Annotated in this window: 48 protein-coding genes, 3 pseudogenes and 1 riboswitch (1 of these 52 only partly in view); of the genes and pseudogenes, 19 read left to right on the top strand and 32 right to left on the bottom strand. The window is 69.0% G+C overall.

Features of this window, described 5'->3' with window-relative positions:
• From putA to R5H32_RS17750, 3 genes and pseudogenes are all read left to right on the top strand, one after another.
• On the top strand, nt 1-2,870 hold the 3' portion of the coding sequence (putA, locus tag R5H32_RS17760; protein ID WP_318340032.1) for a bifunctional proline dehydrogenase/L-glutamate gamma-semialdehyde dehydrogenase PutA. The gene continues 571 nt to the left of window position 1, outside the view; the window shows 2,870 of its 3,441 coding nt (coding positions 572-3,441); its start codon lies off the left edge, out of view; the stop codon is at nt 2,868-2,870.
• Between the two features lie 31 nt (nt 2,871-2,901).
• On the top strand, nt 2,902-3,645 hold the full coding sequence (locus R5H32_RS17755; RefSeq protein WP_318340031.1) for a rhomboid family intramembrane serine protease: 744 nt from the start codon (nt 2,902-2,904) through the stop codon (nt 3,643-3,645).
• 8 nt (nt 3,646-3,653) lie between these two features.
• Nucleotides 3,654-4,031, top strand: a pseudogene (locus tag R5H32_RS17750) (GFA family protein).
• A gap of 87 nt (nt 4,032-4,118) precedes the next feature.
• Here the strand turns inward: R5H32_RS17750 and R5H32_RS17745 are convergent.
• The 4 genes and pseudogenes from R5H32_RS17745 to R5H32_RS17730 all read right to left on the bottom strand — a co-directional run bounded on the left by R5H32_RS17745 (nt 4,119) and on the right by R5H32_RS17730 (nt 6,807).
• Nucleotides 4,119-4,268 carry a hypothetical protein gene (locus tag R5H32_RS17745; protein WP_412099040.1) on the bottom strand — a complete coding sequence of 50 codons (150 nt, stop codon included), beginning with the start codon at nt 4,266-4,268 and terminating at the stop codon, nt 4,119-4,121.
• A gap of 68 nt (nt 4,269-4,336) precedes the next feature.
• Nucleotides 4,337-5,047 (bottom strand): annotated as a pseudogene (locus R5H32_RS17740) (inositol monophosphatase family protein); the annotation flags it as partial.
• 84 nt (nt 5,048-5,131) lie between these two features.
• A complete protein-coding gene (locus R5H32_RS17735) occupies nt 5,132-5,899 on the bottom strand; it encodes a glycerophosphodiester phosphodiesterase family protein (protein WP_318340036.1) in 768 nt (255 codons plus the stop codon).
• A 2-nt stretch (nt 5,900-5,901) separates the two neighbouring features.
• The gene (locus R5H32_RS17730) at nt 5,902-6,807 is read right to left on the bottom strand and encodes a LysR family transcriptional regulator (protein ID WP_318340030.1); all 906 of its coding nucleotides are present in this window, start codon (nt 6,805-6,807) and stop codon (nt 5,902-5,904) included.
• Nucleotides 6,808-6,915: 108 nt separating this feature from the next.
• Here R5H32_RS17730 and metF point away from each other — a divergent pair, with 108 nt between their 5' ends.
• Nucleotides 6,916-7,782, top strand: coding sequence for a methylenetetrahydrofolate reductase [NAD(P)H] (gene metF / locus R5H32_RS17725; protein ID WP_318340029.1), 867 nt, complete (start codon nt 6,916-6,918; stop codon nt 7,780-7,782).
• A 216-nt stretch (nt 7,783-7,998) separates the two neighbouring features.
• On the top strand, nt 7,999-8,616 hold the full coding sequence (locus R5H32_RS17720; RefSeq protein ID WP_318340028.1) for a hypothetical protein: 618 nt from the start codon (nt 7,999-8,001) through the stop codon (nt 8,614-8,616).
• Between the two features lie 116 nt (nt 8,617-8,732).
• Here the strand turns inward: R5H32_RS17720 and R5H32_RS17715 are convergent, their stop codons facing one another.
• Nucleotides 8,733-9,812, bottom strand: coding sequence for a DUF2235 domain-containing protein (locus R5H32_RS17715; RefSeq protein ID WP_412099039.1), 1,080 nt, complete (start codon nt 9,810-9,812; stop codon nt 8,733-8,735).
• 407 nt (nt 9,813-10,219) lie between these two features.
• Nucleotides 10,220-11,365, bottom strand: coding sequence for a type III PLP-dependent enzyme (locus tag R5H32_RS17710; protein ID WP_318340027.1), 1,146 nt, complete (start codon nt 11,363-11,365; stop codon nt 10,220-10,222).
• A 223-nt stretch (nt 11,366-11,588) separates the two neighbouring features.
• Between R5H32_RS17710 and R5H32_RS17705 the strand changes: the two genes are divergently transcribed.
• From R5H32_RS17705 to R5H32_RS17685, 5 genes are all read left to right on the top strand, one after another.
• The gene (locus tag R5H32_RS17705; protein ID WP_318340026.1) at nt 11,589-12,020 is read left to right on the top strand and encodes an Lrp/AsnC family transcriptional regulator; all 432 of its coding nucleotides are present in this window, start codon (nt 11,589-11,591) and stop codon (nt 12,018-12,020) included.
• Nucleotides 12,021-12,088: 68 nt separating this feature from the next.
• Nucleotides 12,089-12,856, top strand: coding sequence for a VOC family protein (locus tag R5H32_RS17700; protein ID WP_318340025.1), 768 nt, complete (start codon nt 12,089-12,091; stop codon nt 12,854-12,856).
• A 234-nt stretch (nt 12,857-13,090) separates the two neighbouring features.
• The gene (locus R5H32_RS17695; protein WP_318340024.1) at nt 13,091-13,906 is read left to right on the top strand and encodes a hypothetical protein; all 816 of its coding nucleotides are present in this window, start codon (nt 13,091-13,093) and stop codon (nt 13,904-13,906) included.
• Between the two features lie 550 nt (nt 13,907-14,456).
• Nucleotides 14,457-16,097, top strand: coding sequence for an alpha/beta hydrolase (locus R5H32_RS17690; RefSeq protein WP_318340023.1), 1,641 nt, complete (start codon nt 14,457-14,459; stop codon nt 16,095-16,097).
• A gap of 136 nt (nt 16,098-16,233) precedes the next feature.
• Nucleotides 16,234-16,380 (top strand): hypothetical protein, encoded by a 147-nt coding sequence (locus R5H32_RS17685; RefSeq protein WP_318340022.1) that lies wholly within the window; start codon nt 16,234-16,236, stop codon nt 16,378-16,380.
• Nucleotides 16,381-16,420: 40 nt separating this feature from the next.
• Here the strand turns inward: R5H32_RS17685 and R5H32_RS17680 are convergent, their stop codons facing one another.
• Nucleotides 16,421-17,344, bottom strand: a complete 924-nt coding sequence (locus R5H32_RS17680) for a LysR substrate-binding domain-containing protein (protein ID WP_318340021.1) — start codon at nt 17,342-17,344, stop codon at nt 16,421-16,423.
• A 103-nt stretch (nt 17,345-17,447) separates the two neighbouring features.
• Here R5H32_RS17680 and leuB point away from each other — a divergent pair, with 103 nt between their 5' ends.
• The 9 genes from leuB to R5H32_RS17635 are packed head-to-tail and all read left to right on the top strand — an operon-like array spanning nt 17,448 to nt 28,356.
• Nucleotides 17,448-18,533, top strand: a complete 1,086-nt coding sequence (gene leuB, locus R5H32_RS17675) for a 3-isopropylmalate dehydrogenase (RefSeq protein ID WP_318340020.1) — start codon at nt 17,448-17,450, stop codon at nt 18,531-18,533.
• Entirely contained in the window at nt 18,530-20,221 is a 1,692-nt protein-coding gene (locus R5H32_RS17670; RefSeq protein ID WP_318340019.1) for a GMC family oxidoreductase, read from the top strand. The genes leuB and R5H32_RS17670 overlap by 4 nt, the downstream gene beginning before the upstream one ends.
• Entirely contained in the window at nt 20,218-21,825 is a 1,608-nt protein-coding gene (locus R5H32_RS17665) for a 5-guanidino-2-oxopentanoate decarboxylase (protein ID WP_318340018.1), read from the top strand. Before R5H32_RS17670 ends, R5H32_RS17665 begins: the two co-directional genes overlap by 4 nt.
• The gene (locus R5H32_RS17660; protein WP_318340017.1) at nt 21,813-23,294 is read left to right on the top strand and encodes an aldehyde dehydrogenase family protein; all 1,482 of its coding nucleotides are present in this window, start codon (nt 21,813-21,815) and stop codon (nt 23,292-23,294) included. Before R5H32_RS17665 ends, R5H32_RS17660 begins: the two co-directional genes overlap by 13 nt.
• Nucleotides 23,295-23,306: 12 nt before the next feature.
• Entirely contained in the window at nt 23,307-24,284 is a 978-nt protein-coding gene (locus R5H32_RS17655) for a sterol desaturase family protein (protein WP_318340016.1), read from the top strand.
• 13 nt (nt 24,285-24,297) lie between these two features.
• Complete coding sequence (locus R5H32_RS17650; protein WP_318340015.1) at nt 24,298-25,134, top strand: 3-methyl-2-oxobutanoate hydroxymethyltransferase; 837 nt, start codon at nt 24,298-24,300, stop codon at nt 25,132-25,134.
• A 10-nt stretch (nt 25,135-25,144) separates the two neighbouring features.
• Nucleotides 25,145-26,188, top strand: coding sequence for an Ldh family oxidoreductase (locus R5H32_RS17645; RefSeq protein ID WP_318340014.1), 1,044 nt, complete (start codon nt 25,145-25,147; stop codon nt 26,186-26,188).
• Nucleotides 26,185-27,504, top strand: a complete 1,320-nt coding sequence (locus tag R5H32_RS17640; RefSeq protein WP_318340013.1) for an MmgE/PrpD family protein — start codon at nt 26,185-26,187, stop codon at nt 27,502-27,504. Before R5H32_RS17645 ends, R5H32_RS17640 begins: the two co-directional genes overlap by 4 nt.
• Before the next feature lie 3 nt (nt 27,505-27,507).
• A complete protein-coding gene (locus tag R5H32_RS17635) occupies nt 27,508-28,356 on the top strand; it encodes a MaoC family dehydratase N-terminal domain-containing protein (protein WP_318340012.1) in 849 nt (282 codons plus the stop codon).
• Between the two features lie 27 nt (nt 28,357-28,383).
• On the opposite strand, the gene R5H32_RS17630 is transcribed toward R5H32_RS17635, so the two are convergent.
• The 25 genes and pseudogenes from R5H32_RS17630 to R5H32_RS17510 all read right to left on the bottom strand — a co-directional run.
• Nucleotides 28,384-28,632, bottom strand: a complete 249-nt coding sequence (locus tag R5H32_RS17630) for an acyl carrier protein (RefSeq protein ID WP_318340011.1) — start codon at nt 28,630-28,632, stop codon at nt 28,384-28,386.
• Nucleotides 28,629-29,825 (bottom strand): dihydrolipoamide acetyltransferase family protein, encoded by a 1,197-nt coding sequence (locus R5H32_RS17625; protein WP_318340010.1) that lies wholly within the window; start codon nt 29,823-29,825, stop codon nt 28,629-28,631. Before R5H32_RS17625 ends, R5H32_RS17630 begins: the two co-directional genes overlap by 4 nt.
• Before the next feature lie 3 nt (nt 29,826-29,828).
• Nucleotides 29,829-31,829 carry a pyruvate dehydrogenase (acetyl-transferring) E1 component subunit alpha gene (gene pdhA, locus R5H32_RS17620; RefSeq protein ID WP_318340009.1) on the bottom strand — a complete coding sequence of 667 codons (2,001 nt, stop codon included), beginning with the start codon at nt 31,827-31,829 and terminating at the stop codon, nt 29,829-29,831.
• Nucleotides 31,826-33,571, bottom strand: coding sequence for an acetate--CoA ligase (gene acsA, locus R5H32_RS17615; protein WP_318340008.1), 1,746 nt, complete (start codon nt 33,569-33,571; stop codon nt 31,826-31,828). The genes pdhA (R5H32_RS17620) and acsA overlap by 4 nt, the downstream gene beginning before the upstream one ends.
• Nucleotides 33,572-33,728: 157 nt before the next feature.
• A complete protein-coding gene (locus tag R5H32_RS17610) occupies nt 33,729-34,895 on the bottom strand; it encodes a cation:proton antiporter (RefSeq protein WP_318340007.1) in 1,167 nt (388 codons plus the stop codon).
• 180 nt (nt 34,896-35,075) lie between these two features.
• Entirely contained in the window at nt 35,076-36,008 is a 933-nt protein-coding gene (locus tag R5H32_RS17605; RefSeq protein WP_318340006.1) for a hypothetical protein, read from the bottom strand.
• 41 nt (nt 36,009-36,049) lie between these two features.
• Complete coding sequence (locus tag R5H32_RS17600) at nt 36,050-37,480, bottom strand: MBOAT family O-acyltransferase (protein WP_318340005.1); 1,431 nt, start codon at nt 37,478-37,480, stop codon at nt 36,050-36,052.
• A 39-nt stretch (nt 37,481-37,519) separates the two neighbouring features.
• On the bottom strand, nt 37,520-38,077 hold the full coding sequence (locus tag R5H32_RS17595) for a hypothetical protein (RefSeq protein WP_318340004.1): 558 nt from the start codon (nt 38,075-38,077) through the stop codon (nt 37,520-37,522).
• 22 nt (nt 38,078-38,099) lie between these two features.
• Nucleotides 38,100-38,645, bottom strand: coding sequence for a hypothetical protein (locus R5H32_RS17590; protein WP_318340003.1), 546 nt, complete (start codon nt 38,643-38,645; stop codon nt 38,100-38,102).
• Entirely contained in the window at nt 38,635-38,973 is a 339-nt protein-coding gene (locus R5H32_RS17585) for a type II toxin-antitoxin system MqsA family antitoxin (RefSeq protein ID WP_318340002.1), read from the bottom strand. The genes R5H32_RS17590 and R5H32_RS17585 overlap by 11 nt, the downstream gene beginning before the upstream one ends.
• Complete coding sequence (locus R5H32_RS17580) at nt 38,957-39,928, bottom strand: alpha-ketoacid dehydrogenase subunit beta (protein WP_318340001.1); 972 nt, start codon at nt 39,926-39,928, stop codon at nt 38,957-38,959. The genes R5H32_RS17585 and R5H32_RS17580 overlap by 17 nt, the downstream gene beginning before the upstream one ends.
• A gap of 33 nt (nt 39,929-39,961) precedes the next feature.
• On the bottom strand, nt 39,962-41,185 hold the full coding sequence (locus R5H32_RS17575; RefSeq protein WP_318340000.1) for a thiamine pyrophosphate-dependent dehydrogenase E1 component subunit alpha: 1,224 nt from the start codon (nt 41,183-41,185) through the stop codon (nt 39,962-39,964).
• Nucleotides 41,186-41,289: 104 nt separating this feature from the next.
• On the bottom strand, nt 41,290-44,001 hold the full coding sequence (locus R5H32_RS17570; protein ID WP_318339999.1) for a cation-transporting P-type ATPase: 2,712 nt from the start codon (nt 43,999-44,001) through the stop codon (nt 41,290-41,292).
• A 131-nt stretch (nt 44,002-44,132) separates the two neighbouring features.
• Nucleotides 44,133-44,570, bottom strand: a complete 438-nt coding sequence (locus tag R5H32_RS17565) for a hypothetical protein (protein WP_318339998.1) — start codon at nt 44,568-44,570, stop codon at nt 44,133-44,135.
• A 149-nt stretch (nt 44,571-44,719) separates the two neighbouring features.
• Entirely contained in the window at nt 44,720-45,514 is a 795-nt protein-coding gene (locus tag R5H32_RS17560; protein WP_318339997.1) for a class I SAM-dependent methyltransferase, read from the bottom strand.
• Nucleotides 45,515-45,523: 9 nt separating this feature from the next.
• Nucleotides 45,524-46,285, bottom strand: a complete 762-nt coding sequence (locus R5H32_RS17555; RefSeq protein WP_318339996.1) for an ABC transporter ATP-binding protein — start codon at nt 46,283-46,285, stop codon at nt 45,524-45,526.
• Nucleotides 46,282-47,337: an iron ABC transporter permease gene (locus tag R5H32_RS17550; protein ID WP_318339995.1), complete on the bottom strand. Its 1,056-nt coding sequence runs from the start codon at nt 47,335-47,337 to the stop codon at nt 46,282-46,284. The genes R5H32_RS17555 and R5H32_RS17550 overlap by 4 nt, the downstream gene beginning before the upstream one ends.
• Complete coding sequence (locus R5H32_RS17545) at nt 47,334-48,347, bottom strand: ABC transporter substrate-binding protein (protein ID WP_318339994.1); 1,014 nt, start codon at nt 48,345-48,347, stop codon at nt 47,334-47,336. The genes R5H32_RS17550 and R5H32_RS17545 overlap by 4 nt, the downstream gene beginning before the upstream one ends.
• Before the next feature lie 159 nt (nt 48,348-48,506).
• Nucleotides 48,507-48,722, bottom strand: a riboswitch (cobalamin riboswitch).
• Between the two features lie 78 nt (nt 48,723-48,800).
• Nucleotides 48,801-49,553 (bottom strand): hypothetical protein, encoded by a 753-nt coding sequence (locus tag R5H32_RS17540; protein WP_318339993.1) that lies wholly within the window; start codon nt 49,551-49,553, stop codon nt 48,801-48,803.
• Nucleotides 49,550-51,997: an ATP-binding protein gene (locus tag R5H32_RS17535; protein WP_318339992.1), complete on the bottom strand. Its 2,448-nt coding sequence runs from the start codon at nt 51,995-51,997 to the stop codon at nt 49,550-49,552. Before R5H32_RS17535 ends, R5H32_RS17540 begins: the two co-directional genes overlap by 4 nt.
• 94 nt (nt 51,998-52,091) lie before the next feature.
• Nucleotides 52,092-53,198, bottom strand: coding sequence for a Glu/Leu/Phe/Val dehydrogenase (locus R5H32_RS17530; RefSeq protein ID WP_318339991.1), 1,107 nt, complete (start codon nt 53,196-53,198; stop codon nt 52,092-52,094).
• Nucleotides 53,191-54,297: a dihydrolipoamide acetyltransferase family protein gene (locus tag R5H32_RS17525; protein ID WP_318339990.1), complete on the bottom strand. Its 1,107-nt coding sequence runs from the start codon at nt 54,295-54,297 to the stop codon at nt 53,191-53,193. Before R5H32_RS17525 ends, R5H32_RS17530 begins: the two co-directional genes overlap by 8 nt.
• Nucleotides 54,294-55,274, bottom strand: a complete 981-nt coding sequence (locus R5H32_RS17520) for an alpha-ketoacid dehydrogenase subunit beta (RefSeq protein WP_318339989.1) — start codon at nt 55,272-55,274, stop codon at nt 54,294-54,296. The genes R5H32_RS17525 and R5H32_RS17520 overlap by 4 nt, the downstream gene beginning before the upstream one ends.
• The gene (pdhA, locus tag R5H32_RS17515; RefSeq protein ID WP_318339988.1) at nt 55,267-56,331 is read right to left on the bottom strand and encodes a pyruvate dehydrogenase (acetyl-transferring) E1 component subunit alpha; all 1,065 of its coding nucleotides are present in this window, start codon (nt 56,329-56,331) and stop codon (nt 55,267-55,269) included. Before pdhA (R5H32_RS17515) ends, R5H32_RS17520 begins: the two co-directional genes overlap by 8 nt.
• A 597-nt stretch (nt 56,332-56,928) precedes the next feature.
• Nucleotides 56,929-57,012, bottom strand: a pseudogene (locus R5H32_RS17510) (IS5/IS1182 family transposase); the annotation flags it as partial.

Genomic DNA, 57,012 nt, shown 5'->3' with positions numbered 1-57,012 from the left:
CCTACGACATGCTCGGCGAGGCCGCGAAGACCGCCGAGGATGCCGAGCGTTATGCGCAGGCCTATTCGAAGGCCATCGCCGCCATCGCGATCGCCTGCAAGAGCGACGACATCCGCACCAATCCCGGCATCTCGGTCAAGCTTTCCGCACTCCACCCCCGCTACGAGGTGGCGCAGGAGGCGCGGGTGATGAAGGAACTGGTGCCGGTCGTGCGCGACCTCGCGCGCCAGGCCGCAAAGGCCCGCATGGGCTTCAACATCGACGCCGAGGAGGCCGACCGGCTCTCCCTGTCGCTTAAGGTGATCGAGGCCGTGCTCGCCGATACCGAACTGGCGGGCTGGGACGGATTCGGCGTCGTCGTACAGGCCTATGGCCGCCGCGCCGGGCCGGCACTCGACTGGCTGCACGGGCTGGCCACGAGCCTCGACCGCAAGATCATGGTGCGCCTCGTGAAGGGCGCCTACTGGGACGCCGAGATCAAGCGGGCGCAGGTCATGGGGCTCGAGGACTTCCCGGTCTTCACCCGCAAGGAAGCGACCGACGTGAGCTACATCGCCAATGCGAAGAAACTCCTCGGCATGACCGACCGCATCTATCCGCAGTTCGCGACCCACAACGCCCATACCGTCGCCGCGATCCTCGACATGGCCGATGGCCAGAGCTTCGAGTTCCAGCGCCTCCACGGCATGGGCGAACGGCTCCATGACATCGTGCTGAAGCGCGAAGGCACCCGCTGCCGCATCTACGCGCCGGTGGGCGCGCACCGCGACCTGCTCGCCTATCTCGTCCGGCGGCTCCTGGAGAACGGCGCCAACTCCTCCTTCGTCAACCAGATCGTCGACGAGGACGTGGCCCCCGAAGTGGTCGCCGCCTGCCCCTTCGACGCCGTCGAGGCAATGCTCCCCGGTCTCACCAACCGCGCGATCCGCAAGGGGCCGGACCTCTTCGCGCCGGAACGCCGCAACTCCGAGGGCTTCGACCTCACCGACGCGCCGACGCTCGCCCGCATCGACGCGGCGCGCGACCCGCACGGCAAGGCGGAGTTCTCCGCCCAGCCGATCCTCGCGGGCAAGGTCGTGGGCGCGACCCCGAAGAAGGTGGTGAACCCGGCGACCGGCGCCAGCGTCGGCCGCGTCACCGACGCCACCAAGGAAGACGTCGACACCGCGCTCAAATCGGCCAAGCCCTGGGCCGCGACCGCGGCCGAGCGCGCCACGGTCCTCAACCGCGCCGCCGACCTCTACGAGGAGAACTTCGGCCCGATCTTCGCGCTCCTGGCGCGCGAGGCCGGCAAGACCCAGATGGACGCGGTCGCCGAACTGCGAGAGGCGGTGGACTTCCTGCGCTACTACGCCGCGCGGGGACTTGAGCTGAAGCAGCCGCCCCTCGGCATATTCACCTGCATCAGCCCCTGGAACTTCCCGCTCGCGATCTTCACCGGCCAGATAGCGGCCGCCCTCGCCGCGGGCAACGCGGTGCTGGCAAAACCCGCCGAGCAGACACCGCTGATTGCCGCCCATGCCGTGGCGCTTCTCCACAAGGCCGGCGTCCCGGCTTCGGCGTTGCAGCTCCTGCCCGGCGACGGCGCCACGGTCGGCGCGCGGCTCACGTCGGATCCGCGCGTGAACGGCATCTGCTTCACCGGCTCGACCGAGACGGCGATGCTGATCCGCAAGGCGATGGCCAGCCACCTCGCCCCCGGCGCGCCGCTCATTGCCGAGACCGGCGGCCTCAACGCGATGATCGTCGACTCGACGGCGCTTCCCGAGCAGGCGGTGCGCGACATCGTGGCCTCGTCGTTCCAGTCCGCCGGCCAGCGCTGCTCGGCGCTGCGCTGCCTCTATGTGCAGGAAGACATCGCCGCCCATTTCACCGACATGCTCTTCGGCGCGATGGAGGAACTGACCGTCGGCGACCCTTGGCACCTTGCCACCGACGTCGGCCCGGTGATCGATTCCGAGGCCGAACAGGGCATCCGCGCCCATATCGAGAAGGCCCGCCGCGAAGGCCGCCTGCTGCGCCAGCTCTCGACCCCTCGGGGCGGTCACTTCGTCGCGCCGACGGTGATCCGCGTCAAGGGCATCGCCGAGATGAAGCGCGAGATCTTCGGCCCCGTCCTCCACATCGCGACCTTCGATGCCGAGGATCTTCCAAAGGTCATCAATGACATCAATTCAACCGGTTATGGACTGACCTTCGGGCTGCACACGAGGATCGACAACCGCGTCCAGGAAGTGACCGAGGCGCTCCACGTCGGCAACATCTACGTCAACCGCAACCAGATCGGCGCTGTCGTGGGCAGCCAGCCCTTCGGCGGCGAGGGGCTCTCCGGCACCGGACCGAAGGCCGGCGGCCCGGAATACCTCGCCCGGTTCACGAAACCGGCCGCGGCGCCGGCCCCCGGAACCGCGACCGCCAAGGCCGACCCGGCCAAGGTGCAGGCGGCGCTCGACGCCGCGCCTGTCCCGGCGGTGCTCTCCCAGCTCGACCTGCCGGGGCCCACCGGCGAATCGAACCGGCTGACGCTTCTCGCCCGCACGCCCGTCCTCTGCCTCGGTCCAGGAGCCGCGGCGACCGAGGCTCAGGCCGAGGCGATCCACGCGCTCGGCGGTCAGGCAATCGCGGTCGCCGGCCGACTCGATCCCGCCTCGCTGGCATCGCTCAGGGGCTTCTCCGGCGTCGTCTTCTGGGGCGAGGAAACCGAGGCGCGGGCCTATGGCGAGGCGCTGGCGGGCCGCTCCGGCCCGATCCTGCCGCTGATCACCGCGCTCCCGGACCGGGCCCATGTCGCGCATGAACGCCATGTCTGCGTCGATACCACCGCCTCGGGCGGCAACGCCCAGCTCCTCGCCGAGGCGGGCACCGCTTGACGCGCCGGCGCGGATCGGAAAACGTGGTTCCATGCTTCCGATCCGCGACCACAACCCCTCACGGCGCACGCCCTATGTGGTCTACGGCCTGATCGCGGCGAACATCGCCGCGTTCCTGCTGCAACTGCCTTACATGAACAGCGAACGGGCGATGATGCTCTTCTGGCGCGACTGGGCGATGATCCCGGTCGCGGTCACCGAAGGCGGCGAGGTCCGCGGGGTCATTACCTCGATGTTCCTCCATGCCGGGCTGATGCACCTTGCCGGCAACATGCTCTTCCTCTGGATCTTCGGCGACAATCTCGAGGACCAGATGGGGCACTTCGGCTTTCTCGCCTTCTACCTCGCCTCGGGGATCGCCGCCGCCACGGCCCATATCACCGCCGATCCCGACTCGGTCGTGCCCACGGTGGGCGCCTCGGGTGCGATCGGCGGTGTTCTCGGCGGCTACCTTCTGCTTTTCCCTCGCGCGAGGGTCGACATCCTCTTGATCTTCTTCGTGTTCTTCCGGGTCTTCGCGGTCCCGGCCTGGGTCATGCTCGGGCTCTGGTTCGGCATGCAGATCCTCGGCGGCCTCGGCACCCCGTCCGAGGCTGGCGGCATCGCCTACTGGGCCCATGCCGGCGGCTTCGCGGCCGGCATGGCGCTGACGCTGCCCCTGTGGCTGAGGCGCGGCGCGGCGGGCTTCTGGCAGCGCACGCATGGCCGGCCGCCCCATCCCGAGACCGAGTATTCGCCCTCCACGATCCCCGTCATCCGCCGGAAGCACAAATGACGCTGCCCATGATCGGCGCCGACCACTCCGCGCGCTGCCATTGCGGCGCGGTCGAGTTCGAAGTCACCCTCGCCCCGGAGGGCCTCGCCACGGCGCGGCGCTGAGACTGCTCGTTCTGCGCGAGGCGCGGCGCCGTCGCCGTCACCGTTCCGCTCGACGGGCTCCGCATCGTGAAGGGCGAATACAACCTCACGCTTTACACCTGGAATACCGGCACGGCGAAACATTACTTCTGCAAGACCTGCGGCATCTACACCCACCACCGCCGCCGCTCGAACCCGAACGAATACGGGCGCAACGCCGCCTGCCTCGACGGCGTCAACCCGCGCGACCTCGATCCCGTTCCCTGGACCGATGGCATCGACCACCCGTCCGACCAGACATGATCTTCTTCATTGCGAAAAATACCCTCGGGGGTGAATTGCCGCACAAGCGGCAAGAGGGGGCGGACAGCCCCCTTACCCGGCCCGCCCTCAGGCGTCCTCGCGCAGGATCTTCGCCAGCGGCCCGAAGAGATCGCCGTTGGCCGCAATCACCGCGCCCGACTCGAAGATGTCGCGCCCATCACGCACCGCGTCGGTAAACCCGCCAGCCTCGCGCACCAGAAGAAGCCCCGCCGCCATGTCCCAGGCGCCGAGCTCGCGCTCCCAGAAGCCGTCGTAGCGCCCCGCCGCCACATAGGCGANAAGATGTCGCGCCCATCACGCACCGCGTCGGTAAACCCGCCAGCCTCGCGCACCAGAAGAAGCCCCGCCGCCATGTCCCAGGCGCCGAGCTCGCGCTCCCAGAAGCCGTCGTAGCGCCCCGCCGCCACATAGGCGAGGTCGAGCGAGGCCGAGCCCCAGCGCCGCACCCCGGCACAGGCCGGCATCAGCCGCGCGAGGTCGCGCAAGGTCGCGGGCAGCGTCTTCTTGGTCCCGAACGGCACCCCGGTCGCGAAGACCGCCTCGGACATCGAGCGCCGCCCCGAGACCCGGATCCGGCTCTCGTTCATCCAGGCGCCCGCGCCCTTCTCGGCCCAGTACATCTCGTCCTTGGCCGGATCGAACACCACGCCCGCGACGATCTCGCCCTTGTGCTCGAGCGCGATCGACACCGCCCAGTGCGGAAGGCCGTGGAGGAAGTTCGTGGTGCCATCAAGCGGATCGACGATCCAGCGCCGGGTCGGGTCGGCGCCCGCCGCCTCGCCTGTCTCCTCGCCGAGCCAGCCATAGGTCGGCCGCGCGGCCATCAACTCGTCGCGGATGATCTTCTCGGCCGCGAGATCGGCACGGCTGACGAAGTCGCCCGCCCCCTTGACCGAGACCTGCAGGTTCTCCACCTCGCGGAAATCCTTCACGAGGCTGCGGCCGGCCTTGCGCGCCGCCTTGATCATCAGGTTGAGGTTGGCACTGCCCTGCATCGGCCACGGCTCCTTGTCATCAAGCCCGTGCCTATACGCGCGCCCGGGCCGGTTGTGAAGGGGCCGGGCAGCCGAAATCCGCCCTCAGACACCCGCCGGCCGCGGGCGCCAGAGCCCGCGGCCCGCGAGCACCTCTCGCAGGAGCGTTGGCCGGTCGCTCATCAGCCCGTCGACGCTAAGATCGATCAGCCGCTCCATCTCCGCCGCCTCATCGACGGTCCAGACATGGACCTCGATGCCGCGCGCATGGGCGGCGCGGACGAACCGCTTGGTGACGAGCGGGATGCCGCGATGGGTGGGCGGCACCTGCACCGCGGGAAACCCGCCGACCGCCACCGGCAGCCCCCAGCCCGCGAGCCAGAGCCGCGCCACGCCGGCATGGGCCGGCGACCAGCAAAGGCCCGGCCCGAGTGCTGCGCAGAGCCGCGCCGTCCGGCGCGGCTGGAAGGAGCCCACGCAAACCCGCCCGAGCGCGCCCGCCGCCTTGATAGCCGCCGCCATCGGTTCGACCGCCGCATCCGACTTCGCCTCGAGATTGACGTAAAGCCCCGGAAAGCCGGCGAGCACGTCGTCGAGCCGGGAAATCTCCGCCCCGCCCCGCGTCCGGACGCGCCGAAGCTCTGCCCAGTCGAGCGCATCGACCCGCTCCGGCCGCCCTGCCATGCGCTCGAGCGTGTCGTCGTGGAAGATCACCGCCACGCCGTCGCGCGTCGCCTGCACGTCGGTCTCGACATGGGAATAGCCCAGCTTCACCGCATGGCCGAAGGCGCCGAGCGTATTCTCCTCGACCTCGAGCGCACCGCCACGATGGGCGAAGGCGATGGGCTTCGGATGATCGAGAAACGGATGCATCGTCACGCCCGCTGCAGCTTCAACGGCTCGCTTCGCGCGAGCTTGAGAAAATGCGCCATGAAGGGCCGCGTCGCCTCCGCCTCGCGGACCGCGGCATACATCCGCTTCGTCAGCCCCTTGTCCGTCACCGGCCGGGTGACGTAGTCGGGCTGGTACTTCACTTCCCTGAGCACCCAGTCGGGCAGCACCGACACGCCCCGGTTCGACGCGACCAGCATCAGGATCACCGCCGTCAGCTCCACCTGCCGCACCGCCAGAGGCTCGACCCGCGCCGGGCGCAGCACTTCCGAGAAGATGTCGAGCCGGGCGCGGTCCACAGGATAGGTGATCAGCACCTGGTCGCGGAAATCCTCGGCCACGACGAAGGGCCTCTGCGCCAGGGGATTCTGCCGCGCCGCGACGAAGGTCGGCGCATAGTCGAAGAGCGGCCGGAACACGATGCCCGGCAGCGTCTCGGGATCCGAGGAGACCACAAGGTCCACCTCTTCCCGCGCCAGCGCCGGAAGCGCCTCGAAGGCGAGGCCGGGTCGGATATCGACATCGACCTCGGGCCAGGCGCGGCGGAACTGCTCCAGCGCCGGAAAGAGCCAGTCGAAACAGGCATGGCACTCGATCGCGATATGGAGCCGCCCGCTCTTGCCCGACCGGAGCGAGCGGAACTCCTCGCCCAGCGCCGTGATCTCCGGCAGCACCCGTTCGGCGGTGCGCAGCATCCGCAGGCCCGCCGCCGAGAGCTTCAGGGGTTTCGACCGGCGCACGAAAAGCTCCACCCCCGCCTGCTCCTCCAGTCCCTTGACCTGGTGGCTGAGTGCGGACTGGGTGATGTTGAGCTGCTCGGCCGCCCGCGCTAGCCCACCGGCCTCGTGGATCGCCTTGATCGTCCGCAGGTGCCTCAGCTCGAGATGCATCGCCGCCCCGCCATCATCCGATCCACCTCATATTGATCTTGAGAATTATGAATTTGTCTCACGTTCGCCGATATGAGACAAGAGCCCATCAAACACGAGGACGACACGATGCCTGCACCCCGGATTTCCTTCGAATTCTTCCCGCCCCAGACGCTCGACGCGTCGTTCCGGCTGTGGGAGACGGTGCAGATGCTGGCGCCCCTGAAACCGAACTTCGTTTCGGTCACCTACGGCGCAGGCGGCACGACCCGCGAGTTGACGCACGAGGCGGTCACCACGATCGGCGACCACTACGGCCTCAACGTCGCGGCGCACCTCACCTGCGTCGACGCGACCCGCGCAGAGACGCTCGCGATCGCCGAGAGCTACGCCCAGGCCGGCGTGACCGAGATCGTCGCGCTCCGCGGCGACGCACCGAAAGGCGAGGAAAGCTTCACCGCCCATCCCGACGGCTTCGCCTCGTCGGTCGATCTGATCGAGGCGCTGGCCGAGACCGGCAAGTTCACGATCCGCGTCGGCGCCTATCCCGAGGCCCATCCCGAGGCCGCCGACATGGCGGCGAACGTCGCCTGGCTGAAACGCAAGATCGACGCCGGCGCCTCCTCGGCGATCACCCAGTTCTTCTTCGAGGCCGAGAGCTTCTTCCGCTTCCGCGACGCCTGCGAGAAGGCCGGCATCGACGCGCCGATCATACCCGGCATCCTTCCGATCATCTCCTGGTCGGGCGCGCGGCGCTTCGCCGAACGCTGCGGCACCACGGTGCCGGACTGGCTCGACAAGACCTTCGACAAGGCAATCCGCGACGGGCGCGAGCATCTCCTCGCCACCGCGCTCGCGACCGAGCTTTGCGACGACCTCATCCAGGGCGGCGTCGAGGATCTGCACTTCTACACGCTCAACCGGCCGCACCTGACGCGCGAGATCTGCCACGCGCTCGGGCTCGAGCCGCAGGTCTCCCTGCAGAACGTCGCCTGACAGGACGTTCGGCAAGCCGGCCCCGGACCGCTCACAGTCCGGGGCCGATTTGCGTCCGGCCGGTCGCGCCCGGCCACCAAGTCAACGCGACAAGTCGCCGATATCGTGTTATCATGTCACGATAATTTCTTGGTCTTAACTTCGGCCGGTTTCCCAATGGCCGACACGCGCTTCGGCCATTCCTCCCGGCCACATGATGATTGTCAGGAGGAAGTCATGCCCAGCATCCGTTCTCTTCTTGCCCTCGCCGCCGCGCTTTGCCTCGCCCCGGCGCTCGCCGCGGCGCTGCCCACGATCCCGATGCCCGACGAAGACCCCTATGCCACCATGCGCGACTGGCGCCCCTGCCCCTCCGCCGGTGACGATCAATATGCCGTGATGGGAATTCGCTACGACACCGGCTACACGATCTGCGTCCCGGTGCTTTCAACCTGGTTCGACGTCAAGAATGCGTTCACCAGCGCCCCCCGGGATCGCGGAAGACTCCCAGCTCGCCAATGGCCTGACCCGACCTACGACCACCTGCTTGTGCCCGGCTATTCCGGCCCGTCCATGCACTGGTGTGGTCCCAATGCCTACATGACGGCCTATGACGTGCCCGCCAACACCTTCACCTGCGTCGAGATCGGCGAAGAGCTTCCCGCCGGTCGCAATCCCGGCTGGCAACCTTTGTCCGAGATCTACGTCGACGGCCCCGGCGGCACGCAAGCGCCCTACCCCGTTCCGGCCGCCGGCACCTCGACCCATGTCTGCCGCGACGGCTATGTCCTCATCGGCATGCACCACGACGCGAACATCTTCCTCTGCGGACTGCTCTTCGCGGTCGACCCCTGATCCGGCCACTTCAAACGGAGCATGGACCCGGCGTAACGGCCGCGACCCGGGCCGGGCCGGGCCGGGAACGGTCACAATTATCGCGCGGTGAATCCGTGCCGGCCGTAACGCCGGGTTCAGGTTCCGCTCCGGCGCCCGATCGCCGGCAGCGACCATGCCGCCCGGGCCCGCCTGGCCGTCGCGGTCGGATGCAGGCTTTCGGACGGGTCGCGTCCGACCTGCCGCCGGGCCCGCAGGATGAACGCCTTGCCCCAGCCGCGCGTCGTGCCGACCGAGACCACCCCGGCATCGGTTGGAAAACCGGCCCGCCAGCCCTCGGGCAGGGCCAGTCCGCAGCGCGCGGCCTTTTCCAACATCCAGACCAGCGGAATATTGGACAGTGGCCGCGCTTCGCTCAGACCGCTGAGCTGGCCGCCGACATCGCCGTGAGCGCCGCGAAACCAGACCTGCTCGACCCGGCCCTCCCAGTCGCCGCCGCCCGTCTCCCACATGATCGGATCGAAAGCCGCGCGGTTCTCGTCGAGCGCCAGCGCGTGATAGCCCTGCTTCACCACCGGGCCGAGCGCATGGTTGTGAAACTCGTGATGCGGCTCGGTCCACATCCACAGCAAGGGAAGCCGGACGCCCAGCGCCTTGACGGTATCGAAGACCCCGATCATCTCGATCTCGACCTTCGGATGGCAGAAGCGGCGGCGGAAAGCCGCCTCGAACTTGCTCTCGCTCTCGCGCTGGTAATAGCGGTAGGCAAGCTGGACATTGCGCTCGGTCGCGTGCTCGGCCCTGAGCAGACCCACCTGGTCGAGGATCCCCGCGAGCGAGCGCACCGCATAGGCGCCGCGCGAATAACCGAAGAGGAAAATCCGGTCGCCGGGCCGGTAGCGGGTCGCGAGCCAGCCATAGGCGCGCCGGATCTGGCGGTTGATGCCGCGCCCCATCGCCACGTCGGGCGTATTGCGCCACATGTGCCACTGCACGCCGGCCTCGTAGTAGAGCGACAGGTGGGACGAATGCGGCACTTGCTGCAGGAGCCGGTAGATGAGGCCGACATTCGTCTCCTGCCCCGGCTCGAGCGTGGAGAGCGTCCCGTCGAGGCAAATGACATGATCGCACGGCCCGCGCCCGCGAACCGCGCTCTGCGTCTCGACCTGACGGCCGATGCGCAACAACTTGAGCAGCTTTTCGGTTAGCCGCGTCACCCTGAACAGGCCTCCCGTTCCTTCACCCTGTCTTCCAGCATAGCCCCTACCCCCGAGTCGCCCAAAGGCACGAGGGTGTAACTTGCCGTTACCAAATGTTTCTGTTTCCACACGCGCGACAAAGACGGCGCCAGCAGCCCGAAGCGATCACACGCAAGCGGATGCGGGGAAATTTGCATGTCGCGGGCACCTCCATGCGCACGGCCAGAGCGCCGTGCCAACGGATCGGGCCGGCACCGGAACTATCAACTGATAGGTAATCCCGCCGCCCCTCCATCGAAGGCTACGCACAGAAGTTTGACGAAAGATTGATCCTCCGCACGGCCACACCGGCGTCCCGCGCGACCGCAACGAAACGGCCGGCGTGCGGCGCGCGCCGGCCTTCGCCCGATCGGGAGCTTTCGCCCTCAGGCGCTGAGGCGCATCACCGTCGCGACCACCATCTTGCCGAAACCGTTGAAGCCTGTGTTCGTGGCCGTCGAATAGGCGCCCATTCCAGAGACCACCAGGTAATCGCCCTCCTCGAGGTCCGCCGGCAGCCCGACCTCCCCGGGCAGCCGGTCGACGCTGTCGCAGGTCGGCCCGAAGATCACCCGCGGCCGCGTCGCGCCCCGGCGCAGAGCGCCCTCGCTGCTCACCACCGCGATGCGGTCGATGATCCCGGTGATCGGCAGCTCGTCGAGGGTGCCGTAGGTGCCGTCGTTGAGGAACACATGCTCGCCGTCGCGCACCGCCTTGATGCGGGCTCCGAGCGTGAAGCTCTCGGCCACCAGTCCGCGGCCCGGCTCGCAGACCAGCGCCGGCGGCGCGCCCTCGAACGCTTCGTCCGCAACGCGCCCGATCAGCTCGAAGATCGCGTCGAGCTGCGGCAACTCGCCGTTCAGCCGGTGCGACGGGAAGCCGCCGCCGACGTTCAGACGCCGCGCCGTCACGCCGGCATTAGTGCAGATCCCGGCGGCGGCGCGCAGGTAGGCGTCCCAAGCCATAGGGTCGGTGCACTGGGTGCCGGGATGGAAGGTGAGCGAGGCGATGAAGCCCGCCTCGTGAACCTCGCGCAGGAGTTCGGCCGCCAGATCCACCGTCGCGCCGAACTTGGCGCCGAAATTGTAGGCCGCACCCGCGACCGGCAGCTTGAACCGCACCGAGATCTCGGCGCCCTCCGCCGGCACGATCTCCACCAGCTTCTTCAGCTCCGAACGGCTGTCGACGGAATAGGACCTAACACCCATCGCGACGGCATATTCGATCTCGTGGCGGGCGCGCACGGGGTTGTTGTAGTGCAAGGCGGCGGCCGGGGCGACGCGGCGCACCATCTCGATCTCGGCCGGCGAGGCGACGTCGAAGCCCTGGATGCCTGCGGCGACGAGGTTCTGGATCACCGTCTCCTCGGGGTTCGACTTCACCGCATAGGTGACGAGCCCCGGAAAGCCGTCGAGGAATCGCCGCGCGGTCGCCTGGAGCACCGTGGGCGCGAAGAACATCACCGGATCTTCCGGCTGCTCGATACGGAGATATTCGGACGGATTCGCCCAGATCGTCTTTGAGAGCCCCATCGGCGTGTTCCTTGCCAACAAGGCGCAGCCACCTCTTTCCCGGGGCATCCGGTTGGAAAGCGCTTACGCATTTAACCAAACCAGGCCAGGAACGTACAAACCGTCCTTCGCCTGTAACGAAGTTCGCCGGATATGATGCACATTTCCACCGATCAAAAGAGTAGAATTGCCTCGATACCTCGTTAGAATGACGAACGAACTGTCATATCGCCGGAATCATCGCATGGACGACCTCGACCGCTCCCTCCTCGGTTTTCTCGGCTCCGACGCCCGGGTTTCGGTGGCCACGCTTGCCCGGAGGCTCAAGGTCGCGCGCTCGACGATCCAGGCGCGGCTGGAGCGGCTGGAGACCACCGGCGTCATCGCGGGCTACACCGTAAAGCTCGGCGAGGCCGCGCGGCAAAGCCGGATCCGCGCCACGGTTCTGCTCACGATCGAGCCGCGCGCCCAGGCCAACGTGCTGACCCGGCTCAAGGCGATCCCGGAGGTCGAGCGGGTCCATACCACCTCGGGGCGGGTCGATTTCCTGCTGCAGGTCGCCGCCCCCTCGACGGCGGTGCTCGACGGCGTCCTCGACGTGATCGGCGAGATGACAGGGGTGAAGTCGTCCGAAAGCCTGATCCACCTCTCGACCAAGCTCGACCGCGCAGTCTAACCCCGCCGCTTGCTTTCGCGGCCCGAGGGGCGCAGGCTCTGGGTCGGGCTGAACCGCGGAGGATCGACATGGCCAAGGCGAAGAAGGGCACCCCCTGCTGGTACGAACTGACCACACCCGACCCTGACGCGGCGGCGCGGTTCTACGCGCATGTGATCGGCTGGTCGGTCGCCGATGCCGGGATGGAGGGGGTCGACTACCGGATCGCCCGCGCCGGGGGGACGATGGTGGCCGGGATGATGGCCGCACCGGCCGGCGCCCCTCCCGGCTGGATCTTCTACGTCACCGTCAGCGACTGCGACAAGGCCGCGAAGGCACTCACCAAGGCCGGCGGCACGGTGCATCAGGCCCCCGCCGACATCCCCGATACCGGCCGCTTCGCCGTCGCCGCCGATCCGCAGGGCACGCCGTTCGGCCTCCTCGCCCCCGAGAACGGCGCGACCAGCACCGCCTTCGACCAGAGGCAGACCGGCCACGGCTGCTGGCACGAGCTGATGACCTCCGACCCGGAGGCGGCGATGGCCTTCTACGGAAAGCAGTTCGGCTGGAAGCCGGGCGATGTAATGGACCTCGGCGAGATGGGCGGCTACCACCTCTTCCGGCACGGCAAGGCCGATATCGGCGGCATGATGCGGCAAGCTCCCGGAATGCCGGGGCCCGACCGGCCGTTCTGGCTGCCCTATTTCGGCACCGACAGCGTGAGCGCCGCCATCGGCCGCGTCAGCGGTGCGGGCGGCCGGGTCTTCCACGGCCCGCACGAAGTGCCGGGCGGCGCCTTCATCATGGTCGGACAGGATCCGCAGGGCGCGATGTTCGCACTGGTCGGGCCGAAATAAGAAGGGCTTTCCACGAACTCTGTTGGTCCTCTTTGCGGGACAAAGCAGCCATTCTATACGCCCTTCAATTGGACCAGAACTTGTTGTGAACCGCAGGTCGGAGCTATCCTGGCCATCTTCTGGAGCAAGGATAGAAGTCATCCAGCTCACATCCATTTTCTTACGGCGACAATTCTTACAGCAACCAGTCTGCAGGCTCAGACCTATGACACGGTCATCTTGAGTGGGCGTGTCATGGACCCCGAAACGGGCTTTGATCAGGTCGCGAGTGTAGGCATTTCGGCCGGATGGATCGTTGAGACTACAGACAAACCCATCGAGGGGCGCGAAACGATCGATGCGAGCGGGCATGTGGTGGCTCCGGGGTTCATCGATACGCATTTTCACGCCTTGGACGGTCTCTCTGTGAAAGCCAGTCTACGCGATGAAGTCACCACCGGCATGGACATGGAACTGGGCGCTAAGAACGTCGCAGAGTGGTACGCGTCGAAGGAGAACAAATGGCCGGTCAACTGCGGCACCGTCATCAGCCACGAGATGGCGCGAATGATCGTACATGACGGCATGACTTTCGACGGGCCGGCAGACGCGACCAAAGGCTTCATCAACCGGGCCAAGGCGGGAGAGGACGGAGTGAACGGCTGGTCCGTGACGGTCAGCGATCTCGACCAGATCAATGAGATTACCAACATCATCGATCAAGGGCTTGCGGAAGGGGCCATCGGGATTGGGTCTACCGTTGGACATATGTCCACCGGAGTGTCGAGTTACGAGATGTTCGAAGTACAGCGGGCCGGTGCGCTATGGCCGTCCGACGGCGTTTCACGCGCGACCGCACGGTTCAACCAAACCTCCGGTCGAGGCACAGATGGGCTTCAACGAGATCTTCACCAATGCTTTCTTGCTTTATGCGCCGATGCTCTATCAGCACAACAACGACTACGGCTGGTGGGAAATCGAAGAGAAGCTTCAGCTTGCCCGCGCGAAATGCCTCAACATGTGGTCCGAGCACTATCCCTACGAAGCAGCGTCAACCAATACTGGCGCTGACGCGCTGACGCTCTGAAGCCCGAGGCGCTGACCGGCCGCCACGGCCTTTCGCAGCCAGGGCAGCATCTGCGGCGCGCGGCCGCGCATCTCGATCACCTTGGCGAGGTTGTAAAAGACGCTCGCCGGTGCCCCCCCCGGGCAGCGGCGGCGCGGCGCAGGAGCCGTTCCGCCGAGATCCAGTCGCGAGCGGCCAGCAATTCGGGAAGTCGGTCGATGTCGCTCATGCCCGGCAGCTTGCCCCGGAGTGATGACGGTTGCGCGACAGCCGGCGCGAAAGGGTCAGGGATCTTTGGCAGGGCCCGGCCCGAGAAGCCGGGCCGTTGCCGGGCGCGGATGTCCGGGCACATTTCCGGAAGCAGGGGAGTGCCCGGACGCATGACCGAAGCCGCGAAGATCGTATGAATGTCTATTCAAACCGCGCGCAACCGATGCAGTCTAGACATGACTCGTCACATCGACAGACCCGCCGCGCCATCATGTGTCCCACCGCAAAGAGCATGTACAGTTCACTCCCGGATTGTCAGGCATCCCAAGCCAGGAAAGGGCCGCAATGGTCAGAGTGCTGAGACGCGTCAAACTTTCGGTCTTCGCGCTGTCCGTGGGAGTGTTGTTCTTTGCGGCCTCGCTGACGCCGTCGATGATTCCCCGCAGCGCGGCCCTGCAGGGCGTCCTTGGAGGGGTGACCTTCGCGCTCGGCTATCTGCTGGCCGTCGCGATCGCCGCGCTGTGGTGTTACCTCGAACTCCCGAAGCCGAGCGACAGGTTTCGGACGGCCGCCGAGGGTGCCATCGCGATCGTTGGCATCGGGATGCTGATCCCGGCGCTGATGCGGAACGTCGGATACCAGAACGAACTTCGCGCACTGATGGGCATGCCTTCGCTCGAACAGGACAGCTCGGCGACAATCATTGCCGCCGCATTCGGCACGTTCGGGGCGCTCCTCCTTCTCGGCCGTCTCGTCAAGGTCATGGCGGCGAAGATCCAGCGGCGTCTGGCGCGCCGGATTCCGCCGCGCGCGGCGATGGTCGCAAGCCTGACTCTGGTGGCGGTGATCTCGTGGAACATTGGCAACGGCGTCATCCTCAGATCGGCGCTGGACGCGGCCGACAGCGGCCTGAGGGAAGTGGACGCCTTCATTGATCCGGAGTTGCCTCCCCCGGACGGGCGCTTTCGTGCCGGAGGCGCGGGGTCGCTCGTATCCTGGCCCTCGCTCGGCGCGCGAGGGCGCGCGTTCGTCGCAGGGGGCTGGACCGAAGAGGAGATCTCGCGGTTTCACGGCGGCGCTCCGGCGACGACGCCCGTCCGGATCTACGCCGGCCTCAACTCTGCCGACAATGTCAGTTCCCGCGCGCACAAGGTGCTGGAGGAAATGCTTCGAGTCGGCGCGTTCGGGCGTCGGATTCTGGTGATTGTCAGTCCTACGGGCACGGGCTGGGTGGACCCCGAGGCCGTGGATCCTCTGGAGGTCATGCATCGCGGGGACACCGCGATCGTGGCGATGCAATATTCCTATCTCTCCAGCCCGCTCTCGCTCCTGTTCGAACCGGACCTCGCGCCTGAGTCCGCACAGGCCCTGGCGGGCGCGATATACAATTACTGGGTGACGCTGCCGTCAGAGACGCGGCCTCGGCTCTATCTTCACGGGCTGAGCCTCGGTTCATACGCGTCCGAACAGGCGCTTTCGCCGCTCCGCCTGATCAGTGATCCGATTGACGGCGCGCTGTGGTCCGGTCCGACCTTCAACAACGCGATCTGGAAATCGATGACACGGAACCGGAACCCCGGATCACCCTACTGGTCGCCGCGCATAGACGATTCCTCGGTCGTTCGCTTCACGACGCAGAAGAACACGCTCGACAGTGCCCCCGCACAATGGGCCCGGACGCGTGCTATCTATCTGCAATACCCCAGCGACCCGATCACCTTCTTCGAGGTCCAGACGGCTTATCGCCGCCCCGAATGGATGATGAGCCCGCGCGCGCCTGACGTTTCGGAAAAATTCACGTGGTTCCCGATCGTAACCATGCTTCAACTGGCGATGGACATGGCCACCGCGACTGATGTTTCGAAGGGGTTCGGCCATCTCTTCTCGGCCGCGCACTACATCGACGCATGGGAATCGCTGACCGATCCGGAGGCATGGAGCGAGTCCGACGCCAGCCGGCTCAGATCAGCGTTTCAGAAACATTGACGTCTCTTGCCTCGGTCGGACCAGCTCGCGCGGCTGGCTGGCCGTCTGACGCCGGCGCCCAACGGACAGGTTCAGGGAATTTAGGAACGGCAGCGTCGTGGCCGCGCCGTTCGAAGATTCGGGATTGCAGGCGTGAATGGCGGTCCGGCAAGTCGTCCCGGTCACATCGCCCGGCCCCTCGGAGGGTTCGGCCGGTCCCGAGGTGGCGCTTCCTGTCGTCCGGGACGAGGCGCTCGGCGAGGCGCGGGTTTCGCCGGACGACGATTGCCCGACCAACCGGTAAAGACGGGGCGCGGGCCACCCCCGGACAGTGCCGACGCGCGTCAGGGCTGCCCCGGTCCGGTTGCGGGGCTGGCTCCGGCCGGAAGCACAAGAGCCCCGATCCAGTTCAGAAAGACGCGCGCGTCGGCGCGCATCTCGGAATGCGGCAGGATCGAGCAGTGGTAGGCGCGCGGCGTGACGACGATCCGGTCGGAAATCTGCACCAGCGCGCCGCTCGCCAGGAGGTCGTCGACGAGATGGCGCCATCCCAGTCCGATCCCCTGCCCGTTCTGGATCGCGCGCAGGTAGACCATGTAGCTGAACAGCCGGTCGATCGGCTGCGGCTCGGGCGGGCTGAGCCCGGTTCCCGCTAGGAAGCGGTCCCAGTCGCTGGCATGGGCACCGCTCGACATGTGCAAAAGCCGTTCGCGGACCAGTTCCTCCGGGCCGAGGTGCCGCCCCGCGGGAAGACGCCCCGGCGCGCAGACCGCGACCAGTTCCTCACCGAAGATCGGGCGGCTTTCGGTGCCGGGCGGCGGCGCCTCGCCGAAGGTCACGACGATGTCGCAGGCAGTCGGGTCGTAATCGGGGTTCTGGTCGCGGGTGACCACCTCGACCCTTATATCGGGATGGGCGCTCTGGAACTCGCCGAGGCGCGGCAAGAGGAAGAAGCTCGTGAAGCCGATGGCCGCGTTGACGACCAGCACGTCGCGCCGCTTCTGGCCCCGGAGCGCGTCGATGGCGCGGCGGATCGCGCCGAGGCCGTCGGTCACGGCCGTCGCCAGCATCTCGCCCTCGGGCGTCAGCCGCAGGCGCGGCTTGCTGCGTTGAAAGAGCAGGTGGCCGAGATCGGCCTCGAGTGCGGCGATCTGCCGGCTGACCGCGGGCTGCTGGACGTTCAGCTCGGTCGCCGCCCGCGAAAAGCTGAGGTGGCGCGCGGCGGCGTCGAAGGCCGCGATCTGGGAGAGGGCCGGATAGCCACGCATCTTCATTCCCTTGATGAATGATCTGCATTCATTTTTTCCGCGTTTTTCCAACTCTGCAAGCCTGCTAGCGTCACGGCGGAAACCACGTGGGAATGGTTGCGCGATGGCAGACTTCACCATCCTTGCACTCGGCGGAGACGGGATCGGCCCCGAGGTTCTGGGGGCGACCCTCGATGTGATCGAAGTGGCCTCGGGCCTCGCAGGCATCCGGCTCGATATCGCCGAGGACCTGCTTCACGGCGCCGCCTGGGAGGCCCACGGCACCTTCTGCAGCGACGAGACAGTCACGGCAGCCAAGGCCGCCGACGCGGTTCTGGTCGGCGCCGTGGGCGGGCCGGAATGGGACGATATCCGCGTGCCCGGCGGGCCGGAGATGCAGGACGGGCTGATGCGGCTCCGCAAGGCGCTCGACGCCTACGCCGGCCTGAGGCCCGCCCGCGCCTGGCCGGGGCTCGGGCGGTTCACGCCGTTCCGTGAAGGGCTCGCCGAGGGGGCCGACATCATGGTGCTGCGCGAGATGACCGGCGGCGTGATGTTCGCCTCCCCGCGCGGGCAGGAGCGGCGCGCGGGCCGCCGCTACGGCTTCGACACCGCCGCCTATGACGAGGAGGAGATCGCCCGCATCGCCCATGCCGGCTTCCGCCTCGCGCGGGCGCGGAAGGGCCGGCTCGTCTCGGCCGACAAGGCCAACGTGATGGAAAGCTACAAGCTCTGGCGCGCGGTGGTGACCGAGGTCGCGGCCGAATACCCGGACGTGGCGCTCACGCATATGTATGCCGACAACTGCGCCTTCCAGATGGTGCGGACCCCCCTGGCCTTCGACGTGGTGATGGGCTGCAACCTGATCGGCGACTTCCTGTCGGACCTCGCCGCCGTCGTCTCGGGCTCGCTCGGGCTCCTGCCCTCGGCCTGCCTCTGCGGGTCGCCGGGCGAGCGGGTGAAGGGCATCTACGAGCCGGTCCACGGCTCGGCCCCCGACATTGCCGGGCAGGGCATCGCCAACCCGGTCGGCACGATCCTCTCGGCGGCGATGATGTTCGAGCATTCCCTCGCCCTGCCCGCCACCGCCCGCCGGATCGAGGCGGCGGTGGAGCGGGTGCTGGCCTCGGGCCATCTGACCCCCGACCTCGGCGGCGCGGCCACGACCGCCGGCCTGACCGACGCCGTCATCGCGGAGCTGCGCGCGTGACGAGCTTCGACTATATCGTCGCCGGCGGCGGATCGGCGGGCTGCGCGCTGGCCGCGCGGCTGGCCGAGAACCCCGACGTGACGGTTGCCCTGATCGAGGCGGGCGGCCGTGGCCGCGACCTCTTCATCCGGATGCCCGCCGGCAACGGCTTCATCTTCGGCAATCCTAAGCATGACTGGGGCTATTCCTCGGTGCCGCAGGCGGCCCTTGGCGGGCGGCGCATCTACTACGCGCGCGGGCGCGGGCTCGGCGGCTCGTCGATCATGAACGGCATGATCTACATGCGCGGCGTGCCGGCCGATTACGATGGCTGGCGGCAGATGGGGCTTCCGGGCTGGTCCCACGCCGATCTCCTGCCCTATTTCCGTCGCTCCGAGGGTGCGCGGGACCGGCGCGATCCCTGGCACGGGGTCGGGGGGCCGCTGAAGACAGAGCTTTCGGCCAATTTCGGCACGCTCGACCAGGCGTTCATCGACGCGGCACAGGCGACCGGGCACCGGCTTCTGGACGATTTCAACGGCCCCGACCGGACCGGCGTGGCCCGCACCGATTCGACCGTCCACCGCGGCATCCGCCAGTCCTCGGCCATCGCCTACCTCGGAAAGCAGCCCGGCAACCTTACCGTGCTGACCCATCGCCAGGTGGCCCGGATCACCTTCGAAGGAATCCGTGCGACGGGGGTCGAGACCGTGACCGGCGAGCGTTTCGAGGCGCGGCGGGAGGTGATCCTCTGCCAGGGCGCCTTCGCGACGCCGCAGACCCTGATGCTGTCCGGGATCGGCCCCGCCGCGCATCTGGCGGCGCACGGCATCCCGGTCGTGGCCGACCTGCCCGGCGTCGGCGCGCATCTTGCCGACCATGTCGATGTGTCGATGCAATACGGCTCGGACCGGATGGACCTCTCGCTCGCCCGTCACCAGCGGCTCGACAAGGCGGCCGCGCTCATGGCCAACTGGCTTCTCTTCAAGCGGGGGCCCGGCGGCGGGGCGTTCTTCTCAGCCGTCCTCTTTCACGCCTTCGACGACCCCGCGCTGCCGGAACTGGAGGTCTTCATGACCCCGATGATCGTCGAGGAGAACCTCACGAACGGCGACCGGGAGCGCACACCGTGGTCGCAATGGCTCGGCCGCAAGCTCCTGGTGCGGGGCCGCAAGGTCGCGAAACCCGGCGTGCAGATCGACATCAACCAGGAACGGCCCCGGTCGCTGGGCACCGTGCGGCTGGCGAGCGCCGACCCGAGGGCGCATCCGCTGATCGACCCGAACTATTATGCCGATCCGCGCGACCTGAAGGAGCTGGTCGACGGCGTGAAGGTGATGCGCGAGGTGATGGCGCAGCCTCAGATCGCCCGCTTTGTGACCGGTGAACTGGAGCCGTGGCGGAACGCGCGGACCGACGCCGAGATCGAGGCGGCGGTACGGGCCACGACCTATACCGGCCACCACCCCTGCTCGACCGCGCGGATGGGGGGCGACCATGACCCGATGGCGGTCCTTGACGCCGGGTTGCGGGTACGGGGGGTCGAGGGGCTGCGCGTATGCGATGCCTCGGCGATGCCGACCCAGATCACCGGCAACCTCAACGCCACCGTAATCGCGATGGCGGAAAAGGCCGCCGACCTGATCCTCGACCGTGCGGCCCCGGCACCCGAATTCCCCTCCGAACATCCGAAGGAGACAGCGGCATGAGCATGACCTGCGGCGAGGCGACGATGCGGCTTCTGGCGCGCTACGGCGTCACCACGGTCTTCGGGATACCGGGCGTCCATACGCTCGATCTTTGCCGGGGGCTCTCGGGCGGGCAGAACGCCGGGGCGATCACCCATGTCCAGACCCGCAACGAACAGGGCGCGGGCTTCATGGCCGAGGGCTGGGCGCGGGCGACCGGCGAGGTCGGCGTCGCTGTCGTCATCTCCGGCCCCGGCGTGACCAACGCCGCGACGGCGCTCGGGCAGTGCCATGCCGACAGCCTTCCTATGCTTCTCGTTTCGGCCGAACCCGAGGCGAAGACCATCGGCAAGGGCTGGGGGGTGCTCCATGAGATCACCGAGCAGAAGCGGGTGACCGAGCCGCTTTGCGCGTTTTCCGCGACCGCGCGGCGGGCGGCGGATGTGCCCGACCTGATGGCCCGCGCGTTTTCGATCTTCGCGAGCCAGCGCCCGCGTCCTTGCCATATCTCGCTGCCGATCGACGTACAGGCCGAGATCGTCGAGGAAATCTGGGAGCCGGTCGCCCTGCCCGCCCGCCCCGCGCCCGCTCCGTCCAAGATAGCCGAGGCGGCGCGGATGCTCCGGGCCGCGACCTGCCCCGTGATCATGGTCGGCGGCGGCGCGGCCGGCGCGGCGGGAGACCTGACGGCCATTGCCGAGGTCCTGGGGGCCGTCGTCATCGCCTCGACCGCCGGCAAGGGGATCGTGGCGGACGACCATCCGATGTCGCTCTCGGCATCGACCGTCAGGCCCGAGGCGCAGGCGTTCCTGGCCGAGGCCGACGTGATCCTCGCCGTCGGGAGCGAGCTTTCCGAGACCGACAGTTTCATCGAGCGGATGGAGTTGAGGGGCCGGATCATCCGGGTCGATATCGACCCTGCCAAGATCAGCGATCTCTATCCCGCGACGCTTGGCATCGTCGCCGATGCGGCCCCGGCGATGGCCGCGCTCCGGGCGGCGCTGGCGGAGGTTCCGGGTCGGGCCCGGGACGGCGCGGCGCGCGTGGCGGGGCTGCGGGCACGGATCGCCGAGAACCTGAGCGGATCGGAGCGCCGGCACGCGCGGCTTCTGGCGCTTCTCGACCGGATCGCGCCAGCGGGCACGGTCTGGGCGGGCGATGCCTGCCAGCTCGTCTACACCGGCGCCTTCGCGATGCCGGTGCGCAAGCCGCGCCACTGGTTCTATCCGGCGGGGTTCTGCGCGCTCGGCAATGCGCTGCCGAACGGGATCGGGGCGAAGATGGCGCGTCCGGATGCGCCGGTCGCGGTGCTCGCAGGCGACGGCGGCTTCATGTTCACCATGCCCGAGCTCGTCACCGCCGCCGAGGCCCGGCTGGCCATGCCCATCGTCATCTGGGAGAACGGCGGGCTGAAGCAGATCCAGGACGACATGGATATCCGCGACATCGCCCGTGTCGGCGTGGAAGGGATCAACCCCGATTTTGTCGCCCTCGCACAAGCCTGCCATTGCCACGGCACCTACGCTGACAGCGCGGCGGCATTTACCGAGGCCTTTAAGGGCGCCTTCGAAGCCGACCGGCCCACGGTGATCGTGGTGAGGGAGAACGACGCATGGCTGAGCTGAAAACCTACCGCTACTTCGCCGGCAATGCCTGGCACGAGCCCGCGACCGGGCGCTGGTTCGACAGCGAGAACCCGGCCACGGGCGAGGTCTGGGCGCGCGTTCCCGATTGCGGTGCCGAGGATGTGGCCCGCGCGGTTGCGGCGGCGAAGGCGGCGTTCCACGATGGTTCCTGGGGCCGTATGATGCCGGCCGAACGCGGCCGGGTGCTGCGGCGGATCGGCGACGTGATCAGTGCCCATGCCGAGCGGCTCGGCGCAGTCGAGCTGCGCGACAACGGCCGGCTGCCGAACATCGCGCCGGGGCTGAAACCGGGCGGCTGGCAGGTGGATTCGTTCCATTACTACGCCGGCATGTGCGACAAGCTCGAAGGGCGGCTCATCCCCGCCGAAGTGCCGGACATGCACAACTACCTGACCTGGGAGCCCTTTGGCGTCGTCGCGCTGATCCTGCCCTGGAACTCGCCCGTAGGCACCTTGATCTGGAAGCTCGCGCCCTGTCTGGCCGCGGGCAATACGGTGGTGATCAAGCCCTCCGAACAGGCCTCGTGCTCCACGCTCGACCTGATGGCGGTGCTGGAGGAGGCCGGACTGCCGCCTGGCGTGGTGAACGTCGTCACCGGCTTCGGACCCACCACGGGCGAGCCGCTGATCGACCATCCCGACGTGCGGATGGTGAGCTTCACCGGCGGCGCCGCCGGGGGCCGGGCGGCCGCGACCATCGCGGCGCGGCAGGTGAAGCCGACGGTGATGGAGCTCGGCGGCAAGTCGCCGCAGATCGTGCTGCCCGACGCCGATCTCGACCTTGCGGTGAACGGCATCGCGGCGGGGATCTTCCCGGCGGGCGGGCAAAGCTGCATCTCGGGCTCGCGGCTGCTGGTGCACCGTTCGGTCATCAACGCCTTCACCGAACGGCTGGTCAAGGTAGTGAGGAAAGCCCGTACCGGCCCGCCCGACGATCCCGCCTCGCAGATCGGTCCCATCGCCAACCGGCCGCACTACGAGGCGATCCTGAGACGGATCGCGGCGGCCGAGGCGGCGGGGCACCGGCTCCTGCTCGACGGCCGCACGGCCTGCCGTGACAAGGGCTACTATATCGGCCCAACGATCTTCGCCGATGTGCCGAACGCGTCAGAGCTGGCGCAGAACGAGGTCTTCGGCCCCGTGGTCTCCACCGAGGCCTGGGACGCGGAGACCGAGGTGATCCGCACCGCCAACGACACGCCCTATGGCCTCGCCGCCGGGATCTGGTCGCGCGACGTCGCGAAGGCCATGCGGATGGCCGGGCGGATCGAGGCCGGCACGGTCTACATCAACAACTACTTCAACGCCGCGACGCAAAGCCCCGTCGGCGGCTGGAAGCAGTCCGGCCACGGCCGCGAGAACGGCTGGGAGGGGATGCGCGCCTTCCTGCAGACGAAATCGGTCTGGCTCGCGACGGATCCGCACCAGCCCGACCCGTTCCCCGCCTGAGGACAAAGACGCATGGACACCAGACGCAACGCCCAGTGGAACCACCACCCGGACCTGCCAATTCCGGTCTCGCCCATCATGTCCTGGCCGCCGCGCCCCCTCGCCTGGCTCACATGGATCTCGCGCTACTGGCTCGCGGTCAGCTCGGTCACGATCGAGCTCGCGGCGGCCTTTGCCGTCTATCGCTGGTTCCAGCCCGACTGGGAGACGATGCGCCATCTCGGCCCCGGCTGGATCTTCGCAATCTGGGCTCGGAACATGGTGCTCCTGACCCTTGTGGCGGGCGGGTTGCATCTGTGGTTCATCACGCTCGCGGCGCAGGGCAAGGAACTGAAATTCGATGCCCGCGACCAGGCGAGGAGCAACGGCACGTTCACCTTCAAAAATCAGGTCTGGGACAACATGTTCTGGTCCTACGCGAGTGGTGTCACGGCCTGGACCCTCTGGGAAGTGCTCTATTTCTGGGCCGCCGCAAACGGCTATGCCCCGCAGGTGGGGCTTGCGGAACACCCGATCTGGTTCGTCTTGTGGATGGTGATCATCCCGCTCTGGTCGAGCCTGCATTTCTACTGGATCCACCGCCTGCTGCACTGGCCGCCGATGTACCGGCTCGCCCACAACCTGCATCACCGCAACATCAATATCGGCCCCTGGGCGGGGATCTCGATGCATCCGGTTGAAACCGCGCTCTACTTCTCGTCGGTGGCCATCCATTTCGTTGTGCCCTCGCATCCGGTGCACGTGCTCTTTCACTTTTACCTCGAAGGGCTGAACCCAGCCTTTTCGCACTCCGGCTTCGAGGGGGTCCATGCGGGGGACCGCAAGCGCCTGAGCGCAGGCGACTTTTTCCACCAGCTCCATCACCGCTATTTCGAGTGCAACTACGGCACCGCCGAGATTCCGTGGGACAAGCTCTTCGGCTCGTTCCATGACGGCAGCGAGGAGGCGACCGCCGCCACCCGCGCCCGCAAGAAGCGGATGTACGGATAATCAGGATATGGACATGAAACGCATCTACGACTTCGGGCGCAGGCCCTCGGCCCGCAACTACACGGTCGCCGACCTCAAGGCGCTGAAGGGCTCCGGCCGGAAACTGTCGATGTCGAACCCGGCCAATGCCGCGGAATTGCGCGCCTGCGTCGAGGCGGGCATCGACCTTCTTGTGGTCTGGGCCGAGCAGATCGAGGAGGTGCGCCAGATCGCGCCGCATCACTTCGCCGGGGTCGGCTCGACCTGGGCGCAGTTCGGGACGCTGCCCGAGATCATGGACCACGCCTTCGAGATGATGCGCAAGGGCGGCGACATGTATTACACCTTGCGCTCCTACGACGTGATGGAGGCGCTGGCAAAGGAGGGCATCCCGGTCCAGAGCCATATCGGCCTGATCCCGACCTTCAGCCATTATTCCGGGGGCTTGCGCGCCTTCGGCCGCACCGCGGACGAGGCGATGGAGATCTATCGCACGCTGAAGCGGATGGAGGATGTCGGCGTCTTCGCGGTCGAGGCCGAATGCATCGCCGAGGAGGTGCTGGAGGCGGTGAACGCCAGGACCTCGATCGTCACCTTCTCGCTTGGGTCCGGCAAGGCGGGCGACGTGATCATGTCCTTCGTCGCCGACATCTGCGGCGAGGCGAGCGAGGAGTCGAAGCCGCCGAAACATGCCCATGCGTTCGGCAATGTCGGCCGCCTGCACAGGCAGATCCATGAGGAACGGGTGGCGGCCTTGAACGCCTTTCACAGCGAGGTCGCGGCAGCGAACTTCCCCTACCCGCAGACGAACATCTCGATGCACCCGGACGAGAAGGACAAGTTCCTCGAAGCGCTCGAAAAGGCGTCCTGAGGCGGGACGAATGGCCGAGACCCGCTCCAAGCTGGACCTGCGCGGCGGCCGGGTGTCTGTACCGGCCGGGGAGGCCGTCGCGCGTGCCGCCGCCATCTTCCGCGCGCTCGGCACGACGGAGGACGTGGCGCGGCAGGTGGCGGAGCATCTCGTCGACACCAGCCTCTGCGGCATCGAAAGCCACGGGCTGATGCGGGTCCTGCAATATGCCGAGCAGATGCGCTCGGGCTATCTGAAGGCTGGGGCGGAGCCGGTCTGCCGGGTCACGGGAACCGGGACGACCGAGGTGGACGGGCAAGGCGGCATCGGCATCCCGGCGATGCGGCTGGCCTTCGCCGAGGGCTGCCGGCGGGCGCGGGACAGCGGCATCGCGGCGCTCGCCATCCGCAATGCCGGCCACACCGGTCGGCACGGCGCCTTCGCCGACGAGGCCGCGAAAGACGGGTTCCTGACCTTCCTCATGGGCGGCGGCAACCGCGAGACCTGGCGGCAGGTGGCACCTTATGGCGGGGCGAAGGCGATGCTGCCGACCAATCCGTGGTGCGTTGGGATTCCGGGCGGCGCCGACGGCCCGGTCGTCATGGACTTCGCCACCTCGAAGATCGCCGGCGGCTGGATCTATGCCGCGCGCTCTGCCGGTGCCCTTCTGCCCGAGGGCTGCGTCATCGACCGCGACGGCAAGCCGACCCGCGACCCCGAGGCCTATTTCGCCGGCGGCGCGATCCTGCCCGCGGGCGAACACAAGGGCTACGCGCTGGCGCTGATGGCGGAGCTGATCGGCGAGGCGATGCTCGGCCCCGCCGCCACGGAGTGCAACTGGCTCCTGATCTGCATCGACACCACCCGTTTCCGCGCCGCGCCGCGCATGGCGGAAGTGGCCGAGGAGATCCTGTCCGAACTCCGCGCCTGCCCGCCCGCGCCGGGCTTCGACCGGGTCGAGATCCCCGGCGAGCGCGAGCGCGCCCATCGCGCGGCCTCGGGCGGCGAGATCGCCGTGCCGGAGGCGACCTGGGCCGAGATCGGCGCGCTGGCGCGGTCGCTGGGGGTGCCATGAGCAGCTTTTGCGAGAGCTTCGCACTTTGGGCTTCGGGCGTGATTGTCCCCGAAACGGCGCGGGACGAGGCGCGGCTCGCCCTTCTCGACACCTTCGGCTGCATGATCGCGGGCTGGGACGAGCCGCAGGCCCGCGCCGCGCGCGGGGCCTTCGCGTCCGAGGACACGGCGACCGCCACCGCGCTGATCCTCGGCACGGCCGCCCATGCGCTCGACTTCGACGATTACGAGGTTCCCGGTTCCACCCATCCGAGCGCCCCGATACTCGCCGCCCTCCTCGCCCTGACGCGGGCGGGGGGCCGGCCGCTCGGCGATCTCCTCGACGCCTATGTCGTGGGGTTCGAGGCCATTGTCCGCCTCGGCGAATGGCTGCGCTACGACCATTACAATGCCGGCTGGCATGCCACCGGCACGCTCGGCGCCGTGGGCGCGGCGGCGGCCTCGGCGCGGCTCCTGGGGCTGCCCGCGCCCACCTTCGCCCATGCGCTCGCGATCTCGGCAAGCCTCGCCGGCGGGCTCAAGGCGCAGTTCGGCACCGACGCCAAGGCGCTCCATGCCGGGCTCGCCGCCCGCGCCGGGATCGAGGCGGCGCGGCTCGCCGGTGCCGGGGCGACGGGTGCTGCAGGGGCTTTTGAGGGGCGTTTCGGCTTTGCCGCAATGCATCACGGCGCCAGCGCCGATCCCGGCGAAGTCCTCGCGCGGATCGGCCGCCCGCTCGGGATCGCCGAGCACGCGATCCTGCGCAAGCCCTGGCCCTCCTGCGCCTATACCCACCGGGTGATCGACGCGGGCCTCGCGCTCCGGCCCCGCTTGCCCGATCCGGCGGATTGGGTGCGGATCGTCATCCGCATGCCCGAACCCTTCTTCCGCGTCTCGGGCTTCCTCAGGCCCACGACTGCCAACGAGGCCCGGTTCTCGGCGACCTATTGCGCGCTCGCGGCCCTGATCGACGGCGCCGTCGGTCCGCAGAGCTTCCGGCCCGAGGCGTTCCTCCGCCCCGCAATCGCGGCGCTGCTCGAGCGGACCGGGGTCGATGCCTACGATCCGGGCCCCGCTCTCGACGACATGAGCCCCGATCACCCGGACCGGGTGACGGTGTATCTCGCCGGCGGCGGCACCCTGTCCGAGACCGTCGGCAATGTGGCGGGAGGTCCGGCCCGGCCGATGTCACCGGCCGATATCCGCGCCAAGTTCGCTTCCTGCGGCGGCGATGACGCCACCGCCACGCGCCTTCTCGATCCCGGCCCGGATGCCCGCATCGGGCTTGGCCCAGTCCGTGAGGGGCTTGCTCTCGCCCCCCTCACGCAGAAGAGTTGAGCCATGGACCGAACGATGGACCCCGCGATCCTCAGCCAGTGGATCGGCCGCAGCGAGACCCGGTCGGACAGGATCCGGGCCGAGCCCGCGAACCTGATGGAGATGACGCTCGACCGCGATCCGGTGCTCTGCGACGGCGATCCGCTGCCGCCGCTCTGGCACTGGCTCTATTTCCTGCACTCGGCCAAGCTCAGCGATCTCGGCCGCGACGGGCACCCCGCGCTCGGCGGCTTCCTGCCGCCGGTGGCGCTGCCCCGGCGGATGTGGGCGGGCGGACGGCTCGGCTTCACCGCCCCGCTGAGGATCGGGGCGATGGCGACGAAAACCTCGACGATCAAGGACGTGGCGCTGAAGCAGGGCCGCTCCGGCGCGCTCTGCTTCGTGACCGTGCGGCATGAAATCGCGACCGGTGACGGCCCGGCCCTCTGGGAGGAGCACGACATCGTCTACCGCGAGGATCCGCGTCCGGGCGACGCCGCGCCGGTGCCGCCGGCCGACGACGGCGGCTGGGATGTCACCGAGACCGCCACGGCTTCGGAGGTCATGCTCTTTCGCTACTCGGCGCTGACTTTCAACGGCCACCGCATCCATTACGACCGCGACTATGCCCGCAGCGTCGAGGGCCATGCCGGGCTCGTCGTCCACGGCCCGCTGATCGCAACGATGCTCGCCGACCTCGCGCTGCGCCGGAACCCCGGAGCGACCCTGCGCGCCTTCGAGTTCCGCGCCTTCAGCCCGGTCTGCGACCATCAGGCATTCACGCTCAACGCGCGGCGGTCGGGTGCTGTCACCGAGCTTGCGGCCGCCCGGCCCAGCGCGGGCCTCGCCATGCGCGCGACTGCGACGGTCTGAAGCGGTCGCGGCGCGCCGGCGCGGCCGTCAGCCGCCGGAACCTGCGCGCAGATACGCCACCAGCGCGTCATAGCTGCGCATCTTCGGGTAGTCCGCCTCTGGCATCGGCAACGACAGCGCCTTGCCGAGCGCGGTGACGAGGTTGAGGAAATCGAGCGAGTCGATGTCGCATTCCTCGCGTAGGTCGCCCTTGCGGTCGATCTCGCCCGGATCGACATCGGGGGCGATGCGGCCGAGCTCCTTGCGCACGAGGTCTTCGATCCGGTCCGATGTCATGGCGCCTCCGGTTCCTGCAGGTTGCGGTCGATGGCGCGCAGGAAGAGCGCGCCGCGATGGCCGTCGCTGACCCGGTGGTCGGCGGCGAGCGTGACGGTCGTCGTCATGGCAGCGGCGAGCTTGCCGTTGCGCACAACGGGGCGTTCGGCGGGGGTGCCGAAGCCGACGATGGCGACCTGCGGCGGCTGGATCACGCCCAAAAGCGTGTCGACGCCCCTCTCTCCGAGGCTGGTGACGGTGATCGTCGCCTCCGAGAGTTCGCGGGCGCGGAACCGGCCGGTGCGGACCCGGCCGAGCGTGTCGCGCATCCGCGCCATGAGTGACGCGAGATCGCACTCGCCGGCGCCGAGGATCGCGGGTGCGACGAGCCCGCCGCCGCGCAGGGCTACGGCCATCGCGGCATGAATCTCTGACGAGGGGCGAAACGCGCCGTCGGTGAAATGACCGTTGAACTCGGGGTACTCCCTCGCGGCGCGGATGACCGCATGGAGAAAGAGCGCGCCCATCAGGATCCGGTCTTCCGGCGCTCGGTCGGCATTTGCCGCCGCAAGAAAGGCCGAGGCAGGGGTCAGATCCACCTGCTGCGCGAGGTAGTAATGCGGGATCTCGCGCTTCGAGCGCGCCATCGCTGCGGCGATCGCGACGCGCATCTCGGTCATCGGCGCGGCAGGTTCCGCGGCCGCTTCGCCCGGTGCCTCGATGTCGCGGAGCGTGATCGCCCCTTCCGGTCCCGTGCCCGCGATGGCGCGCAGCCAGGCCTCGTCGAGACCCTTCGTCTCGGCCAGCCGACGCGCCAGCGGCGTGATGCGGAGCCGCTCTCCGGCGGCAGGCGGCGGAGCGGCGGGTTCCGGTCGGGGCGCGGCTTCCGGAGCGGGCGCCTCGGGCTCGGGCTCCGGCGTTGCCACGGGCTCCGGCGTTGCCACGGGCTCCGGCGTGGGGGGCGGAGCGGCGGCCTCGCCGGGGGCGCGGATCACGGCAAGGGGCGTGCCGACGGGGACCTTCGCGCCGGTTCCGACTAGGGTCCGCTCCAGCACGCCGTCCTCGAACACCTCGATCTCGATGGCGCCCTTCTGGGTCTCCACGACCGCGACGATGTCGCCGCGCGCGACGCGGTCTCCCGGCGCCTTCAGCCATTCGACTAGGGTTCCCGCCTCCATGTCGGCGCCGAGCGAGGGCATGCGGAACTCACCCATGCCTCAGCCCTTCCCGCACAGCCGCCGCGCCGCCGCGACGATGGAGGGAACCTGCGGAATCGCCGCCTGTTCGAGATGGCGGGCGTAGGGGATCGGAACCTCGGCGCTGCAGACGCGGGCAAGGGGCGCGTCGAGGTCGAAGAACGCCTCCTCGGCGAGACGCATCCCGATCTCGGCGGCGAGGCTGCCGGTCTTCCAGCCCTCGTCCACCATGAGCGCGCGGTGGGTCTTGGCGACCGAGGCGAAGATCGTTTCCATGTCGAGGGGTCTGAGGCTGCGCAGGTCGATCACCTCGGCTTCGATCCCGTCCTCGGCCAGCGCCTCCGCCGCCTCCAGCGTCTTCCAGAGCGAACCGCCATAGGTGACGAGCGTGATGTCCCGTCCCTCGCGGCGCACGGCCGCCTTGTCGATATCGACGGGACCGGCGTTCTGGGCCAAGTCCCCGGCAATGTTGTAGAGCATCACGTTCTCGAAGATCAGCACCGGGTCGGGGTCCTGCAGCGCGGTCCAGAGCATGCCGCGCGCGTCCTCCAGCGTCGCGGGGGCGAGGACGCGGATACCGGGGATATGCGCGTACCAGCCTTCGAGCGAATGGGAATGCTGGGCCGCGAGCTGGCGTCCGGCGCCGGTCGCCATGCGGATCACCACCGGCACGCCGAAGGTGTTGTTCGACATGTGCCGGTAGGTGGCGGCGGTGTTCAGGATCTGGTCGAGTGCGAGGAGCGAGAAATTGACCGTCATCACCTCGACGATGGGCCGCATCCCCGCCATCGCCGCACCGATCCCCGCGCCGGTGAAGCCGGATTCGGAAAGCGGCGTGTCGCGGATGCGGTCGGGGCCGAAGCGGTCGAGAAGCCCCTTCGAGACCGCATAGCAGCCGCCGTAGCGTCCGACATCCTCGCCCATGAGGAAAACGCGCTCATCCTTCTCCATCGCCTCGGCGATGGCGGCCTTGACCGCCTCGCGGTAGGTCGTCTCGACCATCTTGCCGGGCTTGGCAGGCTCGGGCGGTGCGGGCCGCTCCTCGGCCATGACGTGGCGGGTGAGCGTCTCGACCGGCTCGTCGGTGCCCGCCTCGGCGAAGGCGACGGCCTCGGCGATCTCGGCATCGACCTCGGCGGTGATCGCGGCGACCTCCCCGGCATGGATCAGGCCGTTCTCCTCGAGCCAGCCCTGGAAGCGGACGAGGGGGCCTTTCCGGCGCCAGTCCTCCACCTCCTCCTTCGGGCGGTAGAGCTGGGCGTCGAACATCGAATGCGCGCGGAAGCGGTAGGTGCGGCATTCGAGGAAATGGGGCTCGCCGGTCTCGCGCATCTTGGCCAATGCGCGGCGGGTCGCGGCCTCGACCGCGACGACGTCCATGCCGTCGACCACGTCGGCGGCGACGTCGTAACTGCGTGCCTTGGCGGCGATGTCGGTCTCGGCCTCGGAAAGGTCGAGCGCGGTGCCCATCGCGTAGCCGTTGTTCTCGCAGACAAAGAGCACCGGCAGATCCCAGAGCGAGGCGAGATTCATCGCCTCGTGGAACTCGCCCTCGGCCACCGCGCCCTCGCCGAAGAAGCAGGCGGTGACGGCGTCTGCGCCCTGCATCCTGTCGGCCAGCGCGAGGCCCACGGCGAGCGGCAGCCCGCCGCCGACGATGGCGTTGCCGCCGTAGAAGTTCGCGCGTGCCGAGAAGAGATGCATCGACCCGCCGCGCCCGCCGGCCGAGCCCTCGGCCTTGCCGTACATCTCGGCCAGAACCTCGCCCATCGGCAGGCCGCGCACCAGCGCGTGGCCGTGCTCGCGGTAGGTGGCGACGATCCGGTCGGCTTCCGTCAGAACCGGGATCACGCCCGCCGCCACCGCCTCCTCGCCGTCGTAGAGGTGGAGAAAGCCGCGGATCTTCTCCTGCGTGTAGAGCTCGGCGCATTTGTCCTCGAACCGGCGGATGCGGATCATCGCCTTGAGAAGATCGCGGACATGGCCGTGGTCGAGGCGGGGCTTCAGCGCGGCGTCGGTCATTTCTCGTCACTTTCAAGGGTGGAGATATCGCCCTCCGGCAGGCCGAGTTCGCGCGCCTTCAGGAGCCGGCGCATGATCTTGCCGGAGCGGGTCTTGGGCAGGTTCTCGCGGAACACGATTTCCTTCGGCGCGACGGCAGGGCCGAGCCGCTTCCTCGCATGGCCGAGAAGCTCGCGCTCCAGATCCGGACTTGGCGCGAAGCCCTTGTGCAGCGTGACGTAGGCCTTGACGATCTCGCCCGCCGTCTCGTCGGGAATGCCGATCACGCCCACCTCAGCCACGGCGTCATGCTCGATCAGCGCGCTTTCGACCTCGAAGGGGCCGATGAGGTGGCCGGCGCTCTTGATCACGTCATCGGCGCGGCCGACGAACCAGTAGTAGCCGTCCTTGTCGCGCATCGCGAGGTCGCCGGAGAGGTACCAGCCATCGCGGAAGCACTTCTTGTAGCGCGCCTCCTCGTGCAGGTAGGCGCGCATCATCGAGGGCCAGCCGAGCCGGAGCGCGAGTTCACCGATCGCCTGCGGCTTCGTCAGCTCCTTCACGCCCGCTTCCGTCACCTCGACGATCCCGGCCTCGATCCCCGGCATCGGCTTGCCCATCGAGCCGGGTTTCACGTCCATCGACGCGTAGTTCGCGATCATGATCCCGCCGGTCTCGGTCTGCCACCAGTTGTCGTGGAACGGCATCCCGAAGACCTCCTGCCCCCAGAGAACCGCCTCGGGGTTCAGGGGCTCGCCGACGCTCGCCATGAAACGCAGCCGCGGAAACCTGCGCTTGCCGATCAGCCCGGCCCCGGCGCGCATCAGCATGCGGATCGCGGTCGGGGCGGTGTACCAGACGGTCACGCCTTCCCGGCCGAGGATGTCGTACCAGCGGTCGGGGTCGAACTCGGCCTCGTCCACGATCATCGTCACGCCGATGACGAGGGGCGCGATGATCCCGTAGGAGGTCCCGGTGACCCAGCCGGGATCGGCGGTGCACCAGTAGGTATCCTCTGGCCTGAGGTCGAGCGCGAAGCGCGCCGTCGCGCGATGCGCGACCACGGCCTCGTGGACATGCTGGGCGCCCTTGGGCCGCCCGGTCGTGCCAGAGGTGAAATGAAGGAGCGACGGATCTTCTGGCTTCGTCGGCGCGGTCTCGAACACGTCGCTCGCCGCATCCATCAGGGGGGCAAGCGCGGTGCAGCCCTCTGCCTCGCCGTCGGTGAGGAGCACATGCGCGAGTTCGGGCAGCCGGTCGCGGACCGGTGCCACCTTGCGCCGGTAGAGGCTGGCGGTGGTGATGAGGACTTTCGCCGAGCCGATTTCCATCCGCGCCTGCACCGGTTCCGGCCCAAAGGCCGCGAACATCGGACAGAAGACGGCGCCGGACTTGAGGGTGCCGAGCGCGGCGGCGTATAGCTCCGGCGCGCGGCCGATGAGCGAGTAGACCGCCTCGCCAGGCTTGATGCCGAGCGAGCCGAGCACATTCGCGAAGCGGTTGGCCTCGCGGGTCAGATCGTCATAGGTGACGTCGCGCCGACTGCCGTCGCGGCCAAGCCAGCGGATCGCGATCTTCTCGCCCCGCCCCGCCGCGAGATGGGCATCTAGCGCCTCGTGCGCGATGTTGAGCCCGCCTCCGGGCAGGCCCGCGAGCGCGGCGCGCGCCTCCTCCCAGGAGAACGCCTTCCGCACCGTCGCGTAATCGGGCATGTTCGCGGTGCGCGCCGCGGCCTCGTCCTTGCGCAGGATCTTGTCGCTCATGGGCTCACTCCTTTCGCGAAGTCCCGCGCTTGGCGGGCAGAGATGCCCCGGGGTCGGAAGCCGCGTCAGGGTAGCGCGCCGCCCTGAGGGCGGGTTGATCCGGATCAGCCGGAGCCGGTGGCGGACTGCGACTCCGGCGCCCCTGCGCGGCCGGCGATCACTGAGGTGCCCGACCCGCCTCGGAGAGCGCATATTGCGTCAGGACCGGACCTAAGACCTCGAAGGCCACGGTGCTTGCGATGGTGATGCCGAGGACCGGTTCGGCAAGCGCCGGAAACCGCTCGCCTGCCACGAGCGCCATACCGATCGCCACCCCGGCCTGCGGCATCAGCGCCAGCCCCGTCAGCCGACCCTCGCGCGCCGGAAGCCGTGCGAGGCTTCCGCCCGCCCAGCCGCCAAGGATCCGCGCGACGGCGCGGAACCCGACATAGGCGGACCCGGCGAGCCCGAACCGCGCCAGCACGCCGGGATCGAGCGCCGCCCCCGCCATCACGAAGAGAAGCAGCATGAAGGGCCATTCGATGCGCTCGATCTCGTGGAACGGGCGGTCGTGGTGGCGCGCGAAATGAACGATGACGAGGCCGCAGACCATGCCGGTCAGCAGGTAGGGCAGCCCGAAATACCTGGCGAGGCCGGTGCAGAGAAAGACGATGCCGAGCGCCTCCATCAGCGTCGGCTCACCGGGCTTGATGCGCCCGGTGAGATAGGCCGCAGGCAGGCCGACTGCGAGGCCGAGGGCGGTCGCGCCGGCGAGTTCGGTCAGACCGTGGAGCACCGGTTCGATCTCCACGCCGCCGGCGACGATCCCTGCGGCCGCGAGCATCAGGCTGAAGAGGATGATACCCCAGGCGTCGTCCACCGCCACGATGCCGAGGATGTTCGTGGCGAAGCGCCCCTGCGCCCCGGCCGAGCGGACCACGTCCCGCGTGGCGGCGGGATCGGTCGCCGCCGAAAGACCGGCAAGCAGGAGCGACAGGACCGGATCGCCGGTGACGAGGAAGACACCGCATCCGACGACCAGCGCAGAGACCGCGACCACCGTCAGCGACAAAGACAGGATCTCGCGCCCGTGTTCGCTCAGTGTCGAGGGCTTGAGCTGGCCGCCGAGCAGGAAGGCCACCATCGTCAGCGCGACCGGCGCGACCATGTCGTCGGTGCGCGCCAGCGCCGGCGGCAAGAGGTCGAGCACCGGCGGCCCGGCGACAACGCCGAGAAGCACGAGCAGCGTCACCCGAGGCACATGCGCCCGCCGTCCGAAGGCATCCACGGCGATCCCCGCAAGAAAGAGGACACCGATAGCGATCAGCGTGGCGGCGCCTGTCATTGGCTCACGCCCGGCACGATGTACCGCGCCCGGTCCGGGCGGACCCCGACCCGGATGCCCGGTCCTCCGTCCATCCGTCCCGTCCGCGCAAACATAGACCTGCCCTTCATCGCTTGATGAGCCCCGAGGCTACACGCTCCGCCGTTCCGAAACATGACACCGATCAAGTCGCCCTTCCGGTCAACCACCGGCCGCGAGGATCGGTCCCAGATGGCGTTCGTAGAGCAGTTCGACGCCGTCACGGTTGAGGTGATCGGTGTCGAAGTAGAGACGCGGATCGGCCAGCGCCGCACTCAGATCGTGGAGCGGGATGCCGAGCGGCGCGAGGCGGGCGGCGAGTGCGGCGTCGAACTCGGCCTCGCCGGGCAGGGCCTCGCGGAAGGCGTCCGGCACCGGCAGCTTGACGACGGTGACGCTCAGACCCTCGGCCCGGGCCCTCGCGAACATGGCCTCCAGCGCGTCGAGATAGCGGGCGGGGTCCGCCTTCGCGGCGCCTTCGGGATAGAGATAGCCGATCCGCGCCCCGGTGGCGTGACGCGACGGACGGAAGCTGCGGTCGAAGTTTTCCGCCCCGCGCCAGTCGTCTTGCGGGAACCGGTCGGGCGGATTGAGCTTCGAAAAATTCGTGACGTAGTCGGCAAGCGCGCCCGGAGCGACACCCCCGGACCCGGCCATCCCGGCCAGAATCCCGAGCATGGAGGACCGCCACGGCGTCTTGCGCAGGAGCTTGCGGTCGGCGATGCGCTCCTCGTTCCAGCGCGGCGACCGGAACGCGAAGGAATCCGCGACATAGAGAATGTGCATCGGCTCAAGATCGAGAAGCGCCTGCCGCAGCACGAAATCGGCGTAAAGCGGCCCCGCGCCCACCTCGGCGAGCATCATCATGGTCTGCCCGGTCTCCGCTTCGAGCCGTTCGGGAACGCCGCCGTAGGCGAGCGGCAGCGCATGCGAGGCGCCGAGGACGATCCAGTCGACCTGCCTTCCCTTCGCGGCAAGGAGTTCCTGCATCGCCCCCTGCCCGGCCCGGCCGACGCGGAGCTCGGCGATCGCGGCCGCCGCGATGTAGAGCGCGGCGAAGAGGCCGAGGAAGGCCGCAATGCGGGTCCAGGGCAAGGCCGGAGGCGGGCGGCTGAGACTGTGCATTTCAATGCCTTTCAGAACTGCATGTAGACGAAGACCTCGCTGTCCCACCGGCCAAGCAGGATCAGCGCGAAGAGACAGGCGAGCCAGACCGGCCAGCGCAGCAGCGCCGGCGCGGCGGCGAAGCGGTCGGCGGTGGTCGGGCGCTCCATCGCCGCCTCGATCACGAGGAGTGCTGCGATGAGACATACGAGGAAGGCCTGTTCACCGGTGAAAGGGTAGCGGGTCAGGAGCGTGGGCAGCTCCGGCAGGCTCTGCCAGATCCGGGATAGGATCGTCGCGGCATCGCCAAGATCACCGGCCCGGAAGAAGACCCAGCTGACCAGCACGAGGTGGAAGACGGTGAGGATCGCCGCGATCTCGTGGAGGCGCCCGAGCCAGCTTCCGCCAAGCCGCTTCCGAAGCCGCCGCCTGAGCGGGTTGAGCGCCCGCTCCCCCCAGAGATAGACGCCGTTCAGGAGCCCCCAGGCGACGAAGCCCCAGCCGATGCCGTAACCGAGACCGGCGTGCCAGATGCCGCTCAGGGCGAAGACGACCATGAGCCCGGCATACATGCGCCAGGCCTTGCGCTCGGGGCCGACGAGCGGGAAGTAGACATAGTCCCGGAACCAGTCGGCGAGCGAGACATGCCAGCGCCGCGACCAGAACTCACCCACCGAATGCGCGAAGTAGGAGCGCCGGAAGTTCTCAGAGAGCCGGATGCCGAACAGCTGCGAGGTGCCGCGCGCGATATCGGTATAGCCGGAGAAGTCGCAGTAGATCTGGAAGGCGAAAAAGTAGCTCGCGAGGATGAGCTCGATGGGCACCGCGTAGGCCGGGATCGCATAGGTGCGGTCGACGAAGGGCGCGAGGTTGTCGGCGATCACGACCTTCTTGACGAGGCCCCAGAGGATGAGTTGAAGGCCCGCCGCGAATTGCGGCCAGCCGAGCGGCGTCTTGTCGTTCAGCTCGCTGACGAACGGCCCGATCCGCTCGATCGGGCCGGCGAGGATCTTCGGGAACCATGCAAGGTAAAGCACCTCCTGCGCGTCGTCCGCCCGCGCCGCCGCAGGATCGCGGTAGCGGTCGACGATCAGCGCGATGGCGGTGAAGGCGTAGAACGAGAACCCCGCCGGCGAGGTGAGGCCGAGGGCCGGCAGCCCGTCGATGCCCGCCGCAACCGGATCGTAGTATTTCAGGAGCCCCATCAGCGCGAGGATGAGAAGCGTGCCGCCCCAAAGCGCCGCGCGGCGCGCGCCCGGCGCCTTGGCCTTGAGCACGCGCCCGGCAACGAGGACGATCAGGACGACGACGGCGAGATAGATCAGGTTCTCGAGCCCGAAGCTGCCGTAGAAGACGAGGCTCGCCAGCACGAGCCACGCCAGCCGCAGGCGCGCCGGCAGGAGCCAGAAGACGAGGACGGCAGCGGGAAGGAAGAGCAGGAAGTCGAGCGTGGTGAACAGCATCGCAAGGCGCCCTCCCTCGCCCCCGGGCCCGTCTGCGCGTCAGTACGAGGCGCCGCCGGCGCGCAGTTCCGGCGGGATCTGGTCGATCGGTATGCCCGCGTTGATCACGAGGTAGTCCGCCAGCGCCTCGCGTTCGGCGGGCGTCGTCGCGATCTCGATGTGACTTGGCGAGTTCATCGTGCCGAGCCAGGCTTCGCGGGTGCGCTCCTGCGTAACGACGACGGTGATGATGTGGCACGACTGGCAAAGCTGAAGCGCCATGTCACGCCCGTCGCGCGGCAACTCGCCCTCCGCGAGGGGCGCGTTGGCGGCAAGGTAATGCGCCAGCGTGTCGGTCTGCCAGCCGTCGAGCGCGGCAAGCGCGGGAGCATCGGCCTTCGCGGCCTCCAGCCGGCCAAGCCAGGTCTCGGCATCGCCCGTTTCCGAGCCCATGGCGCCTTCGAACCCCTCGGGGAGCCCCTCCGCGCGCGCTTGCTCAAGAAGCGTCCGCCCCCCGTCGGGCATGAAGGCGAAGACCTCGTCCTGCGCCGCCGCCGTGACCGCCACTGCTGCGATCAGGGCTGTCAGGAAGGCCGCGCGGCGGTGAAAACATCTCATCGGCTCGTCTCCCTCACAGATGTCAGAAACGTAGTTCCGGCGGCACGTCCCCGAACTTCAGCGGCATGTTGATCGCGGAGTAATGGGCGAAGGTGTCGCGTTCGACCTCGCTCATCGGGATCTCGGCATGGAACGGTGCCTTGAAGGTGCCGCGCCAGTTGGTCTCGTCGCGGTCCTGCATCAGGTAACCGGTGAAAAGCGAATGGCAGAACTGGCACTGGGCGATCGCCAGTTCCTTGCCGTCGGGCGGCAGGAGCGCCGGATCACCGGTTTCGGCGAGCGACTGCGCCGCTTCGGCGGCCATGGGGAAGTTCAGCGCGGCATAGCCCGCGAAGGTCTCGATGGCGGCGTCGGGCAAGTCGGGATTGCGCTCGCGCGCCCAGGCGGCCCAGTCCTCGGCGCTCGCCTTTCGGGCGGCCGCCTCGGCAAGGCCCTCCGCGTCGCCGGGCAGAAGCGACCCGGCAAGGATCGACCTCCCGCCGGGTGGCATGAAGGCGAAATCGTCCGCCACTGCGGGCGCGGCGAAGAGCCCGGCCGCGACCGCCGCCAAAAGCCGCCTAACGCTCATCTCTTCCGCCCCCATCGTCCGGCCGGGGCGCTTCGAAGGCGAAGACCGGCACGACCATCTCGCGCGCCGCCTCGGCGGAGGGAAAGCCGCCGCCCTTCAGCATGTCGAGCCGCATCGCCGTCTCGTCCTCGTAGAACTGCTCGCCGCAGTGCCCGCAGACGAGCGCCGGCACGTCCTCAACCACGACGAGACGGCCGCCCGACCAGAGCGCGGTCTTGATCCGGTCGCGCGCGAGCCGGCCGTTGCCGCAGGACTGGCAGCGCGGGGCGGCGTCCTCGGACTCCGTCACCGCGCCACTGTCGCGCGCCCTGTCAGCCGACGAGCGCACGCGCCGCCCCCGCGATACCTTCGGCGTTCGGACGCATCCAGATGAACATCTCCGGCGAGGCCGGCGGCGGCGCATCGGGGAAGGCAACCCGCTTGAACCGCGCGCCCTCCACGTTCTCGGCGCAGCGGGCGACGACCTCGGCCCCCGGCGCGAGCGTGTAGTAGGACTGGTCCACCGTCAGCAGGCGCTTGGTCTTCGCGACCGAGGTGACGAGCGTCTCGGTGTCCATCTCCTTCAGGACCCGCAGGTCGATGACCTCGACCCCCATGCCCTCGCCCTTCAGCACTTCGGCCGCCTCCAGCACACCCGGCATGCCGCCGCCGGAACTGACGATGGTCAGGTCGCTGCCTTCCATCCGCACCGCCGCCTTGTCGAGCGCGACCTCGTAGGGCTCGTCGGGCACCTCTTCGGTCAGCGTCCTGAGCCCGGCAGGATAGAGATAGACCACCGGATCGGGCGAGCGCAGCGCGGCGTGCATCATCCCCTTGGCGTCATAGGGCGTCGACGGGATGACCGTCCGCACGCCGGGAATGTGCATGTAGAAGCTGTCCTCCTCGTAGCAGGAATGCTGCCCCGCGAAGCCGGGCGTCTGGCCGGTCATCTCGATCACCCAGACGACCGGCATCGCGGCCTTGCCGCCGGTCATGTGGCGGAGCTTCCCGGCGACGTTCTGGATCACCTCGAGCGGCATCAGCGCGCCCTGATAGGGGATGTAGGTCGCCGCCCGCGAGCCTGCCAGCCCGGCGCCGAGCACCGCCGAGGCCATCCAGTTCTCGTCGATGCCGGTGTTGACCACGCGCTTGCGGCCGAACTCGGTCTCGAGGTTGATCACCGGCATGTTCGGGTTGGACGCCACCGGCGGGGTCAGCTCGAAGATCCAGGTCATCGCCGGATCCTCGCGCATTTCGTGTTGCACGGCCTCAAGGACCGAATACATCCAGCTTTTCTCAGTCATTTGCGTATCCTTTCACGCGCGAAGGCAATGGTGTCAGCCGAACTGGCGGGCCGGCACCGTGCCTTCGGCAAAGACGTGCTTGAGACCATCCTCGGGCGTGCAGAGCGGTTGCGAGAGCGCCCATTCGAAGGCGGCGGCGATCTCGGCCTTGACCTCCGCCTCGATGTCGAGCGCCTTCTGTTCCTCCAGGATCCCCCAGTCGACGAGGATGTTGCGCGCGATGTCCACCGGGTCGCGCTGCATCCACGCGCGGACCTCGCGCTCGGGGCGGAACGAGGTGATGGCGAGCGGGTCGTAGCCGAAGGCCCCGAGCTCGCCCTCCTTGGCGCCAGGGGCGCCCCAGTGGTTGTAGTAGCGGTAGGTCTTGGCCTCGATGAAGCTCGGTCCGCCGCCGGCGCGAGCGCGGTCGACCGCCTCCTTCGCGACGTTGTAGACCTGGGTCACGTCCTGGCCGTCGACCGTGCGCGACGGAATGCCGTAGGCCGCCGCCGCGTCGGCGATGTCCTTGTGCGGGCACGAATACGAGTAATGCGCGTACTGGTGATAGAGGTTGTTCTCGCACACATAGATCAGCGGCAGGTCGAGAATCTTCGCGTTGTTGAGCGTGGAGTGGAAATGCGGCGCGGCGTAGTTGCCGTCGCCCGCGAAGACCACCGCCACCTGGTCCGAGCCGCGCGCCCGGAAGGCGAAGGCTGAGCCCGAGGCGATGACCGGCGCCGGACCGATCATCCCGTCGGCGCCGATGAAGCCCACCGACGGGTCCGAGATGTGCATCTCGGCCGCATAGCCGCCGTTCATGCCGGTGGCACGGAAGTCCATCTCGGCCACCATCGTCGGGATGTCGACACCCTTGGCGATGGCATGGCCCGAGGGCCGGTGCGACGAATAGACGAGGTCGATCTGCTCGAACGGCCCGTCGTTGCGCAGGGCGGCGCAGACGCCGGTCGCGACCGCCTCCTGCCCGGCATAGAAGTGGTTGTAGCCCCGGTACTCGGGGTTCGCGAGCATCTGGTCGGCCTGGGTCCGCTCGTGCCAGCGGATCCTCAGGATCGTCCGGTACATGTCGACGAGCCTGTCGTCCGGCAGATCCATCGCGTGATAGGCGATGTCGCCGTTCGCGAGCGCCCGCCGCGTCGACAGCGATGCCGCCGCGCCGGTAAGTGCCGCGAGCTTGAGAAAGCCGCGGCGGCCTTCAGATTGCGGTGCTTGCCCTTCGTCTTCAGGGCAGGTCACCAGATTCCCTTGATGGTCTGTCATGTTGTCCTCCCGACAGCCGACCTCGCGTCGTCGCTCCGGCGACAGACGCGTTCGGATCACAGGAAAGGATGGCGCCGATCGGCCGGTGCTGTCATTGACGCGCGTCAGTCGCCCGGGGGACGCCGTGCCGCATGCACTCGATCCCGCGCGCGCGCCCCACCGTTCGGCCGGGCCGGCCGCCGCACGGACAGGATCAGCTGCCCGGCCAGCAACGGCACGACACTGAGCCCGACCGCGAGGCGCAAGCCCGCCGCGCCGGGGTGCGGCAGGTCGAGTATCTCGGACAGGTCGGGCCACCACAGGGCCAGCGCGATCAGCATCGCGCAAAAGCCGAGCGCCGCCCAGACATAGGGGTTCCGGGTCACGTCGTTTTGCAGGAGACGCCCCCCCGCGGACCGGACATTGAACACGTTCCAGAGCTGGGCGAGCGCGAGCGTCACGAAGGCAACGGTCACCGCCCGCCGCGCGTCAAGGCCAAGCCAGAACAGAGCAAGCCCGAAGGCGGCAAGCGTCGCGACGGTGATGAGTCCGCCCAGAACACCGATCCAGCTCCACTCCGGCCGCCCGACGATCGGCTCGTCCGGATCGCGCGGCGGGCGCCCCATCACGCCCTCCTCGCCGCGACCGAGGCCGAGCGCGAAGGCGGGGAACACATCCGTAACGAGGTTCAGGAACAGGATCTGTAGCGGCAGGAGCGGTGGCGGCAGGCCCGCGGCCACGGCAAGGCCGACGACAAGGACCTCGCTCACGTTGCACGACATCAGGTAGACGACGAACCGGCGGATGTTCCCAAAGATCACCCGTCCCTGCCGCATCGCTGCGATGATCGTCGCGAAGGCGTCGTCCTTCAGCACCATGTCGGCCGCCTCGCGCGCGACCTCGGTGCCGCGCAGCCCCATCGCGATGCCGATATCGGCCTTCCTGAGCGCTGGGGCATCGTTCACGCCGTCGCCGGTCATCGCGACGACATGGCCGTGCTTCTGGAACAGCGAAACGAGGCGCAGCTTGGTCTCGGGCTCGACGCGGGCGAACACGTCGGCGGCCAGCACCCGGTCGCGCAAATCCGCCTCGGCCGTTTCGGCGTCGAAACCGCGCAGATCGCGGCCCTCGATCACGACGAGCCCATTCGCCCCGAGCCCGGCGTCGCGCGCGATGGTGGCCGCCGTGTCGGCGTGATCGCCGGTCAGCATCACCACCCGTACCCCGGCATCGAGACTGGCCCGCAGCGCCGCGGGAACGTCGGCGCGGAGCGGATCGAGGAAGCAGACGAGGCCGACAAGCGTCAGCCCTTCGTAGGGTGGTTCGCCGTCCGACGCCGCCTCTTTCATCGCCAGCGCCAGGAGCCGAAGCCCTTCCCGCGCGGCTTCCGACTGCCGGCGCGCCCAGTCCTCGCGCCCGTTTGCGTCTAGCGGGGCCGGGCCCTCCGCGCCGAGCTGGTGGTCGCAGACCTCGAAGACCGCCTCGGGCGCTCCCTTGACCGCGTAGAGGAAGCGGGTGCCTTCGGCATGGACCGAGGCCATCATCCGGCGGTCGGGATCGAAGGCATGTTTCCGCGCGCGGGGATAGTGCTCCTTCAGCCATCCGCGCCCCATCCCGGCCGCTTCGGCGGCACTGAGGAGCGCGATCTCCATCGGGTCGCCGCCATGATCCTCCGCCGCCTCGTCGCCCGGCTCGGCGTTGATGCAGAGCGCCCCGACCCGCAGCGCCGCCGCGACGCGGTCATCCTCGGCGCGAGCCTCGCCTTCCGCCTCGAACGCCACGTCGCCGCCCGCCAGCAGGTAGCGCACCACCGTCATCCGGTTTTCGGTCAGCGTCCCGGTCTTGTCGGTGAGAACGACCGTCGTCGCCCCCAGCGTCTCCACCGACGACAGCCGGGTGATCAGCGCGTTGCGCGACGCCATCCGCCACATCCCGCGCGCAAGGCACAGGGTTGCCACGACGGGAAGCCCCTCCGGCACCGCCGCCACCGCCAGCGCGACGCCGGTCTGCAGCATGGTGCCGAACGCATGCCCCTGCAGCACCCCCGCGGCGATCGTCAGCACCGCGAGCGCGAGCGTCAGCCACACCAGCCGGTGACCGAGCCGGTCGAGCCGGCGTTCAAGCGGCGAGGCTACGCCCTCTGCGCCCTGCGCGAGATCGCTGATCCGGCCGATCTCGGTGCCCATGCCGGTCGCGACCACGATCCCCTCGCCCGCGCCCCGGGTGATCGCGGTACCCCGGAAGGCCATGTTGGCGCGGTCGCCGATCCCCGCGTCGGCGGCGATGGCGGGCGTGTCCTTCTCGACCGGAACCGATTCCCCGGTCAGCACGGATTCGTCGGCCTGCAGGTTCGACGCCTCGACCAGCCGCAGGTCGGCGGTCACGATGTCGCCCGCCTCCAGGAGCACGATGTCGCCCGGCACGAGGTCACGGGCGTCGACCTTGCGGACACGCCGGTCGCGCCGGACAAGCGACCGGACCTCGGCGATCCGCAGCAACGCCTCCATCGACCGCGCCGCGCGCAGCTCGGTGAAAAAGCCGATCGCCGAGTTGATCACGAGGACGACGAGGATCGCGACGGCTTCGGCGAGATCGCCCAGGACCAGCGACAGCACCACCGCCGCGCCGAGCAGCCAGACGATGATCCCGCTGAACTGGTGAAGGAGGATGGACAACGCGCTTCTGGCAGCACGCCGGCGCAACCGGTTTGGCCCGCATATCTGCCGCCGCCGCAAGGCATCCTCGGTCGAAAGACCGTCAGCGGGAACGGTGGAGAGCGCGGTTGCGACCGCGTCCGCCGCGAGCGCGAAGGGCTTGTCCACCACCAGTTCCGGCATCCTCGGCTCCCGTAACCCAGCGAAGAACCGCCCCGGAACCCCGGCCAGGCAGCGCCAGTTGCCCGATATGATCGGTCAGCCCTGCCGCTGCGAGGCAACTCTGGCAGCCGCCCGGCCGGCGGGCAAGCCCGTCAGACCGGCGTCGCGTGCTTCGCCTCGGCCTTGGCGATCTCCTTGGAAGCCCTTTCCAGCGCCTCCTCGCCCGCCGCCACCTCGCCGATCGCAAGGTGTCCGGCGCAGCGCGAGCAAAGCTCGGCCCATTGCTGGATGTCCTCCGCGAGCCTTTCGACGGAATGGGCCTGCCATTCGCTGACCATCCGCAGCGCCGCCGTCGGATCCGAGCCGCCGCTCTCCATCGCCGCCTTGCTCGCCTCGATCGCCGTTCGCGCGGCCGCGTGGCGCCGCGCAAACCAGAGTCTCGTGAATTCCTCAACCTCGTCGAGAAGCTTCTCCTGAACCTCCCAGAACTGGTGCACCGGCGGTCCGGCCAGCGGATTGAGGCCGAAAGCCGCCATGGCCTGCCGTCCGAAATCCATGGCGGGGTTGGTGTCGGGCTTGGGCTTGGCCATTCTCATTCTCCTGCATGCGTCGCGCTGTTCGGACCGACTCTGACCCATCCGCTGGGGTTCGACCTTGATACGGGTCAAGTGCGGCGATCCGGTTTCGACGGCAATCCTCGGCGCGATCGCGAGGGGTCGCGCGCCCGGAGGGGCCGGTGTCAGCCCTTGCGCGCGGTCAGGATGAAGCGGTCGTAGACGCGCGTCCGAAGCCGGTTGCGAAGCCCGTTCGTCCGTCGTTGCGCGCGGGCGATCGGTTCGTGCGACCGGGTGCGGATGTCGGTGAAGCCCGCCGCTTCCAGCATCGGCGCGAGCTGCGCCGCGGTGAGCCCGTCGCCGAAGGGCAGGCACTCCATGATCGCGGCGTGGCGCTCGCCCAGCGCGCCGTCGTAGTCGGGGTCGGGCGAGAGCCGGTCCCAGAGTGCGAGCACCTTGGCCGCCCAAGCCCCCGAGGGCTTCGGCCGCGCCCAGTCGCCGTCGTAGATCAGGAGCCGACCGCCGGGCCGCAGCACCCGGTGCCAGTCGGCGAAGGCCGCCTCGGGCTCGGTCAGGGTCCAGACGAGGTGGCGGCAGAGCACCGCGTCATAACTTGACGCCGGTTCCAGTGTCTGGCCGGCATCGGCGAGAAGGAAGCGCAGCCGCGGCTTGCCTGCGTGCTTCGCCCTCGCCACCGCCAGCATCGCCTCGGAGAAATCGAGCGCGGTGACGTCGTGGCCGAGATCGTGGACGAGCCGTGTCACCTCGCCGGTGCCACAGGCCAGCTCCAGCACCCTGAGCGGATCGGGCCCGAGATGGTCGCGCATCGGCTCCGCCCAGGCCGCGGCCTCGAGCCCCGGCGCGATGCGGTGGCCGAAGGCGCGGTCGAATGTCTCGGACCGGCGCGACCAGTAGTCGCGGATCTCCTCGCGGAGCGAGTGGTTGGTAAGGCCGGGCATGGGCCGGGGATGCTGGGTCATGGGGTCCGGTCAGGCAATGGCGTGAAAATGGAAAAGGCGACTGCCGTCGGCGGGATCGGTCAGTTCCCGCGCGGCGACACCGAAGACCGCGCGCAGGCGGTCGGGCGTCAGCACCTCTTCGGCGGGGCCGAGGGCCACGAGCCGGCCATGATGCAGAACCGCGATCCGGTCGCAGATCCGCGCCTGGTTGAGGTCGTGGAGCGCGATGACGCTGGTGACCGGCAGGTCCGCGACCAGACTGAGGATCGCAAGCTGGTGGCGAATATCGAGATGGTTGGTCGGCTCGTCGAGGAGGAGGATATCGGGCCGCTGCGCCAGCGCGCGGGCGATGTGGAGCCGCTGCCGCTCGCCGCCCGAGAGCGTGCCCCATTGCCGCTCGGCCAGATCCAGCATCTCGACCGTGGCGAGCGCGCCGTCGACGATGCTCTCGTCCGCCTCCGACCAGGGAGCGAGCGCGTCGAGCCAGGGCGTGCGGCCCAGTTCCACCACCTGGCGGCCGGTCAGCCGCTCGGCTGTCTCGGCGGCTTGCGCGACGAAGGCCACGCGCTGCGCTACGGTGCGGCGCGGCAGGCTCGCAAGCGGCGCGCCGTCGAGCCGGACGATGCCCGCCTCGGGCCGCGTCAGCCCGGCAAGAAGCCGCAGGAGCGTCGACTTGCCCGAGCCGTTCGGCCCGACAAGGCCGAGCGTCTCGCCGGGATGAAGGCCGAGCGTAACGCCTTGGAGAAGCCGGCGGCCACGGACGGAATAGCAAAGATCCTCTGCGTCGATCACAGCCGCCGCCCTCCCCTGACAAGGATCGCCGCGAAGGCCGGCGCGCCGACGAGCGCAGTGACGACGCCGATCGGCAGCACCTGGCCCGGAATGACCACGCGCGACAGGATGTCGGCGAGGATGAGGAAAACCGCCCCCATGAAGGCCGAGGCGGGGATGAGCCGCCCGTGGCGCGGCCCGACGAGAAAGCGCGCGGCATGGGGGATGACGAGGCCGACGAAGCCGATCGCCCCGACCATCGACACCATCACCGCCGTGATCATGGCCGAGGTGCCGATCAGCGCCGCCTGCACCCGCCGGACCGGCACGCCGAGCGAGGCGGCGGCCTCCGAGCCGAATGCGAAGGCGTCGAGCGCGCGGGTATGAAGCGCCACGATCAGGACGCCCGCCGCCGCCACCGGCACCGCGAGCCAGACATCGGGCCAGCGCACGCCGCCGAGGCTGCCCATGAGCCAGAACATGATGCCTCGGGCCTGATCGGAATTGGCCGACTTGGCGATGATGAGCGCGGTCAGCGCGTTGAAAAGCTGCGCGCCCGCGATGCCGGCCAGCACGATCTGCGCCGCGCCCGCCGCCCCCGCACCGCCCCCCGCCGCGCGGGCGAGCAGCGCGACGATGCCGAAGGCGAGGATCGCGCCGATGAAGGCGCCGAAGGACAGGGACAGGAGCCCCGCGCCGAGCCCCGCGATCGTCACCGCCACCGCCCCGGTCGAGGCTCCGGCCGAGATCCCGAGCACATAGGGATCGGCGAGCGCGTTGCGCAACAGCGCCTGAAGCACCACGCCCGACACCGCGAGCCCCGCGCCGCAGGCCGCCGCGACGATCGCCCGCGTCAGCCGGTAATTCCATATGATGCCCTCGTCCACCGGATCGAGCGCGTATCCGGCGCCGAGAACCTTGTTGGCCAGCACCTGGAGGACGGTGAGAGGCGGCAGCGCCGTCTCGCCGATCACCACCCCGGCCAGAAGCGCCGCCGCGAGCCCGGCCAGCGCCAGGCCGCCCACACCGATGCGGCGGCCCGCGCCGCCCGAACCCGCGACGGCGAGGCTCATTGCGCGAGCCCGTAGGACTCGAGCGCGCCGGACAGGTCCTCAAGCCCGCGCACGGTGCGGATCGTCGCCTCCATGTCCTGCGCGTCCATCACCACGATGCGGCCTTCCTTGACGGCGGTCATCTGGCTCGCCACCGGATCGGTCTTCAGGAATTCGAGCTTCTTCTCGACGTCGTCGGCCTCGAAGCGGCGGCGGTCCATACTGGCGATGACGATCACGGTCGGGTCGGCCTTGGCCAGCGTCTCCCAGCCGACAGTCGGCCATTCCTCGTCGCTTTCCACGACGTTGCGGAGCCCGAGCTTCTCCATCATGTAGCCCGGCGCGCCCTTCCGGCCGGCGACGAAGGGATCGGCCGCGAGCTCGGTCGAGGAGAACCAGAAGAGCGCCGAGGCGTCCTTGAGGCCAAGCACCTGCGCCTTCTCGACAGCGGCGACCTCGCGCGCGGTCAGGTCGGCGACGAGCGCCTCGCCATCGGCGGCCACGTCGAAGATCGCGGCGAGTTCGCGGATGCCTTGATGCACGCTCTCGGTCGAGAACATCGCGAGCCGAGTGCCGTCGGCGCCCGTGGTGTTGTCCTTGGCGACGCAGTCGGTGGGCAGGATGTAGGTCGGAATCGCGAGGTCGTGGAACTGCTGGCGGGTGGCGACGATGCCCTCGGGGCCGACGTGCCATTCGTATTGTACCGCGACGAGGCCCGGCTTCTTCGGGACGACGCTCTCGAAGCTCGGGTCGTTGTCGGCGAGCCGCTCGATACCGGCGTTCAGGTCGGCGAACTCGGGCAGGACCTCGGAGAACCAGACAGAGGTACCGGCGACCTTGGCGCCGAGGCCGAGCGAATAGAGGATCTCGGTCGCGGCCTGGCCGACGCTCACTGCCGCGCCGGGGGCAGCGTCGAAGCTGATCGTCTCGCCGCAGTTCTCGATGGTGAGCGGGTATTGGGTGGGGCCTTCCGCCGCGACGGCGGCGGTGGAGGACAGGAGCAGGGCCGTCAGGCCGGTGCGCAGGAACATGGGGTCTCCCTCGGGGTCAGGTGGCGACCGGGGGGCAACAGGGGAAGACCCCCGCGCCGCGCATCGCGACGCAAGGATGATGGCCTGCCAAGGCAGCGCGCGGCATGGGACCGCGTCCGGCACAAGTCATCGACACCCTCCCCGGGCAGCCCGCCCGGTCTGGCTACGTTCGTCGATGGCAGGTCTCCTGACTTGCGGGTCCATGCTCGCCCCACCTTCCCGGCCGTCTCGGGGCCAGTGGTATCCGGGGGTCGCTCGCCGCCTACAGTTGCGGGTGCAGTCACGGCTTCGGCGCCCTTGCGGCTCTTCCTTACCGTGTTCCCTTTTCACCCGGCCGCGCTTGGCTTGGCCGGGACCATCGGCAGCCGTCATGCCCTTTGCCCGGCTGGGCTGTCAAGCCGGTTCCGACCGCTTCCCGACCCGGAGCGACACGGGCCGCCCGAACTTGCGCGCTCAGGTCGAACCGTCCTCGTTCGGCGCGGGCGGAATCTGCGTTGTATGGGCGATCGTTGCCGGTACGCGCCCGGCGCCAATCACCAGCACCGGGCAGCGCGCGGCATCCAGAAGCCGGCGCAGCGCGTCGGGGCCGCGCACGGGTCCGGCGCCGAGATCCACGATCACAACGGCGGCATTGGTCCGGCTGACCCGGCGCAGGAGCGCCTCCTCGGCCTCCGCCTCCGTGCCGGCCATCGGCGTCATCGTCACGATCCCGGTCCCGAGCGCGGAGGCCAGCGTTTCGGCCAACGCGCGCGCGTCGATCTCGGTCGGGCCGGGCGGCAGGATCGCGACGACGCTGCCGCGCCGGCGAGAGATTGGCCGGTGGCCGAGGAGCAGCAGGTCCCAGCTCCGCGCCGCCTCCCAGAGACCGCTGACAAGCTCGCCCCTGCGCCGCTCGAAGCTCCAGTGGAGCGCGCGGGCCTCGGCCACCCGCGACAGGCGGGCGCGGAACGCCCGCGCGTCACTGGCCAGGAGAATCCGCATCTGGGCGCTGGAGGGCGCGACCACCAGCATGCCCGAGGAGGTGACGACGCGCTGGCACGGGAGGCCGGAGACCCCGGCCGCGTCCGGTTCCTCGACCATCACCCCGCCGAGATCGGCGGCGACGGCCTCGGCGATGCGTTCGGCGATGGCGATGGCGGTCTCGGCATCGGCGAAGGAACCCGCGCCGATGAGGATGCGCCGCCGCGTCACGGTCGCAACGCTCATGGCGCATCCCCCTCGCCGCCCCTGCTCTCCTCGCCGCGGCCGGTGCGGCCGAACCGCCGCCGCGCCTCGGCATATTCGCGCAGCCGCGCTTCGACGCGGCCGTTGACGCTGTCCTCGGGGAAGGCGCCGTCCGCATCGCGGACGCCCGCCGCCCGCCCGGTGAGAATCGCGATGCCCTCGTCGATCGTCGCGACCGGGATCACCCGGAACCTGCCCGCGCGGGCGGCCTCGACCACATCGTCGCGCAGCATCAGGTGCTCGACGTTCGATTTCGGGATCAGCACGCCCTGCCGCCCGGTCAGCCCGCGCGTCACGCAGGTGTCGAAGAAGCCCTCGATCTTCTCGTTAACGCCGCCGATCGCCTGCACCTCCCCGGCCTGGTTCACCGATCCCGTCACCGCGAAACCCTGCGCCACCGGCAGGTCCGAGAGCGCCGACAGGAGCGCGTAAAGCTCCGCCGAGGAGGCGCTGTCGCCCTCCACCCCGCCATAGCTCTGCTCGAAGACGAGGCTCGCATGGAGCGAGAACGGCGCGTCGAGCGCATAGGTGGCGGCGAGGTAGCCCGCGAGGATCAGCACGCCCTTGGAATGCAAGGGCCCACCCAGTTCCACCTCGCGCTCGATGTCGATGAGCTTGCCCGCCCCCATCCGGCACCGCGCGGTGATCCGCGACGGCCGGCCGAAGCGGAAATCGCCAAGACCGATGACCGAGAGCCCGTTGACCTGCCCGGCCTTCGCGCCGTCGGTGTCGATCAGGATCGTGCCCCGCGTGACCGCCTCCTGCATCCGGTCCTTCACGCGCGAGGCGCGCCGCTCCTTCTCGCGGACGGCGCGGGCGACGTCCTCTGCCTCGACCCGGGCGCGCCCGGCCCCGCCGGCATAGTGGTCGGCCTCGCGCATCAGGTCGGAGAGCGCGCCGAGATGCAGGGTCAGCTTCTTGCTGTCGTCGGCGATCCTTGTCGCCTCGTCGATGATCCGCGCCACGCCGGCCGCAGCGAAGGGCTTCAGCCCGTCGCGCGCCGCATGGGCGGCGATCAGCCGGGCGAAGGGCAGGACCGTGTCGGCCGTGCGGTCGATCGACTCCTCGAAATCCGCCTGAAGCTTGAAGAGGTCGGCAAAATCGGGATCGAGCATCACCAGAAGCGCGTGCAGCATCCGGTCGCCGATCAGCACCACCCGCACCCTGAGCGGGATCGGATCGGGCTGGAGCGAGGTTGTGGAAACCATGCTCAACCGCTCGGCCATCGAGGTGATCGCGATCGAGCGGTTCTTGAGGCACTGTTTCAGCGCTTCCCAGGCGAAGGGCTCGGATAGGACGCGGCGCGCGTCGAGCACAAGGTAGCCGCCATTGGCGCGGTGCAGCGCGCCGGGCTTGATCAGGGTGAAATTGGTGATCAGCGCGCCCATCTGCGAGACATGCTCGATCCGTCCGGCGAGGTGGTCGAGCGTCGGCAGATCCTCGGCCACGACCGGCGCGCCACCTGCCTCCGGTCCCTCGCGCGACACCATGACATTGACGACATAGCGTTCGAAGGGCGGCTCGCGGTGGTACTTGCGGATCGCCTCGGGGAACGGGCCGGACTTGGCACTGGCCTGCGCGGCGAGGAACAGCTCAGCATTCGCAATCATGTCCTTGTGTACGTCGTCGAGATAGGCGCAGACCGCGGCGATGTCGCAGAACTCCGCCTGAAGCTCGCCGACCCGGGCCGAGACGGCGCGCTCGGCCATGCTCGCGTGCAGGGTTTCGATCTTGCCGCGCAACTCCTTGTCGAGTTTCGGCGCCTCGCGCAACACCGCTGCGAGATCCTCCTGAAGTCGCGCGATCTTCTCGTCGATCTGCTGCTGTTCGGCCTCGTCCAGCGTGCCATAGACCTCGGGCTTGACGACCTTACCGTCGCGGATCGCGGCCAGCATGAAACCCATCGGCGTACGCAGGAGCGCCACGTTCTCGGCCTTCGCCTTCTCGGCGAAATCGGCCATCGCGGTTTCCTGGCGGTCGCCGTATTCCTCGTCGAGCGCGCGACGCTGGGTCTGGTATTCGTCGGACTCGAAGAGTGCCGGAATGTCGATCGCGAGGTCGTCGACGAGCCCCTGCATCGCGCCCCTCAGCCTTTGCGCGGTGCCCGGCGGCAGCCTGAGGGCGCGCGGCTTGTCGGGCGCGTCGAAATTGTTCACATAGGCCCAGTCGTCGGGCACCGGCAGCGTGCGCGCCTGCTCGGCGAGAAGCCGGTCGACCGCGGTGCGGCGCCCGGTCCCGGTCGGTCCCAGCACGAACAGGTTGAAGCCGCGATGCGGCATCTCGGCGGCCAGCCGGATCGCGTCCATCGCGCGGTCCTGGCCGATGAGCTGGTCAAGCCCCTCGATCTCGTCGGTCGCGTGGAATGGCAGGTCCGTTGGATCGCAGCGCCGGGCAAGTTCTTCCGCCGGCAGGCCGGGTGTTTCCATCGGGTTTGTCGCCATCGCTCAAGCCCCCGTTTTCGTTCACCGGCAAAGCCTGCCGGTCCGGCCTCGCCTCCGCCATGATCCCGGTCAACCCCGCCTAGAAGACGCGGCGGAGTGCCATCGCGGATATCACCCGCGCCTCGGCCAGCCCAAGGGCCGCCGCGCGCGGGGTCAGGCCGCCGGTTTGCGCGCGTTCCAGGACCTCGCGGGTATTGCGCGCGATCTTCTCGGCGATGCTGTCCATCGCCTGTGTCTCGGAGCCGCCGGCAAGCTCCACCGCCGCCGAAATCACCCCGCCGGCATTGGCGATGAAATCCGGCAGGACGAGAATGCCGCGCCGGTGCAGGATCGCCTCGGCCGCGTTCGTCGCCGGGATGTTGGCACCCTCGATCACCACCGCGGCCCGGACCGACGCGGCATTGGCCTCGGTGATCACGTCGGGCCGCGCGGCCGGGATCAGGATATCGCAGTCGGCGCCGATCACCGCCTCGGCCGGCCCGGCGCGGGCCGCATCGAGTTCCGCGACGCTCCGGCCCTCAGCCTTCAGTTCGTGCAGCAGCGACGGATCGAGACCGGCGGGATCGAACGCCGCGCCCCTGGAATCCGCGACCGCGACCAGACGCGCGCCCTTCCCGGCCAGGAACCGCGCGGCGTGGCGGCCGACCGCGCCGAAGCCCTGGATCGCCACCGACGCACCGTCGAGCCGGACGTCCGAGAAGCCTTCCGCCACACCGGCCGCCACCGCGAGGCCGAAGCCGGTCGCGCCGATCTCGTCGAGGGGTATGCCGCCCAGCACCCGCGGCAGGCCGACGGCGCGGCCGATCTCGTCCTTGACCCAGGCCATGCAGATCTCGTCGGTGCCCATGTCGGGGCCGGGCGTGTAGTCGGTAAGCTGCGCGATGGCCGCCGCGAAGCTCCGCATCAGCGCCTGCTTGCGCGCGACGGGCAGCGCCGGGTTGGCAAGGATCACCGATTTCGCGCCGCCATGCGGCAGGCCGGCCGCCGCGTTCTTCAGCGTCATCGCGCGGGCGAGCCGCGCGCATTCTTGAAGCGTCGCGTCCGGCGCCATTCGCGTGCCGCCGATGGCCGGGCCGCAGGCGATGTTGTCGATCACCACGATCGCCCGGAGCCCGGTCGAGGGGTTCTCGACATGCACCACCTTCTCGGGCCCGAACTCGTCGCACAAGCTGAAGACATCATCCATCGCTTGCCTCCTTCCCGCCGATCGCCGGCCGCTCCAGATCAGCGCGGAGCGCGGCGAGGAACCGCGCCGCCTCACCGCCGGTCACCACCCGGTGATCGAATGTCAGCGACAAGGGCAGAAGCCTCCGCACCGCCGGGGCGCCGCCGACCGCGACTACCGCCTCGGCGATCCGCCCCGCGCCGACGATCGCAACCTGCGGCGGCGTCACCACGAGCGCCGCGTGCTCGCCCGCGATCATGCCGAAATTCGACAGCGTGATCGTGCCCCCCCTGAGATCCTCCGGCGCGAGCGTTCTTGCCTCCACCGCCCGGCGGAGCGCCGCGACCCCTTCGCCGATGTCCTCCGTCGCCTCGGCGCCGCGCAGCACCGGCGCGAAGAGCCCGTCGGGCGTATCCACCGCGACCGCGAGGTCGACATGGTCGTGCACCTGCCGCCGGATCCCGTCGAACCAGGCATTGAGCGCCGGCTCGGCCCGGCAGGCGGCAACGATGGCGTGAACGAGGCGCGGGGTCGGCGGCTCGCCCGGAGGCCAGCCGTGGATGTCGGCGCGGTCGGTCACCGTCGCCGGCACGACCGAACGGTGCGCCGCCGCCATCGCCCGCGCCATCGCCCTGCGGACGCCGCGAAGCTCGGCGCCGCCCGCGAGGCCCGAGGACGCCGCCCGGACGTCGGCCGATGTGATCGCTCCGCCCGGCCCGCTGCCCCTGAGCGCCGCGAGGTCCACGCCCCGCTCCCCGGCAAGCCGCCGCACCGCCGGCGTGGCGGCGGCCCTTGCCGGTGCCTTTTGCGTGACCCGTACCGGAGCCGCAGGCGCGGGTTTCGGCGCCGCGAAGTCGCCGACAATGGCACCGGCATCCGCAGCCTTGCCGGTCTCGATCTCGATGAGCGGCGCGCCGGTGGCCACGACCTCGCCCGGCTCCGCCAGGAGCGCCCTGACCGTGCCCGCGTAGGGCGCCGGGATCTCGACCACCGCCTTGTCGGTTTCCACCGACAGGAGCGGCTGATCGGTCGTGACATGATCCCCGACCGAGACCTGCCAGGCGACGATCTCCGCCTCCGCAAGCCCTTCTCCGAGATCGGGAAGCCTGAATGTCGTCATGTGAACTCCATCACGTCGCGCGCGGCCTGAAGGATGCGCCCGCTGTCCGGCAGGTACTGCGCCTCGAGCCTGAGATAGGGCATGACCGTGTCGTATCCCGCGACCCGGCGGATCGGCGCGATCAGGTGGGTCAGGCAATGCTCGGCAAGGTCGGCCGCGATCTCTGCGCCGAAGCCCGCCGTCAGCGCCGCCTCATGCACGATCACGCAGCGCCCGGTCTTTTCGACCGAGGCCCGCACCGCCGCCCGGTCGTAGGGCTTGATCGTGGAAAGGTCGATGAGCTCGGCCGAGATCCCCTCGCCGGCGAGCTGCGCCACCGCCTCGCCCGCCGGGGCGAGCATCGCCCCCCAGGCGACGAGCGTGATATCCTTGCCCTCGGATAGCAGGAACGCGCGGTCGAGCGGCAGCGCCGCGCCATCGGTCTGCACCGTCTCGCTCACGGTGCGGTAGATCCGCTTCGGTTCGAGGAAGACGACCGGATCGGGATCGCGGATCGCCGCGAGGAGTAGCCCGTAGGCCCGCGCCGGCGAGCCGGGGATCACGACGCGCAAGCCGGGGATATGGCCCAGCATCGCCTCGGGGCTTTCCGAATGGTGTTCGGGCGCGCGGATGCCCCCGCCATAGGGCGCGCGCAGCACCATCGGGCAGGTGAGCCGCCCGCGGGTGCGGTTCCTCAGCCGAGACGCATGGTTCACGAGCTGGTCGAGCGCGGGGTAGAGAAAGCCCGAGAACTGGATCTCGGCCACCGGCTTCAGCCCCATCGCGGCCGCCCCCACCGCCATGCCGGCGATCACCGTCTCCGAAAGCGGCGTGTCGCGCACCCGCGCCGCGCCGAACCGCTGCATGAGCCCGTCGGTGGCGCGAAAGACGCCGCCGTCGATGCCGATATCCTCGCCGAAGAGGATCACCGCGGGATCGGTCTCGAGCGCATGGGACAGGGCCGCCCTAATCGCCTCGATCATGGTCATCTCAGCCATCGCCCGCCTCCTCGGCCAGCGCGGCGATGTCGGGCGGCAGGGTCGCATGGAGATGGTCGAACATCGCCCGGCGCGGCGCCGGTTCGATCGCGAGATAGCGGTCCGCCGCCGCCTCCACCTCGGCCTGCACCTCGCGCAGGAGCGCCTCCTCGCGCGCCTTGTCCCAGTCGTGACGCGCGACGAGGAAGTTGCGCAGCCGCACCAGCGGCTCCTCCTTCCAGTGCACGCTCACCTCCTCGTCCTCGCGGTAGCGGCTGGCATCGTCGGCGGTGGTGTGATCGCCGAGCCGGTAGGTCAGGCATTCGATCAGGCAGCCCCCTTGGCCGTCGCGGGCGCGGGCGAGCGCCCGCTCGGTCGCGGCGCGGACCGCGATCACGTCGTTGCCGTCGACCTGCTCGCCCGGCAGCCCGCCCGCGATCGCCTTCTGCGCCAGCGTGCCGGCGCCGGTCTGCTCCCTCCGGCGCACCGAGATCGCCCACTGGTTGTTGCTGATCACGAAGACGACCGGCAGATCCCAGGCGCCGGCGAGATTCAGCGCCTCGTAAAAGTCGCCCTTCGAGGTTGCACCGTCGCCGCCCATCGCCACGGCGACGCCCGGCTCCCCGCGCTGGACCAATGCCAGCGCCACCCCGGCGGCATGGGGAAACTGCGAGGCGACCGGAATGCAGACCGGGAAATCGCGGCGCGGGCCCGCGAAGTCGTTGCCGCGCTCGTCGCCGCCCCAGTAGAGGAACAGCTCCTCCAGCGTCACGCCGCGCCAGAGCTGGGCGCCATGCTCGCGGAACGACGGCAAGAGAACGTCCTCGGCGCGCATCGCGCTCGCCACGCCGACGCCGATCGCCTCCTGGCCGAGGCTCGAGCCGTAGGTGCCGAGCCGTCCGGTCCGCTGCAGCGCGACCGCCTTGGCGTCGAAGGCGCGGGTCCGCACCATCGCGGCATAGAGCGAAGCGAGCGTCTCCGCGTCCCCGGCGAAATCCGGCAGCTTTCCGATCGGCTTGCCCGTCGCGTCGAGGCACGCGCTGCAATCGATCCGGAAACTCGCGGCCCGGGTGGACATGGCTCCCCTTCCCCGCGCCGCCGCTGCGCTTGACCGCAGGCCGCGGCGCGTCGCGTCATTATAACAGCCTATGGCCAACCGTGGACTGCGATATTGACGCAGCGCAATCGACCGACATTCTGAGACACATCCCTCACTAAAAGGAGCCGCCGCATGAATTGCGGTGGCAGATCGGGGCGGGAAGGGTTGATCAGTTGTCGCGAGTGTTGACGCTTTCCCAGCCGGTGAAGAGGGTTGCGCAGGCGTTCCATTCTTATGCTGTGAGCTTCCTGAATGCCTGGGCTGTCGAGAGCCAACCGCGCCCGATCGGCGTCCGTTCTGAGGCTCTCGCAATGCTAGAAAAGGCCGCGGCCCATCATCGGGGGCAAGGCGGTTGGCATAAGCCATTCAATAATGGTATAAAGATTTTTTAAAAGCGCGCGTAATGACTTAAAGCTAGGGAGGCGACTATGATATTACGATTGCTATCGATCGTTTCTGGAATACTAATCGCACTTTCAGCCAGCGCCCAGACCGATAAACCGAATATTCTAGTGATCTGGGGCGATGATCTGGGTGTCATGAACATCAGCGCCTAGGCTCCAGACTCATTGATTTTCAAAGCCAGAACATGACGGTTGCGGCGAGGGCGACGGCGGACAGGAAGACCTTTGGGCATCGATCGTAGCGGGTTGCAACGCG

This window comes from Defluviimonas sp. D31 (assembly GCF_033436765.1).
GTDB lineage: Bacteria > Pseudomonadota > Alphaproteobacteria > Rhodobacterales > Rhodobacteraceae > Albidovulum.
Note: the sequence above shows the minus strand (reverse complement) of the source record. Positions and strands in the feature narration are given on the sequence as shown.

Excerpts from the sequence above, each read along its gene's own strand:
- R5H32_RS17755 (WP_318340031.1), top strand. The coding sequence starts at position 2,902 with ATGCTTCCGATCCGCGACCACAACCCCTCACGGCGCACGCCCTATGTG.
- R5H32_RS17745 (WP_412099040.1), bottom strand. The coding sequence starts at position 4,268 with ATGGCGGCGGGGCTTCTTCTGGTGCGCGAGGCTGGCGGGTTTACCGAC.
- R5H32_RS17735 (WP_318340036.1), bottom strand. The coding sequence starts at position 5,899 with ATGCATCCGTTTCTCGATCATCCGAAGCCCATCGCCTTCGCCCATCGT.
- R5H32_RS17730 (WP_318340030.1), bottom strand. The coding sequence starts at position 6,807 with ATGCATCTCGAGCTGAGGCACCTGCGGACGATCAAGGCGATCCACGAG.
- metF (WP_318340029.1), top strand. The coding sequence starts at position 6,916 with ATGCCTGCACCCCGGATTTCCTTCGAATTCTTCCCGCCCCAGACGCTC.
- R5H32_RS17720 (WP_318340028.1), top strand. The coding sequence starts at position 7,999 with ATGCCCAGCATCCGTTCTCTTCTTGCCCTCGCCGCCGCGCTTTGCCTC.
- R5H32_RS17710 (WP_318340027.1), bottom strand. The coding sequence starts at position 11,365 with ATGGGGCTCTCAAAGACGATCTGGGCGAATCCGTCCGAATATCTCCGT.
- R5H32_RS17705 (WP_318340026.1), top strand. The coding sequence starts at position 11,589 with ATGGACGACCTCGACCGCTCCCTCCTCGGTTTTCTCGGCTCCGACGCC.
- R5H32_RS17700 (WP_318340025.1), top strand. The coding sequence starts at position 12,089 with ATGGCCAAGGCGAAGAAGGGCACCCCCTGCTGGTACGAACTGACCACA.
- R5H32_RS17695 (WP_318340024.1), top strand. The coding sequence starts at position 13,091 with ATGGACCCCGAAACGGGCTTTGATCAGGTCGCGAGTGTAGGCATTTCG.
- R5H32_RS17690 (WP_318340023.1), top strand. The coding sequence starts at position 14,457 with ATGGTCAGAGTGCTGAGACGCGTCAAACTTTCGGTCTTCGCGCTGTCC.
- R5H32_RS17685 (WP_318340022.1), top strand. The coding sequence starts at position 16,234 with ATGGCGGTCCGGCAAGTCGTCCCGGTCACATCGCCCGGCCCCTCGGAG.
- R5H32_RS17680 (WP_318340021.1), bottom strand. The coding sequence starts at position 17,344 with ATGCGTGGCTATCCGGCCCTCTCCCAGATCGCGGCCTTCGACGCCGCC.
- leuB (WP_318340020.1), top strand. The coding sequence starts at position 17,448 with ATGGCAGACTTCACCATCCTTGCACTCGGCGGAGACGGGATCGGCCCC.
- R5H32_RS17665 (WP_318340018.1), top strand. The coding sequence starts at position 20,218 with ATGAGCATGACCTGCGGCGAGGCGACGATGCGGCTTCTGGCGCGCTAC.
- R5H32_RS17660 (WP_318340017.1), top strand. The coding sequence starts at position 21,813 with ATGGCTGAGCTGAAAACCTACCGCTACTTCGCCGGCAATGCCTGGCAC.
- R5H32_RS17655 (WP_318340016.1), top strand. The coding sequence starts at position 23,307 with ATGGACACCAGACGCAACGCCCAGTGGAACCACCACCCGGACCTGCCA.
- R5H32_RS17650 (WP_318340015.1), top strand. The coding sequence starts at position 24,298 with ATGAAACGCATCTACGACTTCGGGCGCAGGCCCTCGGCCCGCAACTAC.
- R5H32_RS17645 (WP_318340014.1), top strand. The coding sequence starts at position 25,145 with ATGGCCGAGACCCGCTCCAAGCTGGACCTGCGCGGCGGCCGGGTGTCT.
- R5H32_RS17640 (WP_318340013.1), top strand. The coding sequence starts at position 26,185 with ATGAGCAGCTTTTGCGAGAGCTTCGCACTTTGGGCTTCGGGCGTGATT.
- R5H32_RS17635 (WP_318340012.1), top strand. The coding sequence starts at position 27,508 with ATGGACCGAACGATGGACCCCGCGATCCTCAGCCAGTGGATCGGCCGC.
- R5H32_RS17630 (WP_318340011.1), bottom strand. The coding sequence starts at position 28,632 with ATGACATCGGACCGGATCGAAGACCTCGTGCGCAAGGAGCTCGGCCGC.
- R5H32_RS17625 (WP_318340010.1), bottom strand. The coding sequence starts at position 29,825 with ATGGGTGAGTTCCGCATGCCCTCGCTCGGCGCCGACATGGAGGCGGGA.
- pdhA (WP_318340009.1), bottom strand. The coding sequence starts at position 31,829 with ATGACCGACGCCGCGCTGAAGCCCCGCCTCGACCACGGCCATGTCCGC.
- acsA (WP_318340008.1), bottom strand. The coding sequence starts at position 33,571 with ATGAGCGACAAGATCCTGCGCAAGGACGAGGCCGCGGCGCGCACCGCG.
- R5H32_RS17610 (WP_318340007.1), bottom strand. The coding sequence starts at position 34,895 with ATGACAGGCGCCGCCACGCTGATCGCTATCGGTGTCCTCTTTCTTGCG.
- R5H32_RS17600 (WP_318340005.1), bottom strand. The coding sequence starts at position 37,480 with ATGCTGTTCACCACGCTCGACTTCCTGCTCTTCCTTCCCGCTGCCGTC.
- R5H32_RS17595 (WP_318340004.1), bottom strand. The coding sequence starts at position 38,077 with ATGAGATGTTTTCACCGCCGCGCGGCCTTCCTGACAGCCCTGATCGCA.
- R5H32_RS17590 (WP_318340003.1), bottom strand. The coding sequence starts at position 38,645 with ATGAGCGTTAGGCGGCTTTTGGCGGCGGTCGCGGCCGGGCTCTTCGCC.
- R5H32_RS17580 (WP_318340001.1), bottom strand. The coding sequence starts at position 39,928 with ATGACTGAGAAAAGCTGGATGTATTCGGTCCTTGAGGCCGTGCAACAC.
- R5H32_RS17575 (WP_318340000.1), bottom strand. The coding sequence starts at position 41,185 with ATGACAGACCATCAAGGGAATCTGGTGACCTGCCCTGAAGACGAAGGG.
- R5H32_RS17570 (WP_318339999.1), bottom strand. The coding sequence starts at position 44,001 with ATGCCGGAACTGGTGGTGGACAAGCCCTTCGCGCTCGCGGCGGACGCG.
- R5H32_RS17565 (WP_318339998.1), bottom strand. The coding sequence starts at position 44,570 with ATGGCCAAGCCCAAGCCCGACACCAACCCCGCCATGGATTTCGGACGG.
- R5H32_RS17560 (WP_318339997.1), bottom strand. The coding sequence starts at position 45,514 with ATGACCCAGCATCCCCGGCCCATGCCCGGCCTTACCAACCACTCGCTC.
- R5H32_RS17550 (WP_318339995.1), bottom strand. The coding sequence starts at position 47,337 with ATGAGCCTCGCCGTCGCGGGTTCGGGCGGCGCGGGCCGCCGCATCGGT.
- R5H32_RS17545 (WP_318339994.1), bottom strand. The coding sequence starts at position 48,347 with ATGTTCCTGCGCACCGGCCTGACGGCCCTGCTCCTGTCCTCCACCGCC.
- R5H32_RS17540 (WP_318339993.1), bottom strand. The coding sequence starts at position 49,553 with ATGAGCGTTGCGACCGTGACGCGGCGGCGCATCCTCATCGGCGCGGGT.
- R5H32_RS17535 (WP_318339992.1), bottom strand. The coding sequence starts at position 51,997 with ATGGAAACACCCGGCCTGCCGGCGGAAGAACTTGCCCGGCGCTGCGAT.
- R5H32_RS17530 (WP_318339991.1), bottom strand. The coding sequence starts at position 53,198 with ATGGATGATGTCTTCAGCTTGTGCGACGAGTTCGGGCCCGAGAAGGTG.
- R5H32_RS17525 (WP_318339990.1), bottom strand. The coding sequence starts at position 54,297 with ATGACGACATTCAGGCTTCCCGATCTCGGAGAAGGGCTTGCGGAGGCG.
- R5H32_RS17520 (WP_318339989.1), bottom strand. The coding sequence starts at position 55,274 with ATGGCTGAGATGACCATGATCGAGGCGATTAGGGCGGCCCTGTCCCAT.
- pdhA (WP_318339988.1), bottom strand. The coding sequence starts at position 56,331 with ATGTCCACCCGGGCCGCGAGTTTCCGGATCGATTGCAGCGCGTGCCTC.